Below are 55260 nucleotides of genomic sequence, written 5' to 3' on the forward strand. Positions count from 1 at the left end.
CGGCTGGCGGGCGGCGCCGGGGGCGAGGAGGGCGCTGCCCGGGCGCTGCCGGCCGCGGCGCACGCCTCGACGGCCGCCGCGCTCGCCCCGCCCAGGTGGCGGCCCGGTCCGCTCGCCGCCGATCCGCACTTCCGCGCCGGCGTCCTCCTCCTGCGCATGGGGCTCACGCGCGACGCCGCCGCCGAGCTCACGGCCGTCGATCCCGAGCGCCTCACGGATCCCGACGCGCCGGACGCGGCGCTCATCGTGGCGGATCTCCTCGACCGCGCCGGCGACCACCGCAACGCCCACCAGCTCCTCCGCACCCGGGCGCGCGTCGCGCTCCGCCGGGCGCCCGCCGCCGAGAACCTCCGCGTCTGGCACATCGCCTACCCGCCGGCGTTCCGCGGCGACGTGCAGCGCTGGGCGCCGCCGGCCGGCGTCCCGGTCGATCTCCTCCAGGCGCTCATGCGGGAGGAGAGCGCGCTCGACCCCCACGCCGTCTCCCCGGTGGGCGCGATCGGGCTCACGCAGCTCATGCTCCCCACGGCGCGCGAGGTCGCGCGCCAGCTCAAGATCCGGCGGCCGTCCCGGGCCGACCTCATGAACGGCGCGCTGAACATCCGCATCGGCGCCCGCTACCTCGGCCAGCTGCTGCGCCGCTTCGACGGCCGCGTCGCGCTGGCGGTGGCCGCGTACAACGCGGGCGGCGCCGCGGTGAGCCGCTGGCTGGAGGCGCGCGGGGATCTCGAGCTCGACGAGTTCGTCGAGGAGATCCCGTTCGAGGAGACGCGCGGCTACGTGAAGCGCGTGCTGCGCTCGTACGCGGCCTACCGGCTGCTCTACGGCGGCGGCGGCCCCGCCGGCGGCCTGTTCCGTCTCGCCGGGCGCTGACGGGCACCCGGAGCGCCTTGCCGGACGGGTCCGGCTACGCCGAGCCGGGGCGGCAGCCCCGTCAGGCTGGCGGACAGGCGAGCGCCGGCGGACGTGCGGAGGTGGAGGCCGGGCGCTACTTTAAGCAGGATGCTCGACACCGGCGTGCTCGTCCTCAACCGGGTCTATCAGCCGGTCCACGTGACCTCGGTGCGGCGCGCCTTCACGCTCCTCTACCAGGGCGTGGCGAAGGCGATCGACGAGGAGTTCCAGCTCTTCGACTTCCCGAGCTGGAGCGCGCTCGCGGCGGCGCAGCACGACTCCATCGGGACGGTGAGCCGGCGCATCCGCGTGCCGCGGGTGATCGTGCTCCTCGCCTACGACCACCTGCCGAAGACCCGCGTCCGCTTCTCGCGCTTCAACATCTACGCGCGGGACGACAACACGTGCCAGTACTGCGGGCGGCGGTACCGCCGCGCGGAGCTGAACCTCGACCACGTCGTCCCCCGCTCCCGGGGCGGCTCGACGACGTGGGAGAACGTCGTCTGCTCGTGCGTCGCGTGCAACCTGCGCAAGGGCGGCCGCACGCCGGAGGAGGCCCGCATGCGCCTGCTCCACGCACCTACACGGCCGCGCTGGACCCCGGTCTTCCGCTCCGCCGCGCGGCGGGCGCTCTACCGTGAGTGGCGTCCGTTCCTCTCGCTCGCCGACGCAGCCTACTGGAACGCCGAGCTTTTGGAGTAGCGGGGCGCTTCGGCTAGGATGTGCCCGCGATGGGCGACGCCCCGACGCTCAAGCTGGTGAAGACCGTCCCGGAGCCGCGCCGCCACCCAGCGCCGGCCCCCGTTCGCGCGCGCCGTATCATCTCGGTGGGCGGCGGGAAGGGCGGCATCGGCAAGAGCCTCATCTCCGCGAACCTCGGCATCGCGCTCGCGCGGCGCGGCAAGAAGGTCGTGCTCGTGGACGCCGATCTCGGCGGCGCGAACCTGCACACCACGCTCGGCCTCGACGTGCCGAAGCGCACGCTCTCCGACTTCATCGACCGCAAGGTGGAGCGGATCGAGGACGTCATCACGCCGAGCGGCATCGAGAACCTCGGCCTCGTGTCCGGGGCGCTCGACGATCTCGACGTGGCGAACCCGCGCCACGCCCAGAAGATGCGGCTCCTGCGGCACGTGCAGCAGCTCGACGTGGACTACGCGATCCTCGACCTCGGCGCGGGGACGCACACGAACGTGCTCGACTTCTTCCTCGTGTCGGACCACGGCGTGCTGGTGCTCGTCCCCGAGCCTACCGCGGTGGAGAACGCGTACCGCTTCGTGAAGGCGGCGTTCTGGCGGCGGATGCGGACCGTCGCGCAGGTGTTCGGGTACGACGGGCTCCTGCGCTCGGTGATGGGCACGGGCACGTTCAAGAGCCCGGTGGAGCTCGTCGCCACGCTGGCGCAGCGCGATCCCGAGGCGGGGAGGAACCTGGCGCGGCAGCTCGCGGCGTTCCGCCCGCGGCTCGTGGTGAACCAGGCGCGCACCGCGCAGGACGCCGACGTCGGCAAGGCCGTGGTCGCGGCCTGGCGCAAGTACTTCGGGCTCGAGATGGACTACCTCGGGTTCATCCACTACGACGACGAGATGTGGCGCGCCGTCCGCGCGCGCCGGCCGCTCCTCGTCGAGCGGCCGGACGTACCGGCGGCACGGGCGTTCGCGGGGATCGCCGAGGGCCTCATCGCGCTCGACGTGGCGCGCCCCGGGGGCACGAAGTGAAGCCGCTCGCGCAGCAGACGCTCTACGAGATCCTGGAGGTCCCGGCCGACTCCACGCCGGGCGAGATCGAGGCCGCGTACGCCCGCGCGCGCGAGCTGTACGCGCCGGGATCGATCGTCACCTACTCGCTCATGGCGCCCGAGGACGCGGAGCTCCTCTCGGCGCGCCTCGACGAGGCGCGGGCGACGCTCCTCGATCCCGCGGCGCGCGCCCGCTACGACGTCCGCATCGGCGCGCCCACGGACCCGATCCCGAGCCCGTGGCCGCCCGCGATCCCCCCCGTCATCCCCGCGCTCACGCTCGCGCCGGCCGCGCGCGACCGGGATGACGATGAGGACGAGGCCGACGCCGCACCGCCCGCCGCCGTCCCCGCCGAGCCTTCGCGGCCGGCCGCCTGGGCCACCGCGGAGGCGCCGCGTCCGGCGCCCATCCGGCTCGACCGCGAGGTGGCGCCCACGCGCACACCTCCGCCCGTGCGCGCCCCGCTGCCCGCCCTCACGCCCGCTCCCGGCGCGCCGCCTCCGCCCGCGCGCGAGGCCGGGATCCCGGATGCCACCGCCTGGACGGGAGAGGTGCTCCGCCAGATCCGGGAGGCGCGCGGGATCTCCCTCCAGCTCATCTCCGAGCGGACCAAGGTCACGCGGCACCACATCGAGAACATCGAGGCGGACCGCTACTCGCTCTTGCCCGCGGCCGTCTACCTGCGCGGCATCCTGCTCGGCATCGCGCGTGAGCTCAGGCTCGACGGGCAGAAGGTCGCGCGGTCGTACCTGGAGCGGATGGCCGCAGCGGCCGGGACGAGCGGGCCGGCGCCGCGGCGGTAGCGTCCCCGCGCGCGGGTCCGTTCGTTGACCGACACCTGCGCGTCACGTACGATCTGCGCCCATGCCGCTCATCGACTCCGCCGAGGCCGCGATGCGCCTGGCCCGGGCCATCTGCTCGGACGTGTCGCTCTACAACGAGGAGAAGATCGTCCGCGGGATCGAGCAGGATCGCTTCTTCGACGTGCTCGAGGACGAGCTGGAGGAGGGGCGTGAGCTCTACCGCTCCCGCGTCTCGCCCGACCTGTACGCGCGCACGAACTTCTACGACCGCGCGATCGTGGACGTGATCCTGCGCTCGAAGGGCCACGTGAAGTCGCGGATCTGGTAGCCCGGGAGCCCGCGCATCGATCGCCGGATCGTCCTCGTCCCCGCCGAGCTCGCCGGCACGCGCCTCGACGTCGCCCTCGCGCGACTGCTGCCGGAGCTCTCCCGCGCTCGCGTGCAGCGCCTCGTCGAGGACGGCCGCGTCCGGATGGGCGAGCGGGCCGCCAAGGCGGCGGCGCGGCTCCGCGGCGGCGAGACCCTCGAGGTGGAGGTGCCGCCCCCGGAGCCCTCGCACCTCGTCGCCCAGGACCTGCCGCTCGCCGTGCTGTACGAGGACCGGGATCTCCTCGTGATCGACAAGGCCGCCGGCATGGTGGTCCACCCGGCCCGCGGCACGCCGCACTCCACGGTCGTGAACGCGCTGCTGCACCGCCTCGCCCGCGAGCCTCGGCCCGCGGCCGGCGAGGCGGGCTCCGCGAGCGGGCTCGACGAGGCGCGGCTTGGCCTCGTCCACCGGCTCGACAAGGACACCTCGGGCTGCCTCGTCGTCGCGAAGACCGCGGCCGCCCTCGCCGCGCTGCAGGCGCAGTTCAAGGGGAGGACCGTCGAGAAGCGCTACCTCGCGCTGTGCCACGGGGCGCTCGCCCCGGAGGGACGGCTCGACACGCCCTACGGACGGCACCCGCGCGATCGCACCCGCTACACGGGCCGGGGGGCTGGCGCGCGGCGCGCGGTCACCGAGTGGCGCGTCCGCGAGGCGTTCGCGTCGGGCGCGACGCTCGCCGAGGTGACGCTCCACACCGGCCGGACGCATCAGATCCGCGTGCACCTCGCCGAGGCGGGGCACCCGCTGCTCGCGGACGCAGCCTACGGAGGGACGCGGCGCGAGGCGCGGCTCCCGCCGGAGCACCCGGTGCGCCTCGCCGCGGAGGCGATCGGGCGCCAGGCGCTCCACGCCGAGCACCTCGCGTTCGAGCATCCGCGCACCGGGCGGCGCCTCGCGATCGAGGCGCCCCTCCCGCAGGACCTGGCGCGCGCGCTCGCGGTGCTCCGCGCCGCCCCCGCTGCGCCGCCCCGGCGCCGCTGAGTCACGGCCCCGCCGCCGTCGGCGGAGCGCCCGAGGCGACGCGGCACTGCTGGGCGTAGGCGTCGAGCTTCCCAGCGAGCGCACGCCGCGCGAGCGCGGGCGCGCGCTCGGGGAGCGCGTCGATCGCGCGCTGCTGGACCGGCATCGCCGCCGCGCACTGGCCGAGGTCGGAGAGCACGGCCGCGTAGCCGGCCAGGATCGGCGGGCTCCAGGGGGCGAGCTGGACGGCGCGCCGCGCCACCGGGAGCGCCTCGCCGGACCGCCCCTGCGCGAGCAGCTCGGCGGCGAGGTTGTGCAGCGCCGCCGCGTTCGCGGGGGCGAGCTCGGAGGCGCGCCGGAAGGCGTCCTCCCGCTCGGCGGCGGCCGCTGGACCGGCGAGCGAGATGGCGAGGAAGGTCCAGGCGCGCGGATCGAGCGGGTGCGCCTCCACCGCCGACCGTGCGAGCCGGACCGGGTCCTCGCGCCAGAGCGCCGCGCGGTACTGGAGCGCGATGGGGTGAGCGGGGTCCTCGGTGAGCGTCTCCTCGACCTCGGCGCGCAGGGCGTCCAGCCGCTTCGCGGGACCGTGCTGCCACAGCGCGAGGCGGATCGCGTGCACCTCCGGTGAGGGGATGCGCTGCTCGAAGTAGCCGATCGCGACGGGCACGGCGAGCTCGCGGGTCTGCGCCTCGAGGCGCCCCCGCGCGTGCGCGGCGAGCGCCGCGTCGAGCGCCTCGAGCCCGCCGGGCCGCGCCGGATCGTGCTCGGGGAACGCCGCGCGCCAGGCCGCGTCGGGGGGCTCGCCCGCGGCGAGCCGCCGCTGGAGCTCGGTGAACGCGTCGGGCCGGGCGGAGGCGAGGTAGTGGACGAGGAGCCAGCTCGCCGCGTACCAGTCGAGCACGTCCCGCTCGCCCGCGGTCCCATCCCAGGCGAGGAGCGACCGCGCCGGCACCGGAGCGCGCCTCGCCCGCGCCAGCCGCGCCGCGGGAGGAGCGCCGAGCTCCAGCACGCCGCCGGGGACGTCCACGCCGAGCGACTCCATCGAGACCGCGATGCCCTCGGCGAACCAGCGCGGCTGACGCAGGAACGCGCCCGAGAGGAAGTGGTGCGCGATCTCGTGCGCGAGGAGGGCGCGCTGGTCGGGGCGGAGCTCGCCGGAGAGCACGATCCGCGGCGGCCCGCCCTCGCTGCGCAGGTAGTAGCCCTCGGCGCCGTCCGGCGCGAAGGCGGCGTACTCGGCCGCGTTCCGGAACGCGATGACCTCCACGCGTCCCGGCGCGGGCCGTGCCACGGGGAGCGCCGCGGCGACCGCCGCGCGCATCCGCTCGAACCGCTCGACGAGGAGTGCCGCCCGACCGGCGTCGAGATCGGTGCGCAGGACGAAGTGGTCGCTCGCGAGCTCGCGCCACTCGGCGCCGCCGCGATCGGGGCAGCGGAACGGTCGAGCTCCGCCCATGCACGCGCCGAGGAGCGAGCCGAGGACGACGAGCGCGCCGAGGCGCAGCACGGACGGATCGTAACGCCGTGCCGGGGGGCCGCCGCAAGGAGGGGCGGGCGGGCGCCATCCGCCTCGAAGGAGCCGAGCCCCGGGCGAGCCCTCCGGGCCTCAGCCCGGCACGCGCGCGCCGGGGGGCAATTCGGGCGGGGGATCCGCGGGCTCGAGCGGCTCGGGCGCGCGCCGCATGCCCTGCCCGCGCGGCGCGTCCCAGCCGCGGAACTGCACCTCCAGCCGCAGCATCAAGGCGTACTCCCGCTCGCGGCCCCGCTCGGGTGTCCACGGCCAGGACACCTCGGGCTCGACCTCGAAGAACAGCCAGCGGCGGTAGACGTCGGTGCGGAAGCGGGTGCTCGCGCTGTAGCGGTCCACGCTCGGACGACCTCGGGTCGTCCCCTCCATCCCCACGCCGATCGACATGGCGACGGTGGGCGAGAAGGCTCGCAGCGCGGCGAGCCCGCTCGACCACTCCACGCCGCGGCTGCGCTGGGTGAGCCGCCCGGAGCCCGAGAGCCGCAGCAGCGCGTAGCGCCGGATGCCGCGCTCCAGTGCCGCGTCGAGCGAGGTCCCGAGGTGCGTGTCGGTCCGCCAGAAGCCGCTCGTCGCGACGCGCGTCAGGAACAGCGGACCCACGGGGATGGCCCAGCGGAGCCGCGCGCGGACGAACCCGCCCGGCGGCAGCTGGAGCAGGAACCCGGCGCCGAGGTCGCCGTGCGCGAGGAGCCCCTCCCAGACCCGCACCCGCAGCTCCGCGCCTCCCGTCCCGACCGCGTCGGTGGGCTCCTCGCCCTCGGAGGGGAGGAGCGCGGAGATGGCGTCGCGCGTCTGCCCCTCGACGACGAAGCGAAGCCGGTCGAGCACGCGGTTCATGCCCGGCAGGCGCAGATCGGCCCGCAGCCCCACCGTGTAGCTCGGCGGATGGCCCCGCCGGAGCTTGAGCTCGTTGCGCCAGCGAACGAACGACAGCGATCGCTCGGCCTCGAGCTCGGTCTCGTCCGAGAAGAAGCGGTCGAAGACGATGACGGGCGCGAGCATGCGCTCCGCGATGAAGGCATGGCTCGCGTCGAGCCAGTTGTCCCCGCCGGCGGGCCGCTCGCCAGGGGCGCCGGGTCCCTCGTCGGGCTGCGGGGGAGGCGCCCCCGGAGCCTCGGGAGCCTCCTTCGGCGGCAGCCTCGGCATGAACCAGGCGTTCGGGGCCGCGGGCTCGACCTGCGGGAGCGGAGACTCGAGCGCGGCGGGCGGCGGTACGGCGGGCACGAGCGGCGCCGCCCGAGCGGGCTGCTGCCGTCCCGGGCGGGCGCTCGCCCCGACGGGCGCGAGCGCGAGCGACGCAAGGGCGAGGAGGGGGCGCAGGCGGCGCAGCACGGTCGCCTGCACGTTAACCCGCGCGGGCGCCGTCGGACAGTGGAACACCCGCGCGTCACCCGCTGCCGGCCCCGCGCCGTGCGCCGCCGGCAGCAGGGACCGACCGTCCTACAGGAACAGGCGCGCGTACACCGAGACGAAGCGCTCGTCGCCGCGGCTGCGGTTCTCGGTGAGGACGTCGCGGGCGCGAGGGAACCGATCGAGCGGGAGGTACCCGGACGCGGTCGCGTTGTCCTCGCCGACGAGGTTCGAGAACATCACGTCGGCTCCGACGGTGATGTTGTGCACCGGGGTGAGCTCGACCCCGGCGTTCACCGGCCCCGCGACCTTCCGGTCGAAGCTGGACTGCTCGTTCAGCGGGTAGTCCAGGCCGATGTTCCCGAAGGCCGCGAGCCCCGGGAAGAGCTGGAGCTGGAGCCCGAGCGCGCCAGCGATGGCGTCCTTGAACGCCACGTCGCTGCGCTTGTTGAGGAACGACGTCCAGTCGGCGGCCGCGAGCAGCGCGAGGTTCGGGCCGAGGGTGGTCTTGTACTGGAGCCCCACCGCGCCCGTCCAGACGACGTCGCTGAACTCGAACGCCTGCACGCGGGCCTCGACCGCGGCCTGGTTGGAGGCGCCCGCCCGCAGCAGCCCGAGCCGGATGCGGCCTCCGACGTCGTCGTAGACCTTCCGGCAGTCGTTGCCGCTCTCGCCGAAGCACAGGCCGGTGGAGTGGAAGACGCCGACCTGGAGATCATCGGTCACGCCGAAGTCGAGGCTGGCGGGGATGCTCCAGTCCGGAACCCTGCCGTCGTTCGTGTTCGAGATCTCGATGCGGACCGGGACGCCGAGCTCGATGAGCCCGCGGGAGAGGGTGAGCGGCTGACGCACGAGCTCCTGCGTCGGATAGGAGTCCTTCGCGTACCGGGTGCCCGCTCCCTCGTCGAGCTGCGCGCGCGCGGGCGAGGCGGCGGCGAGCAGTACGACGACCCAGGCGACGACGAGGCGGAGAATCGCGTTCGGCTTCACGGCGTGCTCCCTTCTCCAAGGGTGACTGTCGACGGCCGTTCTATGAGGCGGCGGCGGCCGCGCTCGCAACGCCATCGAGTCGCACCCCGGCGGGCCCCGTCGAGCTGCCGTCACGGATCGTGACGCCCCGGCGGAGCCGATCGGAGCGAGCCCCCGCGCGGCTGCGCCTCGAGTCGGCGCATGACGCCCCGGGCTCGCAGAGAGCTCGCGTCGAGCTCGAAGCCCGCCTCTCGGAGCGCACGCTCCGTCTCCCGGTTCGGATGGCAGCCGCCCGTGATCACCGTCCACGCGGGCTGCACGCGATCCTGGATCGCGCCGATGAGGTGACCGCCGCGGACGTGCTCGATGGCGCGCAGCGTCCCTCCCGGCGCGAGCACGCGGCGCGCCTCGCCGAGCGCCAGGGGGACGTCGCGGACGCTGCACAGCACGAGGCCGGAGAGCACGGTGTCGAACGCGCCGTCGCGGAACGGCAGCGCCTCGGCGCGGGCGAGCACGAGCGGCACGTGCGGCGCTCTGCTGCGGGCCCGGGCGAGGTTCGCGCGGTGGGGATCGACCGCGACGGCGGCGCCGCGAGGCAGGAGGGGCAGGTTCCGGCCAGTGCCGGTGCCGAGATCGAGCGTCCGGCCGCGGGCGCCGCCGGCGAGCCACTCACGCCACCGGCCGAGCCGGCCGCGCTCGAGGAGGGCGAGGCCGAGATCGTACAGCCAGGGGATCTGCTCGAGGCCTCGCATCACGGCTCCTTCCCGCCGCGCGGCGGCGTCAGTCGAGGTAGCCCTGCGCCTGGAGCCGGAAGAGCTGGGCATAGCGGCCGCCGCGCGCCACGAGCTCACGGTGCGTGCCGAGCTCCTCGAGCCGTCCGCCGTGGAGCACGGCGATCCGGTCCGCGATGCGGACCGTGGAGAACCGGTGCGAGATGACGATGGCGGTCCGGTCCGCCGAGAGCTCCTTGAAGCGCTGGAACAGCTCGTGCTCGGCCTCGGCGTCGATGGCGGCGGTCGGCTCGTCGAGCACGAGGACCTCGGCGTCCTCGCGCATGAAGGCGCGCGCCACCGCGAGCTTCTGCCACTGGCCGGAGGAGATCTCGTGGCCGGACTCGAACCAGCCGCCGAGGACGGTGTCGTAGCCGTCCGGCAGCGCCTCCACCAGCGCGGCGGCGCCGCCCCGCCGGGCCGCCTCGGAGACCCGGGCGCGGTCCCCGACGAAGGCGGGGTTGCCGAGGCCGATGTTCTCCGCGGCGGTGAACTGATAGCGCACGAAGTCCTGGAACACGGCGCCGATCCGCTGGCGCAGATCGGCGGGGTCCATGTCGCGCAGGTCCACCCCGCCGTAGCGGATCTCGCCCTCGGTCGGATCGTAGAGCCGGAGGAGCAGCTTCACGAGCGTGCTCTTGCCCGCTCCGTTCTCGCCCACGAGCCCGAGCTTCTCGCCCGGCGCGAGCGTGAGGGAGAGATCGCGGAGCGCCCACCCCGTCTTCCCCGGATAGCGGAACGAGACGCCGCGGAGCTCGATCTCGGCCGGACGCCCGCGGGGCGGGCTGCGGGGCGGGCGGGTGCGCGGCTCCTCGCCGCCGGTGGGGATGTCGAGGTAGCCGAACAGGTTCGACATGAAGAGGGCGTCCTCGTACATGCCGCCCACGCCGGAGAGGACCGCCTGCACGGCCCCCTGGCCCTGCCGGAACACCGCGATGTAGAGCGTGAGGTCGCCGAGGGAGATGTCGCCGCGCGCCGCGCGCCCGGCCATGAGGGCGTACATCGCGTAGAACGCGAGGAGCGAGAGGAGGCCGAAGACCATCCCCGCGCGGAGCCGGCGGATCGCCAGCAGGCGGTCCTCGTCGAAGAACTTCCGGAACAGCGCGCGGTAGCGGCCCAGCACGAGCGGCCCGAGGCCGTAGAGCTTCACCTCCTTCACGTGGCTGTCGCGGGTGAGGATCCACTCCAGGTAGTTGAGCCGGCGGCCCTCCGGCGCGCGCCAGGTCCAGAGCCGGAAGGACTCCCCCGAGAGGCGCGCCTCCGCCAGGAAGGCCGGCACCGAGGCGGCGACGATGACGAGGACGCTCGCGGGGGAGAGGCGCAGGAGGAGGCCGGAGAGCGCGACGAGGGTGACCGTGTTCTGCCCGATCGCGAACGCCTGCATCACGAGCGAGAGGGGCCGGGAGGAGGCCTCGCGCCGGGCGTTCTGCATCCGGTCGTAGACGTCGGCGTCCTCGAAGTGCCTGAGCTCGAGCTCGAGCGCCTTCTCGAGGATCCGCTCGTTGATCCGGTTGCCGAGCGCGCCGCGCAGGAGCTCGCGCCGAAGGGCGAGGAGGCGGCCGGCCGCCATTTGCACCGACATGAGCCCGAGCTCGAGGGCGACGAGCCACAGCACCCGCTCCCGGTCCTGCGCGAGGCCGCCGCGGGCGGCGGCGACGACGCCGTCGACGATGAGCTTCCCGATCCAGGCGATGCCCGCGGGCAAGAGCGCCAGCACCACGGTGAGCGCGGCCACGAGCAGCGCGCCGCGGCGGTCGGCCTCCCACACGAGCCGCATCGTCCCAGGCACCTGCCGGAACACGACGCGCATTCCCTGCAGCCGCTCGCGGAGCGCCTCGCCGGCGCCGCGCGGAGGCTGCGGGGGCAGGGGGTGGGAACGGGCGGCGGGCACGGCGCCCGCTATAACGCACGCGGCGCTCCAGATCGATGTCACACGCGCTCGATTTCTCGGGCGCGCTGTCGTAGATCAGCGGGCGATGAACATCCCGGAACATCGGAGCGACGCGACGACGGCGATGGCGCCTGCGGATTGGTCCATCGACCGCGCGATGCAGTACTACAACGTGGGCGGGTGGGGCGCCGGGTTCTTCTCCGTGAACGAGAAGGGCCACGTGGTCGTCCACCCCATGGGCCAGCCGGGCCCGGTCATCGACCTCATGGACGTGGTCGAGGACATCCGCGAGCGGAAGATCGGCTTCCCGTGCGTGGTCCGCTTCCAGGACGTGCTCCGCGCGCGCGTGAAGCAGATCAACGAGGCGTTCGCGAAGGCGACGGCCGAGATGGGGTACGGCGGCCGCTACTTCGGCGTCTACCCGATCAAGGTGAACCAGATGCGCGAGGTGGTCGAGGAGATCCTCGACGCCGGCGCCCCGTACAACTACGGCCTCGAGGCGGGCTCGAAGGGCGAGCTGCTCGTGGTGCTCGGGATGAACACCAACCCCGAGGCGCTCACCATCTGCAACGGGTACAAGGACGAGCAGTTCCTCCGGCTGGCGCTGCTCGGCCGCAAGCTCGGCCGGAAGGTCATCGTCGTCATCGAGAAGCTCTCCGAGCTGCCCCAGCTCCTCAAGCTCGGGGAGGAGATGGGCGTCGAGCCGATGATCGGGCTCCGCTCGAAGCTCACCACCCGCGGCACCGGGAAGTGGGAGGGCTCGTCCGGCGACTTCGCCAAGTTCGGCCTCACCGTGCCCGAGCTCATCCACGCGGTGCGGATCCTCAAGGAGGCGGGGAAGGAGCACTGCGCGAAGCTGCTCCACTTCCACGTCGGCTCGCAGCTCACCGAGATCCGGGTGGTGAAGGACGCGGTGAACGAGGGCGCCCGCGTCTACGCCAAGCTGCGGAAGATGGGGCTGCCCATCGAGTACTTCGACGTGGGCGGCGGGATGGGCGTGGACTACGTCGGCGTCCAGACCAACGGCAACGCGCAGCCCGGCACCATCGCCTCGACGGTCAACTACACGCTCGACGAGTACGTCGGCGACGTCGTCTACAACGTCCAGCGCGTCTGCGTGAACGAGGGCGTCCCCGAGCCGCACCTCGTGACGGAGTCCGGGCGCGCCATCACCGCGCACCACTCCTGCATCATCATGAACGTGTTCGGCCACATCGAGATCGGGTCGGCGGAGGAGATCGCCGCCGCCTCGGCGCCGAGGCCGGACGAGCCGAAGCTCGTGCGGGAGATGCGCGAGATCGTCTCCTCGATGACGCCGCGGAACCGCGCGGAGGCGTACCACGACGCGGCCGCCAAGAAGGAGGAGGCGCTCCAGATGTTCAAGCTCGGCATCCTCGGCCTCGAGGAGCGAGCGGTCGTGGAGAGCCTCTTCTGGAAGCTCGTGCGCGGGATCGCCGACCTGAACCGCGGCAAGAAGCGGCTCCCGCGCGAGACGCGCGACCTCGCCGACAAGATCGCCGACCAGTACATGGCGAACTTCTCGCTCTTCCAGAGCGCGCCGGATCACTGGGCGTTCGACCAGCTCTTCCCGATCGTGCCCCTGCACCGGATGGGCGAGGTGCCGACGAAGGACTGCACCATCGTCGACATCACCTGCGACTCCGACGGCAAGATCGACCGCTTCATCGAGAACGACGGCGTGGACGAGACGCTCTCGCTCCACGCGCTCAGGCCGGGCGATCCCTACTACCTCGGCATGTTCATGACCGGCGCCTACCAGGACATCATGGGCGACATGCACAACCTGTTCGGCCGGGTGAACGAGATCCACGTCTTCGTGGACGACGAGGATCCGGAGGACTTCTACATCGAGGAGGTCATCCCGGGAGACACCATCGAGAAGGTGCTCTCGCGCCTCCAGTACGAGCCCGCCGAGCTCTCGCGGCGCGTGAAGGGCGCGCTCGATGGCAAGGTGAAGGAGGGCGCGATCCGTCCGAAGGAGGGCGTGTCGCTCGCCGACTTCTACGAGGCGGTGATGAAGGGGTACACCTACCTCGGCGTCTGATCCCGCCCCCCGCGCCCCGCGGCGGGCGGTTGCGGAGCGCCGGCGGCCGCCGTTATCGAAGGGGAGTGGCCGAGCGTCCTCGCAAGCCCGGAGAGACCTTCGAGTCCTACGCCGAGCGGCTCATCCGCGAGGCCCAGGAGGAGGGCGCCTTCGAGCGGCTCTCCGGTGCGGGCAAGCCCCTGCCGCTCAGCGGCGGCGCGCTCCCGGAGGCGTGGTGGATCAAGGAGAAGCTCCGGCGCGAGAAGCTGTCGAGCCTCCCGGACTCGATCGCCATCCGCCACGAGGCGGAGGCGGTGCTCGCCGCCGTCGCGCGCGATCGCGACGAGCACCTCGCCCGCGAGCGGCTCGAGGCGCTGAACGCCAAGATCCGCCGCCTCAACGCGACCTTCGTCGGCTGGCCGCCGACCACGCTCGCGCCGCTCGACGTCGAGGAGGTGCTGCGGCGCTGGCGCGAGGGGCGGCTCGCCCCGTACGGCACCGCAGCGCCGTGACCACCGGTGTGGTCTTCCCCCACTGGGCCGCGCTCGAGGCGAGGGCCGGGGCCATGGTTCCGGCACCACTCACCCGAGGCGGCGCCCGCGCCGCCCTCCGCCGAGGAGCCGCGCATGTCCGGGGTCTACAAGAAGATCGAGATCGTCGGCACGTCCCCCACGAGCTTCGCGGAGGCGACGCGCGCGGCGATCGAGGAGGCCTCGAAGTCCATCCGGCACATGGCATGGTTCGAGGTCGTCGAGGAGCGCGGCGCCATCAAGGACGGCAAGGTCTCGGAGTTCCAGGTCACGCTGCGGGTCGGGTTCAAGCTGGAGTAGCGGCGGGCGGCAGGCCGTCCCGCCCGCGCTCATCGCTCGCCGAGCCCTGCGCCCGGGATCGCGGGTACGACTCGCGTCGCCGAGAACACGAGCGCCACGCCGACGAACCTGCCGGCCGTGACGTCGCCGGCCTGCGCCGCCGTCGCGCGGTCGTAGTGGAGCACCGACACGGCGAGCCCGACGCGGCGCATCCCGCCGGGCAGCGGCCCGTAGTGGAGCTGCCCCGTGGCGCCCCACAGCTCCGGCTGCGCGAGGGCCGGACGGAGACTCCAGCTGCACTGCGGGGCCACGTCGAGCTCCAGGCCGTAGACGAGCGGCACCCCGGCGATGAGCGCGACCCGCGCCCGCGTGGTGGGCTCGAGCTCCGGCCGTCCCGTGAGCTCGGCGATGCCCGTCGCGGCGAGCGACAGGTCGAGGTGCCGCGTTCGGACGGCCTGGGCCTTGACGCCGAGCTGCGCCGACAGCACCGACAGGCGCCCGTCGACCTCGAGGCGGGGCGCGATCCCGCGCGCCGCCCAGAGCTCGACGGGCACGACCGGCACCAGGGGCAGGACCACGCCGCCCGTGGGGTGCTCCTGCGGGACCTTGCGCTCGTGCCCGTAGCCCGAGAACCCGATCGCAGCGCCCAGGTCCCACTCGCCGGCGTCGAGCGTCCGGGCGCGCCCGAGCTCCATCTCCGCGGTGCAGCCGGAGAGGGCGACGGCGGCGGCGACGAGGGCGGCGGCGCGCGGGCAGGGCAGCAGGACGTTCACCTCGGGGCGATACGGCCGCGCCATTCTCCACGAGTGGAGGGCGAACGTCACGTCCCGGGTGATGGGGACCGGACGCCCATCTCGGCGTCCAGCCGGCGCGGCTCACTGCGCGTTCCGTTCACCCTCGGGCTCGGCGGACGGGGCGTCGGCGCTACGGGCCGCGGGCTTCTCGACCTCTGTCGGCGCGGGCTTCTCGACGTCGGTCGGCGCGGTCGCTCCCTTGTCGAGGATCTCGATGCGGTAGCCCTCCGTCTGTCCCTTCGACTCGTCGAGCGCCGCGCGCACGCGCTGCCCTTCCTTCAGGTCCTCGAACGTCGCCTTGAAGTCGTCCACCTTGATCTCGGCCTCCGGTGCGACGAGGACCTCGCGACGCTTGTCGCCCACCCGCAACGTGACGGTCCCGTCGTCGCGGCCCACCTCCTCGACCCGGCCCTCCACGGTGCGGCCGGCGTTCCCACTGCTCGCCCGCGTGCCCTGGGCGGTCCGGCAGCCTGCGGCGGCGAGGGCGAGCCCCAGGGCGATCGAGAGGTGCGTGCGCATGGCGGGTCCTTTCGAGGAAAGTGTGGTCCTCGTCCGCCGGGGATGGGAGCGCGCGGGCCCGCCGCGCGTCGCTTTCGCCTCGCACCGAGGGAGCGTCGGCTCCGCGAGCGGCTGGGCGTCCGCCCGCTCGCAGCGCGCGGCCGTCAGTCCTTCTGGCGCTTGAAGTAGAAGTGCGCGGTGCTGCCGTGGGCGAGCACTGCGACGAGCTCCCACCCGTTCGCGCCGAGCGCGTTCAGCTCGGCCTCGTCGAGCGTCGCCTCCTCGGCGAGGTCGCGTACCACGTGCTTGTAGTCCCACTTCGGCTCGACGTAGACGACGGGGGGCGCGACGTGTGCGCCGGGCGGTCGCGGGGGGTCTCGAGGAGAGGAGGGGGCCATCGCGTCACTCCGGCGGCAAAGGCCCGCGGATCCTCGTTGCAGGCCGAGAAGTCCTTACTCTTTCATCATTTTGCGCCCAGCGGCGCGTAGGGGCCCAAGAGGACGGGAGGCCAGCCTGCGCGCTCTCAGGACCGTTTCGCGGCGGGGGCAGGGTATCGCGCGTGCGGCGCCCGCGAGGTGCGAGGCGCCTACACTCGCGGGCGCAGGTGGGCGGGTGTCCTTCCACGGGGCCGAAGGATTGCTCCCCTGGCGTCCCTGACCGTCGGAGAATGCGCACCCGAAGTCATTGAACCGCAGGTGTATTGCGGGAGGGGCGCGACACATGTCGAGACGGACGGGTGTCGTGACGGCGCTGGTCATCCTGGCGTTGCTCGCGGCGGCATGCAGCGGCGGCGGCGGCGGCGGCGCGGGGCCCGGCGGAGGCGTGACCGTCACCCTCGACACAGACCACTTCACGATGCGGGGTGACGAGGGCACGTCGCTCTCGGCCACCGTGACCGCGAGCGTCTCCGGGCAGACGAGCGCCAGCATCCGCGTGAGCGCCGTGGACCAGGGCGAGGCGATCGCCGGCGCGCAGGTCGAGGTGATGGAGACGCAGGCGCGTCTCTGGATCTCCTCGAAGTCCTCCCTCGCGCCCGGGACCTACGCGGGCACGCTGGCGGTGAACGTTTGCTACGACGCAGGGTGCAGCTCTCCGGTGCGGGGGTCGCCGTTCCGGCTGCAGTACACGGTCGAGGTCCTGCCCATCCTGAAGGTCGCGCCCGACCAGGTGGCGCTGTCGGCGGTGAGCGGCTCGCCCGCCAGCGCCCCGGTCGCGGTGCAGCTGCCGTACGGTGCGACCAGCTTCCGCGTGTCGGGCCTTCCTTCCTGGCTGCGCGTCGCGGACGAGACCGCGTCGGGCTTCACGCTCGTCGCCGCCAGCGTTCCGGCGGGCGCCTACGACGCCTATCTCTACGTCGCGGCCGGTGGCTCGCAGCGCACGCTCCGGGTGACCTACTCGGTCACGGAGGCGCCCGGAGGAAGACACGACCTGTCCCTGGACACGAGCTCGCTGGCGCTCACCACGACGGAGGGCGCCGACGCGTCCGCGCACGTGGGCGTCACGCCCCCGAGCTGGAACCCGCCGCTGACGACGAGCGTGAGCTACGGCTCCGGCGCGAGCGGATGGCTCGGCGTGACCCCCACGGACGGGGGCCTCGACCTCCGCGCCGACGCCGGCGCCCTGTCCCAGGGGAGCTACACGGCCTGGCTTTACGTCAGGGGCGACGGCTTCACCACCGGCCGGTCGGTCACCGTGACGCTCACCGTCGGACCGGGCCTGCTGAAGCCGCAGGATCAGGCGCTGACCCTCACAGCGACCTCGGTCCCCGCGGACCTGCTGGGCAGCGTGCCCGTGACGATGGCCGGCGGCCCCGCTCGCGCCTGGACCGCCGCGACCGACGCCGCCTGGCTCACGCTCGATGCCGGCACCGGCTGGACGGGGACGCCGCTCGGCTTCCGCGTCACGCCCGAGGCACTGCAGTCCGTCGAGAACGGCAGCACGCAGGTGGCGACGGTCCGCGTGGCCGCCGATCCCCCGAGCATCACCCCCGTCCAGTTCAAGGTCACCCTCAGCAAGCGGCTCCCGGAGGTGCGCTCGCTCGGGCCCGGGGTCATCCTCGCCGGCCGGGCGCATCGCGTCCTCGCGCGCGGCGTGGGGTTCGACGGGCTCGCCGACGTCGCGGCGGGGATCACGGTGGAGGGACTCACCGGCGTGGGCGTCACGCGCGTCAGCGACACCGAGGTGGCGCTCGACGTGCCCGCCGCGCCGGCCGGCGAATACGCGATCAGCGCGTCGAACGCCCTCGGATCGCCCACGGCGGCGGCGGCGCTGCACGTCGTCGATGCGCCCACGCTGGCCTACGCGCGGGTGCAGACCTCGGGCCGCAAGCGTCAGCTCATCTACGATCCGCGGCATCAGGCGCTGTGGGCCTCGATGCCGGGCGTGGCGGTGCGCGTCGGTTACGCGGGGGGCGCGTGGACGGCGGCGAGTCAGGCGATCGCCGACCTGCGCGACCTGGCGCTCACTCCCGATGCTGGCGCGGTGATCGCCGTCTCCTGGTCGGGCAAGCTCCGCTTGCTCGATCCGGTCACGCTGACGGAGCAGGCGACCTACGACCGCGGCGGCGCGCTCGGTCCGGCCTCCCTGCGCCCGGACGGCGTCGCGGTGACGAACGACGGCCGCGTCTGGCTGCCGTTCGGTGACACGGGCATCGACGACCTCGGGTTCTTCGACCTGGCGCGCCGGACGTTCTCGAACACGGGCCTGAATTTCTACGAAGGGCCATGGCTCGCGGTGAGCGGCAACGGCGAGCGCCTCATGGTCGACGGTCGAACCGGCCGCATGCACCTCGACGGCGCCGACGGCACGCTGAAGGACGGCGGCTTCTACTTCGAGGGAAACTTCGGCATCGACGAGGTAGGCAGCCGATTCGTGACCGTCAGCTACAGCGAGGCCGCGCTCTGGGACGCCTCCTTCGCCTTCGTGGGGCGACTCTGGCTGCCGGATTCCTACACGAAGTACACGGGAGGCACGACCATCGCCGCCACCGTGTCGCCGGACGGAAGCCGCGCGTACGTGCTGAGCTACAGCATCGGGAGCCTCGACCTGCCGAGGGTCTGGGTGTTCGACTCGACCGCGGCCGTGAGCGGCGACCCGCCGCTGCTGGGGTACTTCCAGCTCCCCGAGTACCCGACGGTGCGGAGCGGCTTCACCATTCAGAGCCGCGAGGCCGTGATGGCGATGACCCCGGACGCGACCACGCTCTTCATCGCGGGTGACGACGCGGTCATGGTCGTCCCGGTGCCGTCGACGCTGACCGCTCCGTGACGGGCGCGTCCGCGCCGCCGGGGGCTCATTTGTGACGCCGCGCGCTGCGGCCGCGCAGGCCGAAACCGTGGGGCGTCCCGCGGCGGGGCACTAGGGTCCAAGGATGAGCGCTCGAACAGAAGCGGGCTCGCCGCGGACCGATCCGGCCGTCCCTGGCCGGATCGGCCCGGACGACCCGCGCTACGCCGACCTGGCCCACCGCGGATTCAACAGGCGCTTCCGCGGGAAACCCGACTACGTGCGGCTGGTCGGCTCGACCGAGCAGGTGGTCCAGGCGGTTCAGGAGGCGGTGCGGGAGGACCTGCGGGTGGCGGTCCGCAGCGGAGGCCACTGCCTGGAGGGGCTCGTCGCCGATCCGGCCGTGCGGGTGCTCATCGACACCTCCCTCATGACCGGCGTCGCCTACGACCCGGAGATGTCCGCCTTCGTGGTGGAGGCGGGGACCACGCTGGGCGAGCTGTACCGGAAGCTGTTCCTCGGCTGGGGAGTGACCGTCCCCGCCGGCGAGAGCCCGGACATCGGCGTGGGCGGGCACGTGCTGGGAGGCGCCTTCGGCTTCCTGTGCAGGGAGCATGGGCTCGCGGCGGACCACCTGTACGCTGTCGAGGTCGTGACGGTGGACGAGGCCGGTACCGCCCGCAGCGTGGTGGCGACGCGGGAACCCTCCGATCCCAACCGCGAGCTCTGGTGGGCGCACACCGGCGGCGGGGGCGGCAACTTCGGCATCGTCACGCGCTACTGGTTCAGGTCGCCGGGCGCTCGCGGGACCGACCCTGCCTCGCTGTTGCCGCCTGCGCCGGCGTCGATCCGGACGTTCCGGGTGGGGTGGAGCTGGGACGAGCTCGACGAGCGGGCGTTCGCGAGGCTCCTGCGCAATCACGGGGAGTGGTGCGAGCGCAACGCGGGCGCGGACGCTCCCGGCGCCAAGCTGTTCAGCATCCTCTTCCTCAACCGTCGCCAGACCGGCAAGGTCGAGCTGCGCGGGCTCTCCACCGCCGGTCCCGACGCCGAACGGCTCTGTCACGAGCACCTCGATGCCCTGAACCAGGGAGTGGGCGCGGCCTGCACCCGCCAGCTCGAGACGAGCACCTGGCTGCGCTTCGCCCTGAACCCTTTCCCCGAGCTGTTCCGCGCGCCGGGCGCCGAGAACGCCAGCTTCAAGATGAAGGACGCCTTCCTGCGCAGGCGCTTCACGGATCGGCAGATCGAGGTCGCCCACCACTTCCTCACCCGGACCGACGTGGACGTGCCCGGCGGCATGCTCGGCCTCGCGACCTACGGCGGGAAGGTCAACACCGTGGCGCCCGACGCGACCGCCTCGGCGCAGCGCGACTCGATCCTCACCACCTCCTGCAACGCGGGCTGGATGGATCCGAGCGAGGCGGAGCGCAACCTGGGCTGGGTTCGCGCGCTCTACCGGGAGCTCTTCGCCGACACCGGCGGCGTGCCCGCGCCCGGCGAGGCGAGCGACGGCGCGTTCATCAACCATCCGGACGCGGACCTCGCCGATCCGCGGTGGAACACCTCCGGCGTCCCGTGGCACACGCTCTACTACAAGGACAACTACCCGCGGCTGCAGCGCGTCAAGGCGCGCTGGGATCCTCGCGACGTGTTCCGGCACGCGCTGTCGGTCCGGCTGCCGTGATGCGTCACGCCTGCTTCGCGGACTCGGCCACCGCCCCGAGCAGCGTGGCGACGGGCACGTCGTCGCCGACGCTCCGTCCAACGTGCGCCAGGACGATCCGCCCCGTCCGATCGAGCACGAAGTCGGCGGGCATCTGGGTCTCACGACCCTCGAACCGGCGGTGGCGCTTTCCGGCTCGCGTGGCCCGAACCAGCGCGAGCATGGAACGCGGGTGGAGGTACCCGCTCAGGCTCGCGCCCACGCCGAACGCGTCGTAAAGGACGGCGCCGGGGTCGGCCACGGCCAGGAACCCCGGCCGCCATTCGGCCATGGCAGCCTGGAGCCGCGCCGGCGCGGATTGAAACACCATCCAGACCGCACATGAGAGCGCCTGGAATTCAGGCATTGCCGCCGCGATGCGGCCGACGTGGAGCTGACACACCGGGCAGCCCGCATGACGCGTGAACGACACCACGACAGGGCCACGGGGCACCTGGCACTGCAGCCTCGACCCGTCCAGCGCCTCCAGCACCACCGCCGGCGCACGGTCTCCGACGCGAAGCTTCACGGCCGGACCCTCCGAATGGGAGACGACACTACGAGAAAAGTAGCAGGTCCGCATCGAGAGGGCGGGCCACTCGCTCACGGAGGCGCGCCGGCACGGCCTGATCGTCTTGCGCTGCGCGGGCTCGGCTCAGGAGGGATGCGGCAAGTGATCTGACGCGCGTGGCGTCACCCCCGGACGACTGCGCGCCTTCGCCGCGGTCGTACCCGGAGGACCATCGGGGGAGGCGAAGAAACGTGTCGGACTCCGGGTGAACGCAGTACGGTTGCCGACGCCATGGAATCCACGAGAGCGGAGCCCGCACGACCAGGAGGCCTCGGTCCGAGCGTGGCCGTGCCCCCGCACCTACCGCTGGTGCTGTTCGTCATCTTTGCGCTCGAGTGCTTCATCGTGCTTCACACGATCGCGCCGGTGACCGCGCCGTGGGCAACGCTCGTCCTCGGGGGATTGGCGACCAGCGCGATCGCCGTCCTCAACCCGCTCGCGGTGAAGACTCCGAAGCCGTGGGTACTCGCATGGTCCGTGGCCGAGGTGGCCGGCGTGGTGTTCGGTGAGGCGATCGCTTACTTCATGGCCGTTCCGTGGGAGCTGAGCTGGATCTGCTTCACGCGAAGCCAGCACCACGTCGAAGCCACGATGGTCCTGCGTCTCGTCGCCATCGGGCTCGCGACGGCCGCGTGGCGCATGACCCGACGCTCCGAGGGCGCATGGCCGAGCACGGCGTCACGCGGGCGGGCTCCGTACGCAGGTGGCCTGGCGCTGGGTCTCATGGCCGCGCTCCTGGTCGCGATCGTACCCGCCGTCTTCCCGGTCATCACGGGGCATCGTCCATCGCTCGAGGTCGAGGCCGAATCGCGGGCGGCAGCGCAGCTCGGACCGGATTACGCGGGCTACCGTTATCTCGTGCGCCGCCTCGACCAGGTCTTCCGCCGGAACGTGAGCGTCACCATCGAGGCGTCGGTGATCGCGTACGACGCCGAGCTCGGCGACCTGCACGACGTGACGGTGACCTGGAAGGAGCCCTGGGACTGAGCTCGCTCCCCGGAGCGCTCAGAACGACTCAAGGCGTTCCCCGCCACCGTTCTTCGCGAACGTCTCGGCGTGCCGCTCCTCCGCGCCCGTCGCGACGGCGCTCCATGGGCCGACGGTTCCCTGACCGCGACTGCTCGCGGTACCATGGCGGACGACCTCATGAGCGAGCTCTCCTCCACCATCGTCGGCACGGCGCCGGCCGTGGACGTCGGCACCACGCTCGGCAGCTACGAGCTCGTGGCCGTGCTGGGCAGGGGAGCCATGGGGTGCGTCTACCGCGCGCGCCACATCCGGCTCGGGCGGGAAGTCGCCATCAAGGTCCTGAACCCGGAGTACGTGGCGCGGCCCGATGTCGTCGAGCGCTTCTTCCGCGAGGCGCGGGTCGTGAACGACATCGACCACGAGCACATCGTCGAGGTCACCGACTTCGTCGAGGCGCCCGGGCTCGCGTACCTCGTGATGGAGCTGCTCGAAGGCACGAGCCTGCGCGAGCTGATGGCCCAGCGCGGCCGGAAGTACCCGCCGCTGAGTCGGATTCTCCGGATCGTGACGCAGGTGTGCGAGGCGCTCGAGGCTGCGCACGAGAAGGGGGTCGTCCACCGCGATCTCAAGCCGGACAACATCTTCGTCGTGGAGAGGGACGGCGCCGACTTCGTGAAGGTGCTCGACTTCGGGGTCGCGAAGCTGCGCGATCCCGTCGACAACGCCGCCACCTCGGCCGGGATGGTCCTGGGGACGCCGCACTACATGGCGCCGGAGCAGGCGCTGGGGAGGGACGTCGATCGACGCGCCGACATCTGGGCAGCGGGCGTCGTCCTGTACGAGCTGCTCTCGGGCAGCGTGCCGTTCACCGCACCGAGCTTCGTCGAGCTTGCGATCTTCATCCGTGAGCAGCCCCAGAAGGCGCTGCCGCGGCGGACGCCGCGCGGCGAACGCATCCCGGCCTGGCTCGGGGCGGTCCTCACGAAGACCCTCGAGAAGCGCCCGGATGATCGCTTCGAGTCGATGTCGGCCCTCGCCAGGGCGCTGCACGCGCCGCGCCGTCGCCGCTCGATCGTACGCCCGCGCCGCCTCCTCGCTGCGGTCGCCTCGGCGGCCGTCGTGGCGACCGGCGCTGTCGTCGCCCTGCGGTTCGGCGTCCCGCGGAACCTCGGCGCAGCGCTCGAGCCCGGCCGAAGGCTGGTGCGGGAGCTCGCGTCGGCGGCTCCAGCGGTCCCGTCGCCGTCGTCCGACGCGACCGGGACCCCGATCTCGCCCGCGATCCCGAGCCCGACCGCGAGTCCGAGCGGGACGTCATCCGCGACCTCGACCTCGTCCGCGCCGGCGGCATCGCCGCGTCCGGGGACGTCGGCCTCGGCCGCGCCGACGACATCGCAGCGTCCGGCGCCGTCGACCTCGGTCGCGCCGGCGGCATCGCCGCGTCCGACGACCTCGCGGGCGACGCCTCCCTCGCGTCCGGCGACGTCGACCCCGGCCGCGCCGGCGACATCGCAGCGTCCGGCGACGACCTCGCGGGCGACGTCTCCCTCGCGCACGACGTCCGCTTCCGGACCGCAGCAGCGGGGATCCGTCGAGCTTCTCATTCGCTCGTCACCGCCCGGCGCGTCCGTCGTCCGGCTCGACACAGGGCAACGCCTGGGGAAGACACCGCTTCGAGTGAACGTCGCCCGCAAGGCGGCGGAGGTCTGGCTGCGGTTGACCCTCGACGGCTACAAGCAGGTGAAGTTCGCCGTCGATCTCCGCAGGGACAACACGGCCAACGTCGCGCTCCACGGCGTGGCGAAGAAGCCGAAGGTGGCGCGGCGTCGTCGCTGACGGCTGCGTTTCCTGCAGCGATCCGAGTGGAGCTGCCCGAGGACGAGCCGGGCTGCGCCTCGCCGTGAGCGCGCGTGCGGTGCGGGCTCGCCCGATGAGCGCGTGCGCCGAAAACGAATCGAGAAAACGGCAGAGCAGGGGAATCGAACCCCCCAACAGCGCCTCTCAGCACCATCCACCGGTTTTGAAGACCGGGCCCGGCACCAGCCTAGGACGCTCTGCCGCGCAAGGGTTTATGCGCAGCGCCCGGCACCGTCAAGCGGCGGCACCGCGGCGAAGCGCGCGGGCGCCGCGGAGCATGAGGCCTCTGTCCCGCGAGCGGGCCTACTTCGACGCCTTCGACACACGCGACGGGCGGTCGCCGGCGAGGGGCGCGCCGTGCTCGTCGCCCCAGGGCGACAGGCGGGTCGCGGCGGTGCGCTCGTGCGGCATGGCGGCGCGCGGCGAGCGGAAGTACTGCATCGGCGAGTAGAAGACCAGGTTCGACGCGCGGCTCGTGTAGATGCAGGCGTAGTTCTCGATCTGCTCGGCGAAGCGCGAGTTCTCGTGGCCCTCCTTGAAGGTGAGCCCCCAGTACGGGTTGAAGCCCTCCTCGACCGCGCGCTCCAGCTCGCGCACGCGATCGTCCGCGTCCCGGCGCGCGCGGCGGAGCACCTCGAGCTCGGCCTTGTCGCGCCGCCGCGTCGCCTCGAGCCGCTCGCGCTCCGCAGGATCGCCCACGCGATCGAGGCGCCGGTCGAGCGCGTTCAGGGCCGAGCGGTGCACCGCGACCTCGTCCTCGATGCGGACGCGCAGGGCCTCGAGCCGCGCCATCTCGGCGAGCGCGTCCTGGTTCTTCTCGAGCCAGGCGAGCTCGGCCTCGAGCTCCTCGACGACCATGCAGGTGCGCCAGAGGGAGCTCTTCTTCGAGCGCAGGATGTCGCCGTAGATGTGGTCGCCGACGTAGAGGATCCGGTCCCCGCCGATGCCGATGAGCCGCTCCAGCGTGGGGAGATCGCCCCCCTCGTACCAGCGACCGCGCTCGATGGAGGTTGCCTCGCCGGCGCGCGCGCCGTCCGGCGCGAGCGCGTACAGCGGCCGGCGCTCGGAGAAGAAGGCGGGCTTCGCCGCGCCGGTCACCACCGCGTCGAAGTAGTTCCGCCAGCTCGGGTACTCGGGGAGGACGTCGTCGAGGACGTAGGACATCACGGCGTCGGTGTAGTCCCAGAGCGAGTTCGTGAGGAGGAAGAGCTTCTTCCCGCCGGAGCGGAGCTTGTGGAGCGCGGGGCCGAGCTCGGCGTCCTTCACGAGGTAGCGCGGGAGGTCCTTCTTCACCTCCGCCTTGAGCGTGCCGTCGCGGTGCACCGTGTCGATGGACTCGCGGATGTCCTGCCAGAGCTTCTCGTAGTCGATCGTCTGCCCCTCGCCCTCGAGGTGCTCGATGATCCCGGCGAACAGGCTCGCCTCGGGCAGCGCGAAGAGCGTGTCGATCCAGGCGAAGCGCGGGGAGGAGAGGTGGACCTTCTCGTCGCGGTAGAGGCGGCGGAGCTCCTCGTGCGGCAGGGGGCGGCGCCCGTGGTAGCAGCGGCCCACGTGGTTGTGCCGGTCCATCTTGAAGATGTTGCCGTGCAGCTTGTCCATCACGAGCCCGCGGATGACGAAGGCGGGGTCGTACTGGAGGACGCCGAGCTGCTGCGGGTAGCCGCGCGCGGAGATCATGCGCGCGAGCGTCATCCCGAACGCGAGCTCCTCGAGCCGCTGCAGGTGGTACATCGCGAGCGTGTAGTCCATGTCGAAGCCGACGGCCTCGATCTTGTCCATCCGGAGGTTCCGGTTGACGAAGACCTGGCGTGCGCGCGGCACCTCGCGGTGACCGACGTGCGGCGTGGTGAGCAGCGACAGGAGCTCGGGCGCCTCGTACGCGCGCCCTGCGGTCGGTGTGGCGGGCGCGGCGTGCCCGACGGCGCCGGCCGGGACGCCCCCTCTGGCGGTTGGCATGTCGGAGGCCGTGATAACCCGCCCGGCGCACCGGCTCAACGATCGTGCGGGCGGATGCTCGCGGCGCCGAGGCGGCGGGCGGCAGGCCCGCCGGGAAAGTTGACCGGGGTGGCGTGCGTGGCACGCTCGCGCGCACCGTGCCGAGGCGCCTCACCCTCACCGAGCTCGCCGCCCGCATCGAGCAGCTCGAGGATCGCATCGCCCGGCTCGAGGCCGGACGCGCTCCCCCGGGCGATGGGCGCGCCGCGCGCGTGAAGCGCACCCGCGAGGTGAAGCGCTGCCCGGGCTGCGGCCTCCCGCTGCGGCGGCGCGCCGGGCGCTGCGCGAGCTGCGGGCGGCCGCTCGACTCGCTCTAGCCGCTCGAGGCTACTCGTCCGCGACCATCCGTGACGCCGGAACGCCGAGCGCCCGCGCGATGGCGACCACGGTGGTGTAGGGCGGGTTGCGGCCGCCGCGCTCGATGAGGCTCACGTACGCGACCGACAGGTCGAGCGCCTCGGCGAGCGCCTCCTGCGTGAGGCCGCGGCTGCGGCGCTCCTCTCGTACGCGCTCTCCGAGCCGCCGCAGCTCTTCGCGGCGGGGGTCACGCTGTGGCTTGTTCTTGCTGGCCATGCTCCGCGCGCTCTCCTGGGTGGAGGGAATACTAACGACTCGGCCTAGCGAAAAGGACCGACTCCTTTAGGGCGAGATGGCCCTCGCGATCCACGGACCATGCGTCCAGCCTCCACACGAGGGGGGTGCGGCGCCTTCCCGGCGGGGGCTCCACTCACAGCAACATCCGAGAATCGCCCCGCTTCCCCGGCCGCGCGCATGGACGCTGAGTCGCCCCGCGGCTATGTTCGCGCGCGCACATGGCGACCCCTCCCGCGCACACGGGCGTCCTCGACCTCGATCAGGTGAGGGCGCACACGCTCCCGAACGGCCTCCGCGTCCGGCTCCTGCAGGACCGGAGCGCGCCGACGCTCAGCTATTACACGTTCTTCCAGGTCGGCTCGCGCAACGAGCGGCTCGGCACGACCGGCATCAGCCACCTCTTCGAGCACATGATGTTCAACGGGGCGGCCAAGTACGGGCCGAAGGAGTTCGACCGCGTCCTCGAGTCGCGCGGCGGTCACTCGAACGCCTACACCTCGAACGACGTCACCGCGTACTACGAGGACTTCGCGCCCGACGCGCTCGAGACCGTCATCGACCTCGAGGCGGACCGGATGCGCTCGCTCCGGCTCACGACCGACTCGCTGGAGCAGGAGCGCGAGGTCGTGAAGGAGGAGCGCCGGCTGCGCACGGAGAACTCGATCTTCGGGCTCATGGAGGAGCAGCTCGAGTCGCTCGTCTTCCTCGCGCACCCGTACCGCTGGCCGGTGATCGGCTGGATGGACGACATCGAGCGGATCACCCGCGACGACTGCGAGGCGTTCTTCCGGACCTACTACGCCCCGAACAACGCGGCGGTGTACGTCGTCGGCGACATGGACCCCGACGCGACGCTCGCGCTGCTCGAGCGCCACTACGCGGACATCCCCGCCGGCCCGCGGCCCGCCCCGGTCCCGCAGGGCGAGCCGCCCCAGCGCGGCGAGCGCCGAGCCGTCGTGCGCTATCCGGCGCAGGCGCCCGCGCTCCTCGCCGGCTGGCGCGGGCCCGCGGCCCGCAGCCCGGACTCGGCCGCGCTCGACGTCCTGCAGGTGTGCCTCGCCGTGGGCGAGTCCTCGCGGCTCCGCCGCCGCCTCGTGCAGGACGAGGAGGTCGCGGTGTCGGTGTCGATCGGCTGGGGCTGGCGCATCGACCCGGGGGTGTTCCTCGCCTTCGCGGAGCTCACGCCCAAGGTGAAGAGCGCCCGGGCGGAGGCGATGCTCTGGGAGGAGCTCGATCGCGCCGCGTCGAAGGGGGTCTCGAGCGCGGAGGTGCGCCGGGCGCAGGCGCTGCTCCGCAGCTCGGTCCTTCACGAGCTCGCGACGCACCACGGGGTCGCGCACGCGCTCGGGCAGGCCGAGGCGCTCCTCGGCGACTGGCGCGAGGCGGGACGCGCGCTCGAGCACTACGCGGCGGTCGGCCCGCGCGACGTCAAGCGGGTGGCCGCCGAGTACCTGGATCCCTCCCGGCGGAGCGTCGTCGCGCTCGATCCCGAGGTGCAGCGGTGAGCGCCCCCATCGCCCTGCCGCCCATCCACCGCGAGACCCTGCCGAGCGGGCTCTCCGTCGTCGTCGCCCAGCGGCCGGGGGTGCCCCTCGCGGCGGTGCGGCTCGTGCTCCGCGGCGGCTCGTCGCTCGACCCCGCGCGTCGCAGCGGCCTCGCCCACCTCGTCGCCCTGGCCGCTCGGCGCGGGACGCGGCGCCGCACCGGTCCCGAGATCGACCTCGCCGTCGAGTCGCTCGGCGCGGAGCTCGGCGCGGGCGTGGACGAGGACGCGACCTACTTCGGCCTCTCGGCGCCGGTCGAGGAGCTCCCGCGCTGCATGGACATCCTCGCCGACGTGGCGACCCACCCCGTGTTCCCGCCTGCCGAGGTGAAGCGGCTGAAGCGGCGCGAGGTCGCGGCGCTCGCCCATGACCTCGACGAGCCGTCGGTGGTCGCCGATCGCGCGATGCTCTCCGCCGCCTTCGGCGATCACCCCTACGGCCACTCGCCCGAGGGGCGCGTCCGCGATCTCACCCAGGCCACCCGGGCCGACGTGGCTGGCTTCCACGCGCGCCACTACAGGCCCTCCGAGGCGATCCTCGTGGTCGTCGGCAAGGTTGAGCTCGCGGAGGTGCTCGCGCTCGTGCGGCGGCGCTTCGGCGCCTGGCGCGGGCCCGAGGGCGCGGAGCCGCCGGTGCGCGCGCCGGCGCCGCCGGAGACGCGGGTGCTGGTGGTGGACAAGCCGGACGTCACGCAGTCGCAGGTGCGCATCGCCTCCGCGGGGTTCCCGCGCAAGAGCCCGGACTACGTCCCCGGGATCGTGGCGAGCGCCCTGCTCGGCGGGGGCTTCACCTCGCGTCTCATGGAGGCGATCCGCGTGAACCGCGGCCTCTCCTACGGGGTGCGCAGCCGGTTCGCGACGAGCGCGTCGGGCGGAGTCTTCTTCATCTCCACCTTCACGAAGGTCGAGACCACCGGCGAGATCGTGCAGGTGGCGCTCGACGAGACGGCGCGCTTCAGCGAGGAGGGGCCGGCGGCCGAGGAGCTGGAGCGCACGAAGAGCTACCTCTGCGGCCTCTTTCCGCTCTCCCTCGAGACGCACGACCAGCTCGCGGAGAAGCTCGCGGATCTCGCGCTCTTCGATCTCCCGGACGACGACATCCGGCTGTTCCGGGATCGCGTCCGCGCGATCGGGGCGGACGAGTGCCGCCTCGCGGCCCGCCGCTACTTCCCGCTCGAGCGGCGGGTGGTGGTGGCCGTCGGCCCGGCGAAGGCGATCGCCCCGGCGCTGGAGCGGTTCGGGCCGGTGTCGGTCGTCCCCGCGAGGAAGATGGTGTGAGCGGTGAAGGAGGAGGGATCCGCGTCCTCCACTCGGACGCGGCGCTGCTCGCGGTGGACAAGCCGGCCGGGCGCATCGTCATCCCCGGCCGCGGCGGCGACGAGCGCAGCCTGCGCGAGGAGCTGGAGGCCGAGCACGGGAGGCTCTGGGTCGTGCACCGGCTCGATCGCGGCACGACCGGCGTGCTCGTCTTCCCGCGCACCGCCGAGGCGCACCGCGCCCTGAACCTCGCGTTCGACCGGGGCGAGCCGCGCAAGCGCTACGTCGCGCTCGTGCGCGGTACGCCGCCCGAGGAGGCGCGCCTCGACGCGGCCATCGCGCCGGCGCGCCGGGGACGGATGCGCCCCGCCCGGCCGGGCGACGCCCGCGGCAAGGCCGCGCTGACGGTGGTCCGGCTGCTCGAGGCCTTCCCGCCGAGGCCCTGGGCGGGCGGCGCGCTCGCGCTCGCGGAGGCGCTGCCGGAGACCGGGCGCACGCACCAGATCCGGGTTCACCTCATGCACGCCGGCTTCCCGCTCGCGGTGGACCCGGACTACGGCGACGAGGGCCCGCTCCTCGGGCCGGACGCGCGGCTGCTCCTCGCGCGGACCCCGCTCCACGCGGCGCGGCTCGAGCTCCGCCACCCCGCGACCGGCGCCCCGCTCGTGCTCGAGGCGCCGCTGCCCGACGACATGGCCGGGGCGATCGCGGCGCTGCGGGCGGGGTGAGGCCGCGGGCTATGCCCGCCCGTGGACGAGCAGCTTCACGTCCGAGCGGAACGTGACCTCGATCTTGCCGGCGTCGCGGATGGCCGAGACGAAGCCGCGGCCGAACGTGGGGTGGTCCACCACGTCGTTCACGAGGTAGGTGCGCTTCGGCGAGTAGGGCTGCGCGGTGGAGAGGTCCTTGCCGGCGAGGAGGTCCTCGAAGGCGACGACCGCCGCCTTCTCTCGCGCCGGGCGCTCCGCCCGCGCGCCCGCGGGGCGAGGGGCCGGGCGGCCGGGGGGATCGCGGTAGCGGTGCACGCCGTGGCAGGTGTTGCACTCGACCTTCACCGGCCTGCCCGACACCACCGCGTGCACGGTGTGCGCGAGCATGAGCTGGCACTTCGTGCAGAACGCATCGACCTCGCCGCCGACCTTGACCATGGGGCGCGCGAGTATAGCGATGGGCCGCCGGCCCGCAACCCGCCTCCGGGAAAGCGGCGCAGCGCTCGCCGCCATGCGATAGTGCGCGCCGATGGAACGCCTGAAGGCCGCCCTCGAGGACTTCGGCCGGATGCTCCTCTTCGCGGTCGAGATGGTCGCGTGGATCTTCCGGCCGCCGTTCCGGCCCGAGCTCGTGCTCGCCCAGATGGCGTTCATCGGGGTGGGCTCCGCCTTCATCGTCGGCGTCACCGGCACCTTCTCCGGGATGGTGTTCGCGCTGCAGATGAACTTCGCGATGAAGCAGTTCGCCGCCGAGGGCTACGTCGGGGGCTCGGTCGCCTTCTCCCTCGCCCGCGAGCTCTCGCCCGTGTTCACCGCGCTCATGGTCACCGGCCGCGCGGGCAGCGCCATCGCGACCGAGCTCGGCACCATGCGCGTCACCGAGCAGCTCGACGCCATGGAGTCGATGGCGGTGAACCCGATCCAGTACCTGGTCGTGCCGCGGGTGATCGCGTCCCTGCTCATGTTCCCGGTGCTCACCATGCTCTTCAACGCGCTCGGCTACGCCGGCGGGTTCGTGATGGGCGTGTACGTCGCGCGGATCCCCATCGGTCCGTACCTCGCCCACACCCAGGAGTTCATGAACGTGAGCGACATCCTCCACGGCCTGCTCAAGGCGGTGGTGTTCGGGCTCATCGTCTCGGTCATCACCACCTGGCGCGGCTACGCCGCGACCGGCGGCGCGAAGGGAGTGGGGGAGGGGACGACCCGCGGCGTCGTCGCGAGCTCCATCTTCATCCTGCTCGCCGACTACGCGATCACCTTCGTCTCGGTGGGGACCTGAGCCGTGATCGAGGTCCGCGATCTCTGGAAGTCGTTCGGCGACAACCACGTCCTGAAGGGGATCACGCTCACCATCCCCGAGGGGCAGACGTACGTGGTCCTCGGCGGCTCCGGGTCCGGCAAGACCGTGCTCATGAAACACGTCATCGGGCTGCTCAAGCCCGACCGCGGCTCGGTGCACGTCGGCGGGCGCGAGATCTCCGCCCTCCACGGGAAGGCGCTCACCGAGGCGCGCCAGCTCTTCGGGATGGTGTTCCAGGGCGCCGCGCTCTTCGACTCGATGACGGTGTACGAGAACGTGGCCTTCCCGCTCACGGAGAAGCGGCGCGGGGAGCGGGTCCACCCGGACGAGGTGCGCCGACGGGTGATCGAGAAGCTGCGCGTCGTCGATCTCGGCGAGGAGGTCCTCCCGCGCTGGCCGTCCGAGCTGTCCGGCGGCATGCGCAAGCGCGTGGCGCTCGCGCGCGCGCTCGTCTCCGACCCGCAGGTGGTGCTCTACGACGAGCCGACCACCGGCCTCGACCCCATCACCACCGACTACGTGGACGGCATGATCCTCAACGCGAAGCGGGCGCTCGGGATCACGAGCATGGTCATCTCCCATGACATCGCGAGCGCCTTCAAGGTGGCCGACCGCCTCGCGGTGCTCTACGATGGGCATCTCGCCGCCGAGGGGACCCCCGCAGAGGTGCGGGAGAGTAAGGACCCATACGTGCAGCGGTTCCTCTCGATGTGGTTCGAGAAGCAGGCCTCCGAGGACCGATCCGCTTGAAGCCGGGAGTCAACAGGGCGCTCGCCGTGGGCATCCTCGCCGCCGTCACCGGCGTCGCGTTCCTCGTCGCGCTCACCTTCTTCCGCAAGGGCGGCTTCTCCGACCGTGACAGCTACGTCGTGTACGCGTACTTCCGCGACGCGACCGGCCTCACCTGGAAGAGCCGCGTGCAGATCGCCGGCATCCAGATCGGCGAGGTGGACGGGATCCGGCTGGAGGGCGCCCGCGCGCGCCTCGAGATCCGGGTCAAGAACGACATCGAGCTGCACGCCGACGCGTGCCTCACGAAGACCTACCCCTCGGCCCTGCTCCCCGACGCCATCCTCGAGGCGACGCCGGGCACCGAGGCGACGCCGCTCCTCCGGGACCTCCCCGAGGAGAAGCGCGAGATCGCGTGCGCGCGGGCGGCGGCCACGACCCAGGAGCTCATGGACGCCATGGCGAAGATCGCCATCGACGTCCAGGCCATCACCGGCGACCTCGCGAAGACGGTCAACGGCAACCAGGGGAGCCTGCGCGAGATCATCGAGAACCTCGCCCGCATCACCCGCGAGGTGGACCAGGTCGTCGCCGAGAACGGTCAGACGCTCGCGCAGATCCTCCAGAACACGCGCGACTTCACGGGCGACATCTCCGAGATCGCCGGCCGCGACAAGGACCGGATCCACAACATCGCGCGCAACGTCGAGGATCTCACCGCGCGCCTCAACACGGTCCTCGCGAGCGTCCAGGACATCATCGACCCGCAGGGCGCCGGCCGCGGCGTGCCGGGAGCCCGGGGTGAGCCGGGCGCGCCGGGCACGCCGGGCACGCCGGGGGTCGCTGGAGCGCCGGGGGCGGCGGGCGCTCCGGGCGCTCCGGGCGGGACGCTGCTCACCCCCGAGCAGCGCGCGGTCGCGCAGGCGGAGATCGGCGGCGTGCGCCAGGCCGTGGACCGCCTGAACGGGAGCCTCGGCAAGCTCGACTCGATGCTCGACAAGGTCAACGAGGGGAAGAGCCCGGCGGGCAAGCTCCTCGTGGACGAGCGCCTGGGCCGCAAGATGGGCGAAGCGGTCGAGGGGGTCAGCGACTACGTCGACCGGCTCGTGAAGCTGCAGGTGCAGCTCCAGCTCCGCTCGGAGTGGCTGCTCAACCAGACCGTCTCCGAGGGGCGCCCGGGCTCCAAGATCTACTTCGGCGCGCGGCTCATGCCGCGGCCCGACAAGTACTACCTCATCGAGCTGGTCTCCGACCCACGCGGCGTGAACACCGTGACGACCGAGACGATCACCACCCGGCCGCCGGGCTCGAACGTCGAGAGCACGACGCTCGTCACGCGCACGCTGAACGAGGAGAAGCTCTCGGTGTCGCTGGAGCTCGCGAAGCGCTACGGGCCCGTCACCTTCCGCGCCGGCATCATCGAGGGCTCCGGCGGCGTCGGCTCGGACCTGCACCTCCTCCAGGACGCGCTGCAGCTGTCGGTGAACATGTACCAGTTCTCCCGACCCGGCCGCTCCGTGTACCCGCGCGCCAAGATCTGGGCGAACTACCACTTCTTCCAGCACTTCTACGTCACGAGCGGCGTCGACGACTTCCTGAACCAGTGGGAGACCGGCAAGTACCCCGGCGGCCGGAGCTTCAACGTCGGCACCGACGTCTTCTTCGGCGGCGGGCTCTACTTCACGGACGACGACATCAAGACGCTCCTCGGCGCCGGGCTCGGCAGCGCGGCGAGCGCGGCGCCCTAAACGACCGCCGCGAGCGGCTTCGCCGCTTCCGCGGCGTCGCCCCGGCGGGCTCGCGTCGCTCGCCTGTTCGCGAATCATGGCGGCCGTTTAGGCGCCGCTTCCCCTCAGCGGCCCGGCACCTGGCGCTCGAGCCACGCCTCGCCGCCGCGGCCGTCGCGCAGGACGACCCACATCGTGAACGGCCCCGCGGGCGCCTCGAACTCCACCGCGTCGCCCGTGGCGTTCCCCACCCCCGTGAACTCCGGGAACCGGCCCGCGGTCACGTACCACTGCCAGTCGAGCGACTCGAAGAACCCCATGCGCGTCCCGTCGGGCGCGCACTGATAGTAAGGCGGGTCCGCCGCGCCCGGGTCCGCCCGGGCGCAGAGCACGCCCCGCCCCTCCGGGAAGGACGCGGCGCAGAGGCCGTCCCCCCCGCACGCCGCCCCGCCGCACGCGGAGGCGTCCTGGCACGGCACCAGGACCGGCACGCCCTCGCCGCACGGCACGTCCTCGGTCGGTACCCGGCGGACCGTCAGCGGCACCGGGTTCGAGTTCGTGACGTAGGCGCCGGCGAGGTCGGTCCCCGCGATCTCGCTCCCGGGCGTGAGCCGGACGCGCTTCACCGCCACCTCGCGCTCCGCGCCCGCGTCCGCGACGACCAGCACCGGGAGCTCGAGGTAGAGCCGGCAGGCGAGCGCGGGCTCCGCCTCGGCGCGCGCGATGAGCCGGTCGAACGCGCCGGCGACCTCCGGCACCTGCACCTCGATCGCGCTGCCCTCGCCGAGCGCGATCACTCCCGGCGCGGCGAGGAGCCGATCCACGTCGCGCAGCGCCTCCGGGTCGAGGCAGGGCGGGAGCGCCTCCGTGCCGTCGGGGATGCAGGTCGCCCAGCGGATGCGCAGCGGCGCGCGGCCGAGCGGGTTCGCGACGAGCGCGGTGAGCCGCACGGTGTCGCCCAGCCGGGCGTCGGCCGCGAGGCTCCCCGCCACCTGCGAGCGGACCGCGAGGATGCGCAGGTCGGCGACGAGGTACTGCGGCGGGAAGCCGGTGTTGCAGGCGGAGAGGGCGAGCGCGGCGGCCGCGGCGAGCCTTGAGAAGGGCATCGGGGTCACCATTCGGCGCGCAGCCCGAGGGCAGGCAGGACGGGGACGGAGGGGATCGCCACCGTCTCCGAGCAGTCGTAGCTCGGGAAGCGGAACTCGGCGTTCTCGCGGTTCGTGACGTTCTGCACGTCGACGTACACGGACATCATCCAGGAGCGGAACACGAAGCGCTTGTCGAGTCGAGCGTCCGCCTGGAAGAACCCCGGCAGGCGTCGGGAGTACCGGCTCGGGCCGGGGATGCACTGGTAGCGCCCCGAGTCGGCGTCGTACACGCTGCCCTCGAACGGCGTGTAGGGATTGCCGCTCACGCCGCGCACGCGCGTGCCGAGGATCCAGTCGCCGCGCAGCCGGTAGGAGAGCACGAGCGCGAGGATGTGGCGCTGGTCGAGCGGGAAGGGGTGCCACTCCGGGTACGACGGCATGGTCGGGTCGTCGCGGCGATCCGAGCGCGACCACGTGTACGAGAGCCAGCCGAACAGGCCCCGCGCGAGCTCGCGGCGGAGCAGCACCTCGATCCCGAGCGCCCGGCCTCGGCCGCCGTTCGAGAGCTGCTCGAGGTTGCCGGCGGCGTCGGTGGCCCGCGTAGGCACGACGAGATCCCGGAGCCGCTTGTAGAAGCCGGTGAGCTCGAGGCGCGCCGACCACGGCAGCGCCTGGCGGGCGCCCAGCGAGAGGTGGAGCCCGTGCTGCGCGCCGAGGTTCGGGTTGCCGAAGGTCTCGGTCAGATCCTGCACCTGGGGCGCGGAGCCGAACAGCCCGGCCGCCGCGGTGAGCGTCGTGCCCTCGCGGAGGTCGTAGAACGCCGAGAGGCGCGGATCGAGCCACGTCTTGCGCCCGCGCAGCCGCGAGTCGCCGTCGAGCCGCACCCCCGCGACGAGCCGCAGCCGCGCCGTGGCGCGGAGGTCCGCCTCGACGTAGCCGGCCGGCGCGAGCCAGGAGCCGCGCGTGCTCTCGCCGACGGTCGCCTCGGGCCGCTCCTGGCCCTGCTGGTCGATCGAGCCGGGGGCGTTCATGGGCGGCGCGTAGATGGAGTAGTCGAACGACCGGAGGATGGCGTCGACGCCGGCCTCCAGGGTGAGCCGCTCCGAGACGCGCCAGGTGAGGGCGTCGCGCAGGGTGAGCGAGCGGAGCTCGGAGAGGACGCCGAAGTTCGAGGACTGCAGCACGTCGAAGCTGTCGCGCCCCAGCGCGACGACGAGATCGTTGCGCGCCGGCCCGATCGCCCGCCGCCAGCGCGCGCCGACCCGGTGGAAGACCGTGGAGAGGTAGAAGGTGGGCCGGCCGGACGACTCGCCGCGGTCGACGAACTCGAGCTTGTCGTCCGAGCCGTAGCCGAGGAGCGACAGGGTGCCGCCCAGGAGCGGGTGCGAGTACTTCGCCTGATAGTCCCAGTACCGCGGCGCGACGCGGAGCTCGCTCGCGGTGTCCGGGGCCACGCGCGGCAGGACGACGGCGAGGACGGCGTCCACCCAGCTGCGCCGGACGGCGAGGAACCCGGTCCCGCCCGCGACCGGCCCCTCGAGCTCCACGCGACCGTCGAACACGTCGAGCTGCGCCGAGCCGTGGAAGGCGTCGCGCCCCTCGCGCGTGCGCAGGTCGACGGTGCCGCCCAGCGCGCGGCCGTAGCGCGTCGCGAAGTTGCCGGGGAGGAACTCGAGGGACTCGATCACGTCGGAGGAGACGACCGAGGTGATGCCGCCGAAGTGGAAGAGCAGGGGGACCGGGATGCCGTCGAGGTAGACGTTCGTCTCGGTGGGCTCCGAGCCGCGCACCACGAGCAGCCCGATCCCGAACGGGCTGCGCGCCACGCCCGGCAGGTTCTGGAGGACCTTGAGCGTGTCGCCCTGCGTCCCGGCGATGGTCCGGATCTCCTCGACCTCGAGCGTGTGGACGCTCACCTCGCGCCGCGGCCGCTCGCCGCGCACCACCGCCTCGTAGGGATCGTAGCTCCGGCGCGAGAGCCGGTACTCCACCTCCAGGCGCTTCCCGGCCTCGATCGTCTCCGTGACGGTGAAGGTCTCGTGCTCCGGCGAGACGATGCGCACCGGGGCCGGGCCGGGCGCGACGCCGCGCACCGAGAAGCGGCCGTCCGCGTCCGTCTCGGTCGCGACGCCCCCCACGTCGATCGAGGCGCCCGCGACAGGGGTGCGGGTCCCGCGCTCGATGACGCGGCCGGCGAGCACCACGGGCGACTCGGCCGGCGGGGGCGGCGTCGCGCGCCGGAGGACGAAGTCGTAGCGGTAGGCGATCTCGACCGGCGCGGGCTTGCCGTCGATCTCGGCGGGCCGGAAGCGGAACTGCTGCACGGCGTGCAGCGCCGCGGGGGCGAAGCCCGGGTGCGGCCCGGGGTCGACCACCACCGCCTGGTGCACCTCGCCGTGCACGTCGATGACGATCGAGAGCTCCACCGAGCCCTCGATCCCGGCGGCCTCGGCGTCGGGCGGGTACTCGGCGGGGACGAACGCGATGAGCTCGGGCGCGCGCGTGAGCACGCCCGCCTCGGGGGCCTCCTCGGGGGCCGGCGCCGTCCGGGCCGCGGACGGGAAGGCCGCGAGGACCGCTCCGAGGAGTAGCGCGTGAATCCTCATCGAGGCGCGTGGATCTTACGGTCTGGCGCCGAGGGGCGCCTATACTTTCCAGGCCCATGCGGAACTGGCTGAAGCTCCTCATCGTCGCGGTCACCGCCGTCGTCGTCACGCAGCTCCTGCTGCGCGGAGCGGGGTCGTCCCGCGGCTCCGGCGAGCTCGCGCCGCCGCTGGTCCTGCCCGACCTGCAGGGGCGTCCGGTCGACGTCGCCGCGCTGCGCGGGAAGGTGGTCGCGGTGAACTTCTGGGCCACCTGGTGCGGACCCTGCCGGGAGGAGATCCCCCAGTTCGCAGAGGTCTGGCGCGCGCACCGCGGCCGCTGCTTCGAGATCCTGGGCGTCGCGGAGGAGTCCGCGCGCGAGGACGTCCTGCGCGCCGCGCCCCAGATCCCGTATCCGATCCTGGTGGACGAGCGCGCCCAGGCGCTCGAGCCGTGGAGCGTGCGGGGCTACCCGCGCACCTACGTCCTCGACGCGGAGGGGAAGGTGCGGCACGTCTTCGAGGGCGGGATGGCGGGCGCCGAGCTCGAGGAGGCGATCCGTCCGCTCCTGCCGGCGAGCTGTCCGGGCTCTTGAGTGCGCTGGCCCGGGCGACCGACGCCGCGAGGGCGGGCGGCCGGGCGGGCACGGATCGAGATGCACGGCGCCCGGCGCTCGCGGTAGATCTCGGGCGTGCCGCGCGCCTGCCCGATCTGTGGAAAGCCCGTCCTACCTCGCACCGAGAACCGCGCGTTCCCGTTCTGCTCGGCCCGCTGCCGGCTGCTGGATCTCGGCAAGTGGCTCGGCGAGGACTACCGCATCCCCGGGCCGCGTCCCGGCGACGGCGTCGAGGCGCCGGAGTCGCCGCAGGAGCCCGAGGGGGACGACGCGTGAAGCCGGTGCTCTACCTCGTCCGCGCCCTGCCGGGCGGGGAGCTCGCGCCGCTGCGCGAGCTCTTCGACATCCGCGGCGGCGCGCCTCGCCCGCCGCCCCGCGAGCGGCTCGTCGAGGAGGCACGCGACGCGGTGGTGCTCGTGCCGACCTACCTCGACCGCGTGGACGCCGCCCTCCTGGACGCGCTCCCGGCGCTCCGGCACGTCGCCTCCTACGGCGTGGGCGTCAACCACCTCGACCTCGAGGCCTGCCGCCGGCGCGGCGTGCTCGTCACGAACACGCCCGGGGTCGTGACCGACGCCACCGCCGACCAGGCCATGGCGCTGCTCCTCGCGGCCGCGCGCCGCGTCGTCGAGGCGGACCGGATCGTCCGGTCCGGCGGCTGGACCGAGGCCGACCCGAGCTGGATGCTCGGGACCGAGGTGACCGGCAAGACGGTCGGCGTCATCGGCTTCGGCCGCATCGGCCAGGCGTTCGCTCGCCGCGCGCGCGGGTTCGAGCTGCGCGTGCTCTACGCGAGCCCCCGCGAGGCCGGCGTCCCGTGGGCGGAGCGCGTCTCGCTCGACCGGCTGCTCGCGGAGAGCGACTTCGTCTCCCTCCACGTGCCGCTCACGCCGGACTCCCGCGAGCTCCTCTCGCGCGAGCGCATCGCGCGCCTCAAGCCCGGCGCCATCGTCGTGAACACCGCGCGTGGCGGCGTGCTCGACGACGCTGCGCTCGCCGAGGCGCTCGCCGCCGGCCGGGTGGGGGCGGCGGGGATCGACGTCTTCCCGGACGAGCCGCGCGTGCCCGAGGCGTACCTGCGCCTGCCGAACGTCGTGCTCACCCCCCACCTCGGCTCCGGAACGCGCGAGACGCGCGCGGCGATGGCACGGCGGGTCCTCGAGGACGTGGCCCGCGTCGCGCGCGGCGATCCGCCGCTGTACCCGGTGCCCTGATGGTCGCGGCCGGGAGGAGCGAGACTTCGGCCCCTGGCCGGGGTGCCGCCCGCGTGGTATCACCGCCCACCCGCGGCGCCGCCGGAGTGACCGGAGGGCAGCACGCGTCGCGCTCGCGGCGCAGCCGCGCCTGGGAGGAGCTCGCGTGAGACGCATCGTGCAGGCGCTCGTGGGGATCGCGATCTCCGGGGCGGCGCTCTGGCTCACGCTGCGCGGCAAGGACGTGGCCGCGATCGCGCAGGAGATCCGCGTCGCGGACTACCGTTACCTCGCGCCGTACGTGCTCATCCTCGTCGGCATCCACCTCGCCCGGACGGTGCGCTGGGGGCTCCTGCTCGAGCCGGTCGCGAAGCTGCCCTTCTCGAAGCTCAACGCCGTGTCGGCGGTCGGGTTCATGGCGCTCGTGGTGCTGCCGTTCCGGCTCGGCGAGTTCGCCCGCCCATACCTCGTCGCCGAGCGCCCGCGCCTCCGCGTCTCGTCCGCGCTCTCCTCGGTCGTGGTCGAGCGCGTGGTGGACGGGGTGTTCACCGGCCTCCTGCTCGTCGTGTCGCTCCTCGCCGTGCCGGACGGCACGCCCGGCGTGCGGCTCCTCAGGACGGCCGGCGTGGTCGTGTCGCTCGCGTTCCTCGCGCTGCTCGCGTTCCTCGTCGGCGCCTACCGGAACCGCGTGCTCGCGGTGCGCTTCTCCGAGGCGCTCCTCCGGCCGTTCTCGCCCCGCCTCGCGGCGCGCGCGTCCGGGATGCTCGACGCGTTCATCCACGGGCTGCGGCTCGTGCCGAGCCGGCGCAAGCTCGCGCTCTTCCTCCTGCTGACCGCCGGCTACTGGGGCCTGAACGCCTGGGGGATGGCGCTCCTCGCCCGCGGGTTCGGGTTCCAGCTCGGCGCCGTCGAGGCCTGCACGATCCTCGGCGTCCTCGTCGTCGGCGTCATGATTCCCGCCGGCCCCGGGATGATCGGCACGTTCCAGGGCGCGATCGTCCTCGGGCTCTCGCTCTTCGCGTCACGCGAGGCGGTGGCCACGCGCGGCGTCGCGTTCGCGAACGTGATCTGGGCGGTGCAGCTCGCGCAGCAGGTCGCGCTCGGGCTCTTCTTCCTCTTCTCGCGCCACATCCAGCTCGGGCGACTCTTCGCCGCGCCGGGCGCGATCGAGACGGGCCTCGAGGCCGAGGAGGCGGAGTACCGCGGCGAGCCCGGAGCGGCCTCGCGGGACTAGGCGATCGCGGCGGCGACCTGCTCGCGCGCGACCTTCACCCGCTCGAGCACCTCGGACAGCTCGCCGAGGAACGACGCGTCCACTGCGGCGTCGATCTCCTCCACGAGCTCGTCGATGAGGGAGGGCGACTCGTCGTCGAAGGGAAAGAGCTCCAGCATCACATCTCCTCCTCGAGCCAGCGGAGCAGGGCTTCCTTGATGCGGTCGGCCGGGCGCCGCGGAGGTCGTGGCGCCTGACGGGGTGGGTTCTCGGGGACCTTGAGCGGAAGCTCGCGCGGGGTGAACTCCTGCGTCCGCGTCGAGATCGAAGCCTGGGACGACTGCACCTTCCCCATCCGAAATCCTCCGATATCGCCCAGCCGTATCCGTGTACCACGGGGAAGGCCGCGAGCAAGAATCCAGGCTCGCAGCCCAGGCGTGGGTCGGACGACGGAGGTGGTTATCACACCCGTCTGACGTTGTCTGTCCGGACCGAGGTCACCGCGCGCGGGCGGCGCCGGCGCCTGCTGCGACCCCCGGCGCGCGCTCACGCGCAGCCTCGCCCGTCGGCTTCCTCGGCGGCGCGCCCTGGATCGCGCGCTTCGCCGTCACCGCCCCTGCCGACCACCGCGTGCCGTTCACCGTGGGTGCGCTGCTCACCCTGCGTGTCGGTCTCGAGCAGCGCGCGAGGTGTTCGACGGTAGGCGCGCTGCTCATTGATATCGCATCCACTTTGAGCAAAGCTGCCGAGCATGACGCGCACTCACCGTCGCGCACGTGCTCTGCTTACCGGCACCGCGCTGGTCACCTCCCTTCTCGCCCCGCGGAACGCAACCGCATGCTCATCGAGCGACCCCGGGTGCTGGGGTCGGCTGGCTCCCGCGGAAGGCGAGACGATCCCGGCGAACGCCCCTGCGCTCACCATGCGTGCCATCGGTGGCGGCGTGACGGTCCACCGCGCCGATGGGTCGCCGGTGCCGGCAGATCACGAGACCTCGCTCGACGGCTACTCCCTGGTGGTGCGACCGCACTCACCGTGGATTGCGGGCGAACGCTACACCGTGCGGCTCAGCTCGATGTGCTCGTCCGGACCGGGGCCGTGCCGGGAGTCCTCGTTCACGGCGACAGCCGCTGCGGCGGTTCCCGAGCGAATCGACGGCTTCTCGCTCGCCAACACCGGACACGGGAACGTGAAGGCAGGGGATCCCGGGCAGTGTGCGCAGGAAATCACGGCCGCGTGGGCCGCGTTTCGACTCGAGCCCGGAACCCTGTCGCCGTGGCTGCGCGTCACCGCCTGGGAGCTGTCGGTGGACGGGATGCGATGGGCAATCGAGGAGGCAGGAGCCGTAGGAGCCGATGGGCTCCTCGAGCCCGGCTCGAGCTACACCCCCGTGGAGCGCCGTCGAATTCTCCTCGTGCATGCGAGCTGCGGCGGGTTGACGAGTGCGGACCGCGGCCTGACGACCGGACGCCATTCCGCCGTGCTCTCCGCGCAGATTGCTGGCGGAGCGAAGATCGTCTCACCCATCGTGGACTTCGAGCTCGCCTGCAACGGGGGCATCGAAGATCCTCCGCCGGTAGTGGGCGCCGCGCGGCCGCTGCTCGATTCAGCGCCGCTGTGCGCAGAAAACGTATCCACCGGTGGAGACACGGGCGGCGCCACGCCCGGCACTGCGACGGATCCCGTCCGCTCCACAAGCGGCTGCTCCAGCGCCGGCGGCACGCCGGCCGTTTGGATGCTGCTCGCACTCGGAGTGATCGCGCTCGGTCGGGGCTCTCGACACGCACCGGCCTTCGTGAAGGCTCGCCGCCCGCCAGTCACGCCGCGGACCGGCGGCGACGATGAGCACGCGTCGAGTGTCGGCGATTCGGGGACTTGCTGAGGACGCGCGTCGACGCTCATTCAAATCGCGGCTGATCGACCGAGCCCGTGGCACGACGCGCAGGCCGCCGGTCCCGGCTTCCACGTTGGGGTCTGTCCCCGACTCACCCCGGGAAAAACAGAGGCCGCCTCGGAAGGCGGCCTTGGAGGAGTGGTGAGGGAGAGAATCGAACTCTCGACCTAGGGATTATGAGACCCTCGCTCTAGCCGACTGAGCTACCTCACCGAGAGGCTTTCGAGAACGCGGGTTTATAGGGCCTCGCGCGCGAGCGGTCAAGCGTGTACGGCGGGCGGGGAGAGGCTGCGGAACGGCGGCGAGGCCGCGCCACCTGTTACCATCCGGGGCATGCGCCCTCTCGCCATCCTGACGCTCCTCGCCGCCAGTGCCTGCGCCGCCCCGAGCTTCGTCGCGAACACCGGGCGCGTCGCGCCGAAGGGCGCGTTCCGCGCCGGCTTCGGCTCGGGCTACCAGGTGAACACCCAGGCCGCCGCGATCGTCCGGGACGGGCGGGACCTCGCCGAGAACCTGCGCTCCAAGGCGACGGCTTGCCCGGACGGCAGCGGCTCGTGCTGGAACGCCGCCGACGTGGAGCCGGTCGTGGACGCCGCGTTCCGGTTCGCGCTCGTGGCCCCGCTCTCGTCGCACACGGAGGTGTCCGCGCGCTACGGCTTCGCGCCCGGCTTCGACGGCGGGATTCACTGGGGCCCGGACTCGAAGGGCCTCGACCTCGGCTGGCAGGCGTTCGGCCCGCGCGACCCTGGGACCGACGGCTGGGCCGGGACGCTGCTCGCCGGCTGGGGAACGCGCGACCTCGGCACCTTCGGCGACGTCATCGAGAACGTCCTGCACGGCGACGCGGGGCTCACGGACTTCCAGCTCGCGTTCGTCGCCGGTCGCCAGTGGCGCGAGATCGCCCACACCTACGTCGGGGCGCGCTACACGCTCACGCGCTGGAAGGTCCAGGTCATCCCCGATCTCCCGATCGTCTACGACGGCGGCGCCGCGCAGGAGCGGCTGCTCGGGACGGACTCGACCGGCTTCGTGCACACGACGGGCGGCGTCTTCGGCGGCGCGCTCGGCTACAAGCACGTCTTCGTCGGCGCAGAGCTGAACCTCCTCTACACGGCGGGGAAGGCCGACGTGTTCTTCAAGGAGCGCGATCTCGGCGCGTTCGGCGTGATGCCGGCGGTCTACATCTACGGTCAGTACTGACGCGCCCCGCCAGCAGCCGGTTGCCTGCTGCGGCTCCCGTCCCCGGGCCTCGGCGGGGCACCGCGCCCCCTCGCGCCGGGCCGCCCCGCCGGATCCCCTGCGTCGCTTCCGGGCAGGGGATAGAAGTCCGGGGCACCGCGCACGGAGGGGACATGGCGAAGGCGGCGAAGGAGCTCGGCCGGAAGGCCGCCACGACCCGGAAGGACACGCCCGCCGCGCCCGAGCGCGCCGAGCACCCCACGTTCGCGCGGGAGGAGCTCCAGCGGATCCTCGCCGAGCGCGAGTCGTGGACGGAGGGCGAGCTCGCCGAGGCCCTCGGGAAGCTCGTCCACCGCAAGGCGCGCTTCGAGACCGACTCGGGGATCCCGATCCCCGACGTGCTCGATCCGGCGAGCGTGCGCGAGACGGACTACCTGCGCGACGTCGGCTACCCGGGCCGCTATCCGTTCACGCGCGGCACGCAGCCGACGATGTACCGCGGGCGGCTCTGGACGATGCGCCAGTTCGCCGGCTTCGGGAGCCCCGAGGACACGAACGGGCGCTTCAAGTACCTGCTCCAGCACGGCGTGACGGGGCTCTCGACCGCCTTCGACATGCCCGCGCTCATGGGCTACGACGCCGACCACCCGATGAGCCGGGGCGAGGTCGGCAAGGAGGGCGTGGCCGTCTCGACGCTGCGCGACCTCGAGCTCCTCTTCGACGGCATCCCGCTCGACGAGGTCACCACCTCGATGACCATCAACGCGACCGCGGTCATCGCGCTCGCGATGTACGTCGCCGTCGCCGAGAAGCAGGGCGTCCCGCGTGCGAAGCTCGGCGGCACGCTCCAGAACGACATGCTGAAGGAGTACATCGCGCAGAAGGAGTGGATGATCCCGCCCGCTCCCGCGGTGAAGGTGAACTGCGACGTCATCGAGTTCTGCGCCAAGGAGATGCCGCGCTGGAACCCGGTGTCGATCTCCGGCTACCACATCCGCGAGGCAGGGGCGACCGCGGTCCAGGAGCTCGCCTTCACGCTCGCGGACGGCATCGAGTACGTGCAGGAGTGCGTCGATCGCGGGCTCGAGGTGGACGCGTTCGCGCCGCGGCTCAGCTTCTTCTGGGACGTGCACAACGACTTCTTCGAGGAGGTCGCGAAGTTCCGGGCCGCGCGCCGGATCTGGGCGCGCACGCTGAAGGAGCGGTTCGGGGCCAGGAAGAAGGAGTCGCTGCTGCTCCGCACCCACGCCCAGACGGCCGGGGTCTCGCTCACCGCGCAGCAGCCCTACAACAACGTCGTCCGCACCGCCCTCCAGGCCTTCGCGGCGGTGCTGGGCGGCACGCAGTCGCTCCACACGAACTCCCTCGACGAGACCTACGCGCTCCCCACCGAGGAGGCGGTCACCATCGCGCTCCGCACGCAGCAGATCATCGCGCACGAGTCGGGCGTGGACCGCGTGGTGGATCCGCTCGCCGGGAGCCACTACGTCGAGTGGCTCACCGACGAGATGGAGCGGCGCGCCCTCGAGCACATCCGGCGCATCGACGAGATGGGCGGGATGCTGCGCGCGGTGGAGGAGGGCTACCCGCAGCGCGAGATCGCCGAGAGCGCCTACCGTTACCAGCGCGACGTCGAGGCGGGCGAGCGGATCGTCGTCGGCGTGAACGCGTTCAGGACCGAGGCGGAGGAGCCGATCCGGATCCTCAAGATCGACGAGACCGTGGCGCGCCGGCAGGTGGAGCGGCTCCGCGAGGTGAGGGCCTCGCGCGACGCGGCCCGGGCCGCCGCCGCGCTCTCCGCCATCGAGCGCGCGGCCAGGGACGGCACGAACGTCGTGCCGTCCGTCATCGACGCGGTGAAGGCCTACGCGACGCTCGGCGAGATCTCGGACGTCTTCCGCGAGGTCCACGGCGTTTACCGGGAGGACGGGCGCTTCTAGCCGCCGGCCGGGCCGGCTGGGTCGCGCCGTCGAGTCGAGCGGTCTTCATCCCGGCGGGTCGCTCGGGTGGCGAAACGCCGCGGAGTTGCGGTACACCAGCGGAGCGCTGGAACTGTCGTCATTTCAACGGAGACGAAGGCATGAGCCCCGCGAAAGAGCGTCCCCTCCGCATCGTCGTCGCGAAGCCCGGCCTGGACGGTCACGACCGCGGCGCCAAGATCATCGCCCGCGCGCTGCGCGACGCCGGCTTCGAGGTCATCTACACCGGCCTGCATCAGACGCCGGAGATGATCGTCGCCGCCGCCATCCAGGAGGACGCGGACGCGATCGGCCTCTCCATCATGTCCGGCGCGCACATGACGCTCTTCCCCGCGGTGGTCGAGCTCCTCGGGGAGAAGGACGCGAAGGACGTCGTGGTCTTCGGAGGCGGGATCATCCCGCAGGACGACGTGCCCAAGCTGAAGGAGAAGGGCGTCGCCGAGGTGTTCCTGCCCGGCTCGCCGACGCAGGGCATCATCGACTGGATCCGGGCGAACATCCGCCCGCGCGTCGCGGCCGCCTAGCGGCGCACGATCCCTGCCTGCGCCGGGCGGACTCGTCGCTTCGCTGCTCGGCGTACCGGAAGCAGTACGCCTGCGCTGCTCCGCTCCTCTTGCGCCCGGCTCGGCGACGGGCTCGTGCGCCTCGCGGCTTTCGGCTAACCGCCCGAGCCGATCATCGGCAGGAGCCCCGCGCCGCCCTTCGGCATCTCGTGGCGCTCGCCCTTCGCAAGGAGCGCCGTCCGCACCGCCCGGGCGATCTCCTCGTCGGAGGCGCCGGAGCGGACGAGCTCGCGCAGGGGCACGCGGTCCCGGCCGCCCAGGCAGGCGCGCAGGGAGCCGTCCGCGCCGACCCGCACGCGGTTGCAGCCGTCGCAGAAGTTCTCGGTCATGGCGCCGATGAAGCCCACGAGGCCGTGCACCGGCGCGCCGCCGACGTCCGAGGTGCCGCGCATGTGGTAGGCGGGCCCCCAGCCGCGCGTCGCGTCCGGCTCGAGGCGGATGCCCTGCGCCTCGAGGAGGCGCTTCACCTCCGAGGTCGGCACGGGCTTCCCCGGCCCGAACGGCATGAGCTCGATGAAGCGGGCGGTCGCGCCGAAGCGCCAGGCGAAGCGCGCGAGGTTCCCGAGCTCGTCCTCGTTCTCGTCGCGGACCACGACCACGTTCAGCTTCACCGAGTCGAACCCGGCGCGGAACGCGGCCTCGATGCCGGAGACGATCCGCTCGAGCGTCGCGGCGCGGCCGGAGATTCGCTGGAGCTTCGCCGGATCGAGCGTGTCGAGCGAGACGTTGAGGCGGGACACGCCCGCGTCGCGCAGCAGGGTCGCGTGCGTCGCGAGGGCGTGGCCGTTGGTCGTGAGGGCGATCTCCTCGATGCCGGGCGTCGCCTTCACGTCGCGCACGATGTCGAGGAGCTCGCGGCGGAGCGTCGGCTCGCCGCCGGTGAGCCGCACGCGCCGGATGCCGAGCTTCGCGAACACCCCGACCACGCGCGCGAGCTCGGGCCGCGAGAGGGGGTCCTCCTGCCGGTCCGGCCCCATCGGCGCGCAGTAGGAGCAGCGGAAGTTGCAGCGGTCGGTGAGGGACAGCCGCAGGTACTGGATCTTGCGCCCCTGTCCGTCGACGAGGGGCCCGCTCACCGGCAACGCGTTGACGGGCTCGGACACGCGCCCCTTATACCCGATAAGCGCGGTCCAGATCATCCGGTGGTGACGGCGGCCAGCGGCGGGGCAGGGCGCAGTTCCGGTGATCCGTGGGAGGGCCCCGCGCGAAGCGCGGGAGGGGCGAAGCCCCTCCGGCGGGGAACGGTCGCGAACCCGCGAAGCGGGCGCGACCGTTCACGGGCCCCGCCGAGCAGGGGTGGGGCCCCGACGACGGCGGCCAGCCGTCGGCGGGGCGGGGGACGCAGTCCCCCGTGAGATCAAATCGGCCTGGCCTGCGTCGTCCGCGCCAGGTCGGCGAGCTCCTCCGGCGACATCGAGAGGAACGCGTCGGCGCAGCGGGGATCGAACTGGGTCCCGGAGCAGCGCGCGATCTCGGCGCGCGCCGCGTCCACCGGGCCGCCCTTGCGGTAGGGCCGGTCGCTCGTCATCGCGTCGAAGCAGTCGGCGATCGCGAAGATGCGCGCGCCGATGGGGATCGCGTCGCCCGCGAGGCCGCGCGGATAGCCGCCGCCGTCGTAGCGCTCCTGGTGGCAGAGCACGATCTGCGCCGGCACGTCGAGGAACTCGACCGACTGCAGGATGTTGAAGCCGATCTGCGGGTGCTTGCGCATCTCTTCCCACTCGGCCGGCGTGAGCTTCGCGGGCTTGAGGAGGATCGCGTCGGGCACGCCGATCTTGCCGATGTCGTGGAGGAGGGCGCCGCGGCCGATGTCGGGCAGCTCCTTCTCGGTGAGGCCGAGCCGCTTCGCCACGGCGAGCGTGTAGCGCACGACGCGCTGGGAGTGGTCGCTCGTCTCGTGCTCGCGCGCGTCGAGCGCGGCGACGAGCGACCAGAGCGTCTGGGAGTAGGTGGCCTGCAGGTCCCCGAGCGTCCGCGACAGCTCCGCGGTCTTCTCGCGCACGCGGTTCTCGAGGCTGCGCCGGTAGCGCTGCCGCGCGAGCTCTAGGCGCCGTCGCCCGAGTGCCCGCTCGATCGCGCGGATGAGGTCCGTGACCTTGGGCGGCTTGAGGAGGTAGTCCGCCGCGCCGTTTCGCAGGCACTCGACCGCGGCCTCGGTGTCGCCGAAGGCGGTCAGCATGATGACGGCGGTGTCCGGGTGGAGCTCGCGGATCCGGTCGAGGAACCAGAAGCCGTCCTTGCCCGGCATCCGGACGTCGCTGATCGCGAGCGAGAACTCGCTCAGCCGGGCCGCGTCCAGGGCGGCCTCCGCCGAGGAGACCGCCGTGACGGCGTAGCCCTCCTCCCCGAGCAGGACCGCGATGACGTCGCGCACCGACGTGTCGTCGTCGACGATGAGGATCCGGGTGGGTTCGCTGGGGGACTCCGCCATTCGAGCGCTTCTTCCTTCGGCGAAGAGGGGGCGCCCAGAAGGGGCGGGTGCCGAAACTATAGCATGCAGGTCGCACCCCCAATGCCCAGCATTCGCCCGGCGGTCGCCCGTTTGAGCGCCGCGTCTTGACCTAGCGCCAGTCCACCGCTACATCCCGCGCGGCAACATGTCCGACACCCCGCGCAGCAGCCTGCCCGTCCTGGGCTCCGCCGGCGAGCCGCCGCAAGACCCGAGATCCATCCTCCAGGCCTTCCGGGAGCAGGGCGTGCCGATGACCGCGCGGAAGCCCGGCTGGCTGCGGGTCAACGTGCCGGGCGGCGAGCGCTACCAGAAGGTGCGCGAGACGGTGAAGGGGCTCGAGCTCCACACCGTCTGCGAGGAGGCGCACTGCCCGAACGTGGCCGAGTGCTGGGGGGGCGGGACCGCCACCGTCATGTTGATGGGCGACGTCTGCACCCGCGGTTGCCGCTTCTGCAACGTGAAGACGGCGGCCCAGCCGCCGCCGCTCGACGCGGACGAGCCGCGCCACCTCGCGGAGGCCATCGCGAAGCTCGGCCTCGACTACATCGTCGTGACGAGCGTCGATCGGGACGACCTGCCCGACGGCGGCGCCGGCCACTTCGCCGACGCGATCCGGCGCCTGAAGGCGATCCCCGGCCTCCTCGTCGAGGTGCTGACGCCGGACTTCCGCGGCGACGCCGCCGCGGTGCGCGCGGTCGGCGAGGCCGCGCCGGACGTGTTCGCGAACAACCTCGAGACGGTCCGCCGGCTCACGCCGGTCGTGCGGGATCTCAAGGCCGGCTACGACCAGACCCTCGGCGTCCTCGCGCAGATGAAGCGCGAGTTCCCGCGGATCGTGACGAAGTCCTCGATCATGGTCGGGCTCGGAGAGACCGAGGACGAGCTCGTCCAGGCGATGAAGGACCTGCGCGCGTCCGGCGTGGAGATCCTCACGCTCGGCCAGTACCTGCGGCCGAGCGCCTGGCACCTGCCCGTCGTCGAGTTCGTGACGCCCGAGAAGTTCGCGGCGTGGCGGGAGGCGGGCCTCGCGCTCGGCTTCCGGTACGTGGCGAGCGGACCGCTCGTACGGTCCAGCTACCGCGCCGCCGAGCTGTTCCTGAGGGGCGAGATCGCCTCGCGAGCCCCTGGTCCCTGACCGGAGCGACTCATGCGCCGAGAGCACGAGGTGGGGGCGGTACCGAGGCGGCAGCGCGGCAACCACCGCGAGTGGGAGCCCGGCCGCTTCGTGAAGGAGTTCCCGCTGTACCGCCTCGTCGCCGAGGACGGCGAGCTCGTCGGTCCGCCCGACGAGGTGACGCTGTCCGACGCCGAGGTGCTGAAGCTCTACGAGCTCATGGTCCTCAACCGGGCGCTCGACGAGCGGATGATCACGCTCCAGCGCCAGGGCCGCATCGGCTTCTACATCGGCTCCATCGGCGAGGAGGCCTCGATCCTCGGCTCCGCCGCGGCGATGGACGAGCAGGACTGGATCTTCCCCTGCTACCGCGAGCACGGCGCCGCGCTCATGCGCGGGATGCCGCTCGTCGCCTTCCTGTGCGAGCTGTTCGGCAACGCCGGCGACGCCCTGAAGGGCCGGCAGATGCCGTGCCACGAGGCCTGGCGGCCCGGCCGCTTCACCTCGATCTCCTCGCCCATCTCCACGCAGATCTCGCACGCCGTCGGCGCCGCCTGGGCGGCGCGCCTCAAGGGCGATCCGATGGTCGCCATCACCTACTTCGGCGAGGGCGGCACGAGCGCCCACGACTTCCACACCGGCCTCAACTTCGCGGCCGTCCGCAAGCTCCCGGTCGTGTTCATCTGCCGCAACAACGGCTGGGCGATCAGCGTGCCGCGCGAGCGGCAGACCGGCTCGGAGACGATCGCGCAGAAGGCCATCGCCTACGGCATGCGCGGCGAGCGGGTCGACGGGAACGATCTCCTGGCGGTGCACGCGGCGACGCGGCGCGCCCGCGCGCGCGCGGCGGCGGGGGAGGGGCCCACGCTCATCGAGTGCGTCACCTACCGCGTCGAGGGCCACTCCACCTCCGACGATCCGCGCGCCTACCGCCCGGCGGAGCTGGTCGAGCCGTGGAAGCGGAAGGATCCGCTCCTGCGCATGCGCCGCTTCCTCGCGCGGCGCGGGGCGCTCGACGACGCGGGGGACGAGCGGATCCGCGCCGGCGTGCGCGAGGAGCTGCAGCGGGTCCTCAAGGAGGCGGAGGCGTTCGCGCCGAAGCCGCCGCTCGAGTCCCTGTTCGAGGACGTGTACGCGGAGCCGACCCCGCTCCTCCGCGAGCAGCTCGCCGAGCTCGAGGCCGCGGTCGCCGCCGATCCGCGCGTCGCGAACCCCCGCCACTCCGACGCCTGAACGCCCGGGAGGTCCGCATGCCGACGATGAACATCATCCAGGCGGTGAACGACGCCCTGCGCCTCGAGATGCGTCGCGACCCCGACGTCGTGGTGATGGGCGAGGACGTCGGGAAGTTCGGCGGCGTGTTCCGCGCCACGCAGGGGCTGTACGACGAGTTCGGCGCCGATCGCGTGATGGACACGCCGCTCGCGGAGGGCGGCATCATCGGGACCGCGCTCGGCATGGCGCTCTACGGCCTGCGGCCCGTCCCGGAGATCCAGTTCGCGGACTTCATCTTCCCCGCGTTCGACCAGATCGTGAACGAGGTGGCGAAGTACCGGTACCGCTCCGCGGGTCAGTACTCCTGCCCCATGGTGATCCGCACGCCCTACGGCGGCGGCATCAAGGGCGGCCACTACCACTCGCAGTCGCCGGAGACGCACTTCGTCCACACCGCCGGGCTCAAGGTGGTCGTGCCCTCGAACCCGTACGACGCGAAGGGCATGCTCATCAGCGCCATCCGCGATCCGGACCCGGTGCTGTTCTTCGAGCCGAAGCGCGTGTACCGCGCCGCGAAGGGCGAGGTGCCCGAGGGCGAGTACCAGGTCCCCATCGGCAAGGCGAAGGTGACGCGCGAGGGCTCGGCGCTGACGCTCGTGGCTTGGGGCTCGATGTGGCACGAGGTCGAGCAGGCCGCGCGCGAGGCGGAGGCGGAGGGCATCGACTGCGAGGTCATCGACCTGCGCTCGCTGCAGCCGCTCGACACCGACACGCTCGTCCAGTCGGTGAAGAAGACCGGCCGCGCCATCGTGGTGCACGAGGCGCCGCGCACCTGCGGCTTCGGCGCGGAGCTCGCCGCGATCCTGCAGGAGAAGTGCTTCCTCCACCTCGAGGCGCCCATCACGCGCGTGACCGGGTTCGACACGCCGTTCCCGTACACGCTCGAGAACGAGTACCTGCCGCGCGCGCCGCGCGTGCTGAAGGCGATCCGCGAGGTCGTGTCGTACTAGGGCTGCCCCCGGGCAAGCGAGGCCGAACCCATGGCGTACAAGCTCGAGCTCCCCGACATCGGCGAGGGCGTCGTCGAAGCCGAGGTGCAGCAGTGGTTCGTGAAGCCCGGCGACGTCGTCGCCGAGGATCAGCCGCTCGTCGAGGTGATGACCGACAAGGCGACGGTGGTCATCCCCTCGCCGAAGCGCGGGCGGGTCGTGAGGCTGTTCTGGAAGGTGGGCGACGTCGCGAAGGTGCACTCGCCGCTCGTGGAGCTGGAGCTCGAGGGGGCGTCGGCGCCGCCGCCGTCGGCGCCGAGCACGGCCCAGGCGAAGGCCGGCACGGAGGCGCCCGCGGCCCGGGCCGCGACGCAGGCCGTTCCGCTCGCCGCCGCGCCGGGGGCGGCTCCGGCCCTGTCCCAGCGCCCCGCGGGCCAGAAGGCGCTGGCGACGCCGGCGGCGCGGGCGCTCGCGCGCGCGCTCGAGATCGACATCAACGCGGTGGCCGGCTCCGGGCCGGGCGGGCGCGTCACGAAGGAGGACCTCGCCGAGTTCCGGAACGCCACGAACGGGCATGGCCGCCCGGAGCGCGGGACCGCGCCCTCGGCCGAGGTCATGCCCGCGCGGCCGGCGGCGCCCATCCCGCTGCGCCCCGAGGGCGGCGGCGCCGAGGAGCGCGTGCCGCTCCGCGGGGTCCGCAAGCGGATCGCCGAGAACATGGCCCGCTCCAAGCGGACCGCCGCGCACTTCACCTTCGTCGAGCAGTGCGACGTGACGGAGCTCGCGCGGGTGAAGGACCGGATCGCCGCCGCCGCGAAGGAGGAGGGCGTCAAGGTGACGTTCCTCCCGTTCATCGTGAAGGCGGTCGTCGCCGCGCTGAGGAAGTTCCCGAAGCTCAACGCCACGATGGACGACGAGCGCGGCGAGCTCGTGCTGCACCGCCGCCACGACATCGGCATCGCCTCCGCGACGGACGCGGGGCTCGTCGTGCCGGTGGTGCGCGGCGCGGACCGGCGCTCGCTCGTCGAGCTCGCGCGGGAGATCGAGCGGCTCGCGCAGGACGCGAAGGCCGGGCGGGCGCGGCCGGAGGACATGGGCCGCTCGACCTTCACCATCACGAGCCTCGGCGCGCTGGGCGGGATGTTCGCGACGCCGGTCCTCAACTACCCGGAGGTGGGCATCCTCGGCGTGCACCGCATCCGACCCACCCCCGTGGTGCGGGACGGGCAGGTCGTGGTCCGGGACGTGATGCACGTGTCCATCACGAGCGACCACCGCGTCATCGACGGCCACGAGGCGGCGGCCTTCTGCTACGAGATCATCCGGACGCTCGAGGATCCGAACCTGCTCTTCATGCACATGGCGTAGGCCCGCGCTGATCGACACCCACTGTCACCTCGACAAGCTCGAGTTCGCGCCCGATCGCGACCGGGTCCTCGGGCGCGCCCGGGCGGCGGGCGTCTCGGAGGTCGTCGTCCCGGCGATCGGGCCCGACGGCTGGGCGGGCCTCGCCGGCTGGGCGCGCGCCACCCCGGGCGTGCACTTCGGGCTCGGCCTCCACCCGCAGCTCCTCCCCGAGCTCGACCCGCGGGACGACGCGCGGCACCTGGCGGCGCTCGAGGCCGCGCTCGCCGAGGGCGGCGCGGTGGCGGTGGGGGAGTGCGGCCTCGACGGGCCGAGCGTCGCCGCCGGCGCCCCGCTCGAGCGACAGGTGCGGGTGCTCCGCGCGCACCTCGCCCTCGCCCGGCGGCACCGGCTCCCGGTCGTGCTCCACTGCCTGAAGCTCCACGAGCCGCTCATCGCGCTCCTCGAGGAGGCGCCGCTCCCCGCAGGCGGCGTGCTCCACAGCTTCTCGGGCAGCGCCGACCAGGTGAAGGGCTACCTGCGCTTCGGCCTCCACTTCTCGTTCGCCGGCCCGGTGACCTACGAGCGCGCGCGGCGCCCCATCGCCGCCGTCCAGGCGGTCCCGCCGGACCGGCTGCTTCTCGAGACCGACGCGCCGGACCAGACGCCGCGCCCGCACCGGGGCCGGAACGAGCCCGCGTTCCTCCCCGAGATCGCCTCGGCCGTGGCGCGCGCCACCGGGCGCTCGGTCGAGGAGGTGGACGCGCTCACCACCGCGAACGCGCGGGCGCTCTTCCGGCTCGGGCCCCAGGGGCGGTAGAAGAGCGCGCGCATGGACACGCGTCGGCATCTTGCCGGGGGGGCGCAGACGGCGCGCCCCGCCGATCCCCCGGTCGCTCCGGCTCCCGCCTCGCCGCGCCACGACCGCACCGCGCGCCTCCTCGGCGCGGACGCCATGGAGCGGCTCGCCCAGGCGCACGTGGTCGTGCTCGGCATTGGCGGGGTGGGGAGCTTCGCGGCGGAGGCGCTCGTGCGCGCCGGGGTCGGGCGGGTCACGCTCGTGGACGGCGAGCGCGTGGACGAGACGAACGCGAACCGCCAGCTCCACGCGCTCGAGGGCGCGTTCGGCGCGCTGAAGGTCGAGGAGATGGCGGCCCGCCTCGCGCGGGTGAGCCCGGCCGTGCGGGTGGACGCGATCGCCGAGTTCTACTCGGAGGCGAGCGCGGAGCGCATCGTCCCGGCGGGCGTGTCGTTCGTCGTGGACGCGATGGACACCGTGGTCGCGAAGCTCCACGTCATCCAGCGCTGCCTCGCGCTCGGCGTCCCCATCGTCACCTCCCTCGGCGCCGCGCGGCGGCTCGATCCCACCGCCATCCAGGTGACCGACCTCTGCGAGTCGCACACCGATCAGCTCGGCAAGGACGTCCGCAAGTACCTGCGCCGGCGGCACGGGATCTCCGCGGCCGAGCCCACCGGCGTCCTCGCCGTCTGGTCGATCGAGACGCCGCGCGAGACGCTCGCGCTCCCGGGCGACGACGGCGGTGTCCCCGGCGCGCGCCCGCGCGGGTCGGAGGAGCGCCGCCGCGGCCCGAAGGTGTACGGCAGCGCGGCGTTCGTCACCGGCGCGTTCGGCCTCGCCGCCGCGGCCGCCGTCGTGCAGCGGCTCTCCGGCGTCGCGCCCGAGACGCACCGGATCCTCTCGGAGAAGGAGGAGGCGCGGCGGCGCAAGCGGCAGCGCGCCCGCTGAGCGGGCAGGCCATCCCTCTCGGGGGAGCCGCTTTCGTGTTGACCGTCGGCGTCCCGCCGATAGAGTCCCCGCGCGCGCGAGGTCGCGCGGTTACATCTTCACCCAAGGACTCCACCCAGGAGATCGCTCCATGGCCACCAAGACCTTCGACGCCGTCGTGATCGGCGCCGGCGTGGGCGGATACCCCGCCGCCATCCGGCTCGCGCAGCTCGGGAAGAAGGTGGCGCTCGTCGAGAAGGAGACGCTCGGCGGCGTGTGCCTGAACTGGGGCTGCATCCCGTCGAAGGCGCTCATCGCCGCGGCGAACCTCGTGGACGAGATCAAGCACGCGGCCGAGCGCGGCATCGTGGCCGGCGAGCCGAAGGTGGACGTCGCGAAGCTGCGCGAGTTCAAGAACGGCGTGGTCAAGAAGCTCACGAGCGGCGTCGGCCTGCTCGAGAAGGGCAACGGCGTCGAGGTGGTGAAGGGGACGGCGACCTTCGTCTCGCCC

At 73.0% G+C, this 55260-nt stretch carries 54 protein-coding genes and 2 tRNA genes (1 of these 56 only partly in view); 35 read left to right on the top strand and 21 right to left on the bottom strand.

The window, feature by feature from the left end:
* The 6 genes from MNZ29_RS09370 to MNZ29_RS09395 all read left to right on the top strand — a co-directional run.
* Positions 1-873 (top strand): lytic transglycosylase domain-containing protein (locus MNZ29_RS09370; protein WP_242354990.1); only part of this gene is annotated, 873 nt, incomplete at its 5' end.
* Between the two features lie 129 nt (positions 874-1002).
* Positions 1003-1596 carry an HNH endonuclease gene (locus tag MNZ29_RS09375; protein WP_242338209.1) on the top strand — a complete coding sequence of 198 codons (594 nt, stop codon included), beginning with the start codon at positions 1003-1005 and terminating at the stop codon, positions 1594-1596.
* 29 nt (positions 1597-1625) lie between these two features.
* On the top strand, positions 1626-2612 hold the full coding sequence (locus tag MNZ29_RS09380) for a P-loop NTPase (RefSeq protein ID WP_242338207.1): 987 nt from the start codon (positions 1626-1628) through the stop codon (positions 2610-2612).
* Positions 2609-3436 carry a helix-turn-helix domain-containing protein gene (locus MNZ29_RS09385; RefSeq protein WP_242338205.1) on the top strand — a complete coding sequence of 276 codons (828 nt, stop codon included), beginning with the start codon at positions 2609-2611 and terminating at the stop codon, positions 3434-3436. Before MNZ29_RS09380 ends, MNZ29_RS09385 begins: the two co-directional genes overlap by 4 nt.
* A gap of 61 nt (positions 3437-3497) precedes the next feature.
* Positions 3498-3764: a hypothetical protein gene (locus MNZ29_RS09390; protein WP_242338203.1), complete on the top strand. Its 267-nt coding sequence runs from the start codon at positions 3498-3500 to the stop codon at positions 3762-3764.
* A gap of 27 nt (positions 3765-3791) precedes the next feature.
* A complete protein-coding gene (locus tag MNZ29_RS09395; protein ID WP_308197055.1) occupies positions 3792-4787 on the top strand; it encodes an RluA family pseudouridine synthase in 996 nt (331 codons plus the stop codon).
* A gap of 1 nt (position 4788) precedes the next feature.
* On the opposite strand, the gene MNZ29_RS09400 is transcribed toward MNZ29_RS09395, so the two are convergent.
* The 5 genes from MNZ29_RS09400 to MNZ29_RS09420 form a co-directional block, all read right to left on the bottom strand.
* Positions 4789-6273 (bottom strand): hypothetical protein, encoded by a 1485-nt coding sequence (locus tag MNZ29_RS09400; protein WP_242354992.1) that lies wholly within the window; start codon positions 6271-6273, stop codon positions 4789-4791.
* A 99-nt stretch (positions 6274-6372) separates the two neighbouring features.
* Positions 6373-7638, bottom strand: coding sequence for a hypothetical protein (locus MNZ29_RS09405; RefSeq protein WP_242338199.1), 1266 nt, complete (start codon positions 7636-7638; stop codon positions 6373-6375).
* A gap of 96 nt (positions 7639-7734) precedes the next feature.
* Positions 7735-8634: a hypothetical protein gene (locus MNZ29_RS09410; RefSeq protein ID WP_242354994.1), complete on the bottom strand. Its 900-nt coding sequence runs from the start codon at positions 8632-8634 to the stop codon at positions 7735-7737.
* Positions 8635-8744: 110 nt separating this feature from the next.
* Positions 8745-9365 carry a class I SAM-dependent methyltransferase gene (locus MNZ29_RS09415; protein WP_242354995.1) on the bottom strand — a complete coding sequence of 207 codons (621 nt, stop codon included), beginning with the start codon at positions 9363-9365 and terminating at the stop codon, positions 8745-8747.
* 28 nt (positions 9366-9393) lie between these two features.
* A complete protein-coding gene (locus tag MNZ29_RS09420; RefSeq protein ID WP_242355025.1) occupies positions 9394-11193 on the bottom strand; it encodes an ABC transporter ATP-binding protein in 1800 nt (599 codons plus the stop codon).
* Between the two features lie 166 nt (positions 11194-11359).
* On the opposite strand from MNZ29_RS09420, the gene speA reads away from it, so the two are divergent.
* The 3 genes from speA (at position 11360) to MNZ29_RS09435 (ending at position 14148) form a co-directional block, all read left to right on the top strand.
* Positions 11360-13339 carry a biosynthetic arginine decarboxylase gene (gene speA, locus MNZ29_RS09425; protein WP_242338193.1) on the top strand — a complete coding sequence of 660 codons (1980 nt, stop codon included), beginning with the start codon at positions 11360-11362 and terminating at the stop codon, positions 13337-13339.
* A gap of 65 nt (positions 13340-13404) precedes the next feature.
* A complete protein-coding gene (locus MNZ29_RS09430; protein WP_242338191.1) occupies positions 13405-13830 on the top strand; it encodes a DUF1992 domain-containing protein in 426 nt (141 codons plus the stop codon).
* 114 nt (positions 13831-13944) lie between these two features.
* A complete protein-coding gene (locus MNZ29_RS09435; protein ID WP_242338189.1) occupies positions 13945-14148 on the top strand; it encodes a dodecin in 204 nt (67 codons plus the stop codon).
* 29 nt (positions 14149-14177) lie between these two features.
* On the opposite strand, the gene MNZ29_RS09440 is transcribed toward MNZ29_RS09435, so the two are convergent.
* From MNZ29_RS09440 to MNZ29_RS09450, 3 genes are all read right to left on the bottom strand, one after another.
* Complete coding sequence (locus MNZ29_RS09440) at positions 14178-14951, bottom strand: hypothetical protein (protein WP_242354997.1); 774 nt, start codon at positions 14949-14951, stop codon at positions 14178-14180.
* A gap of 51 nt (positions 14952-15002) precedes the next feature.
* Entirely contained in the window at positions 15003-15440 is a 438-nt protein-coding gene (locus MNZ29_RS09445; RefSeq protein WP_242354999.1) for a hypothetical protein, read from the bottom strand.
* 143 nt (positions 15441-15583) lie between these two features.
* Positions 15584-15817 carry a hypothetical protein gene (locus tag MNZ29_RS09450; RefSeq protein WP_242338183.1) on the bottom strand — a complete coding sequence of 78 codons (234 nt, stop codon included), beginning with the start codon at positions 15815-15817 and terminating at the stop codon, positions 15584-15586.
* A 322-nt stretch (positions 15818-16139) separates the two neighbouring features.
* Here MNZ29_RS09450 and MNZ29_RS09455 point away from each other — a divergent pair, with 322 nt between their 5' ends.
* The gene (locus tag MNZ29_RS09455; protein WP_242355002.1) at positions 16140-18686 is read left to right on the top strand and encodes a hypothetical protein; all 2547 of its coding nucleotides are present in this window, start codon (positions 16140-16142) and stop codon (positions 18684-18686) included.
* 103 nt (positions 18687-18789) lie between these two features.
* Positions 18790-20331: an FAD-binding oxidoreductase gene (locus tag MNZ29_RS09460; protein WP_242355004.1), complete on the top strand. Its 1542-nt coding sequence runs from the start codon at positions 18790-18792 to the stop codon at positions 20329-20331.
* A 4-nt stretch (positions 20332-20335) separates the two neighbouring features.
* Here MNZ29_RS09460 and MNZ29_RS09465 read toward each other — a convergent pair whose 3' ends face one another.
* Positions 20336-20878, bottom strand: coding sequence for a peroxiredoxin-like family protein (locus tag MNZ29_RS09465; protein ID WP_242338176.1), 543 nt, complete (start codon positions 20876-20878; stop codon positions 20336-20338).
* Positions 20879-21229: 351 nt separating this feature from the next.
* On the opposite strand from MNZ29_RS09465, the gene MNZ29_RS09470 reads away from it, so the two are divergent.
* Positions 21230-21907 carry a hypothetical protein gene (locus MNZ29_RS09470; protein WP_242338175.1) on the top strand — a complete coding sequence of 226 codons (678 nt, stop codon included), beginning with the start codon at positions 21230-21232 and terminating at the stop codon, positions 21905-21907.
* Positions 21908-22051: 144 nt separating this feature from the next.
* A complete protein-coding gene (locus MNZ29_RS09475) occupies positions 22052-23722 on the top strand; it encodes a serine/threonine-protein kinase (protein WP_242355006.1) in 1671 nt (556 codons plus the stop codon).
* A gap of 127 nt (positions 23723-23849) precedes the next feature.
* Here the strand turns inward: MNZ29_RS09475 and MNZ29_RS09480 are convergent.
* Both MNZ29_RS09480 and MNZ29_RS09485 read right to left on the bottom strand, forming a co-directional pair.
* A tRNA-Sec gene (locus MNZ29_RS09480) sits at positions 23850-23945 on the bottom strand.
* A gap of 101 nt (positions 23946-24046) precedes the next feature.
* Complete coding sequence (locus MNZ29_RS09485; RefSeq protein WP_242338171.1) at positions 24047-25699, bottom strand: HAD-IG family 5'-nucleotidase; 1653 nt, start codon at positions 25697-25699, stop codon at positions 24047-24049.
* A 113-nt stretch (positions 25700-25812) separates the two neighbouring features.
* On the opposite strand from MNZ29_RS09485, the gene MNZ29_RS09490 reads away from it, so the two are divergent.
* Entirely contained in the window at positions 25813-26055 is a 243-nt protein-coding gene (locus MNZ29_RS09490) for a hypothetical protein (RefSeq protein WP_242338169.1), read from the top strand.
* 10 nt (positions 26056-26065) lie between these two features.
* On the opposite strand, the gene MNZ29_RS09495 is transcribed toward MNZ29_RS09490, so the two are convergent.
* Positions 26066-26311 carry a helix-turn-helix domain-containing protein gene (locus tag MNZ29_RS09495; RefSeq protein WP_242338167.1) on the bottom strand — a complete coding sequence of 82 codons (246 nt, stop codon included), beginning with the start codon at positions 26309-26311 and terminating at the stop codon, positions 26066-26068.
* A 239-nt stretch (positions 26312-26550) separates the two neighbouring features.
* Here MNZ29_RS09495 and MNZ29_RS09500 point away from each other — a divergent pair, with 239 nt between their 5' ends.
* From MNZ29_RS09500 to MNZ29_RS09510, 3 genes are read left to right on the top strand one after another with little or no spacing between them, the layout of a single operon-like run.
* Positions 26551-27837: a pitrilysin family protein gene (locus tag MNZ29_RS09500; RefSeq protein ID WP_242338165.1), complete on the top strand. Its 1287-nt coding sequence runs from the start codon at positions 26551-26553 to the stop codon at positions 27835-27837.
* Positions 27834-29153: a pitrilysin family protein gene (locus MNZ29_RS09505; RefSeq protein WP_242338163.1), complete on the top strand. Its 1320-nt coding sequence runs from the start codon at positions 27834-27836 to the stop codon at positions 29151-29153. The genes MNZ29_RS09500 and MNZ29_RS09505 overlap by 4 nt, the downstream gene beginning before the upstream one ends.
* Positions 29150-29860 (top strand): RluA family pseudouridine synthase, encoded by a 711-nt coding sequence (locus MNZ29_RS09510; protein WP_242338160.1) that lies wholly within the window; start codon positions 29150-29152, stop codon positions 29858-29860. Before MNZ29_RS09505 ends, MNZ29_RS09510 begins: the two co-directional genes overlap by 4 nt.
* A gap of 9 nt (positions 29861-29869) precedes the next feature.
* Here the strand turns inward: MNZ29_RS09510 and MNZ29_RS09515 are convergent, their stop codons facing one another.
* Complete coding sequence (locus tag MNZ29_RS09515; protein ID WP_242338158.1) at positions 29870-30280, bottom strand: hypothetical protein; 411 nt, start codon at positions 30278-30280, stop codon at positions 29870-29872.
* 91 nt (positions 30281-30371) lie between these two features.
* Between MNZ29_RS09515 and MNZ29_RS09520 the strand changes: the two genes are divergently transcribed.
* From MNZ29_RS09520 to MNZ29_RS24415, 3 genes are read left to right on the top strand one after another with little or no spacing between them, the layout of a single operon-like run.
* Complete coding sequence (locus tag MNZ29_RS09520) at positions 30372-31124, top strand: ABC transporter permease (protein ID WP_242338156.1); 753 nt, start codon at positions 30372-30374, stop codon at positions 31122-31124.
* 3 nt (positions 31125-31127) lie between these two features.
* On the top strand, positions 31128-31895 hold the full coding sequence (locus tag MNZ29_RS09525) for an ABC transporter ATP-binding protein (protein ID WP_242338154.1): 768 nt from the start codon (positions 31128-31130) through the stop codon (positions 31893-31895).
* Positions 31892-33622, top strand: a complete 1731-nt coding sequence (locus tag MNZ29_RS24415) for an MlaD family protein (RefSeq protein ID WP_277956983.1) — start codon at positions 31892-31894, stop codon at positions 33620-33622. Before MNZ29_RS09525 ends, MNZ29_RS24415 begins: the two co-directional genes overlap by 4 nt.
* A 104-nt stretch (positions 33623-33726) precedes the next feature.
* Here the strand turns inward: MNZ29_RS24415 and MNZ29_RS09535 are convergent, their stop codons facing one another.
* Both MNZ29_RS09535 and MNZ29_RS09540 read right to left on the bottom strand, forming a co-directional pair.
* Positions 33727-34707: a hypothetical protein gene (locus MNZ29_RS09535; RefSeq protein ID WP_242338153.1), complete on the bottom strand. Its 981-nt coding sequence runs from the start codon at positions 34705-34707 to the stop codon at positions 33727-33729.
* Positions 34708-34712: 5 nt separating this feature from the next.
* The gene (locus MNZ29_RS09540) at positions 34713-37295 is read right to left on the bottom strand and encodes a TonB-dependent receptor domain-containing protein (protein WP_242338150.1); all 2583 of its coding nucleotides are present in this window, start codon (positions 37293-37295) and stop codon (positions 34713-34715) included.
* A 56-nt stretch (positions 37296-37351) separates the two neighbouring features.
* Here MNZ29_RS09540 and MNZ29_RS09545 point away from each other — a divergent pair, with 56 nt between their 5' ends.
* The 4 genes from MNZ29_RS09545 to MNZ29_RS09560 all read left to right on the top strand — a co-directional run bounded on the left by MNZ29_RS09545 (position 37352) and on the right by MNZ29_RS09560 (position 40315).
* On the top strand, positions 37352-37867 hold the full coding sequence (locus tag MNZ29_RS09545) for a TlpA disulfide reductase family protein (RefSeq protein ID WP_242338148.1): 516 nt from the start codon (positions 37352-37354) through the stop codon (positions 37865-37867).
* Positions 37868-37963: 96 nt separating this feature from the next.
* Positions 37964-38164 carry a DNA gyrase inhibitor YacG gene (locus MNZ29_RS09550; RefSeq protein WP_374109403.1) on the top strand — a complete coding sequence of 67 codons (201 nt, stop codon included), beginning with the start codon at positions 37964-37966 and terminating at the stop codon, positions 38162-38164.
* On the top strand, positions 38161-39102 hold the full coding sequence (locus MNZ29_RS09555; protein ID WP_242338146.1) for a D-glycerate dehydrogenase: 942 nt from the start codon (positions 38161-38163) through the stop codon (positions 39100-39102). Before MNZ29_RS09550 ends, MNZ29_RS09555 begins: the two co-directional genes overlap by 4 nt.
* Positions 39103-39247: 145 nt before the next feature.
* Positions 39248-40315, top strand: a complete 1068-nt coding sequence (locus MNZ29_RS09560) for a lysylphosphatidylglycerol synthase transmembrane domain-containing protein (RefSeq protein ID WP_242338145.1) — start codon at positions 39248-39250, stop codon at positions 40313-40315.
* Here the strand turns inward: MNZ29_RS09560 and MNZ29_RS09565 are convergent.
* The 3 genes from MNZ29_RS09565 to MNZ29_RS09575 form a co-directional block, all read right to left on the bottom strand.
* Complete coding sequence (locus MNZ29_RS09565) at positions 40312-40473, bottom strand: hypothetical protein (RefSeq protein WP_242338143.1); 162 nt, start codon at positions 40471-40473, stop codon at positions 40312-40314. The two genes, MNZ29_RS09560 and MNZ29_RS09565, sit on opposite strands and share 4 nt — an antisense overlap.
* Positions 40473-40649 (bottom strand): hypothetical protein, encoded by a 177-nt coding sequence (locus MNZ29_RS09570; RefSeq protein WP_242355008.1) that lies wholly within the window; start codon positions 40647-40649, stop codon positions 40473-40475. The genes MNZ29_RS09565 and MNZ29_RS09570 overlap by 1 nt, the downstream gene beginning before the upstream one ends.
* A 191-nt stretch (positions 40650-40840) precedes the next feature.
* Positions 40841-41056 carry a hypothetical protein gene (locus tag MNZ29_RS09575; RefSeq protein WP_242338139.1) on the bottom strand — a complete coding sequence of 72 codons (216 nt, stop codon included), beginning with the start codon at positions 41054-41056 and terminating at the stop codon, positions 40841-40843.
* 160 nt (positions 41057-41216) lie between these two features.
* On the opposite strand from MNZ29_RS09575, the gene MNZ29_RS09580 reads away from it, so the two are divergent.
* Positions 41217-42176: a hypothetical protein gene (locus MNZ29_RS09580; RefSeq protein WP_242338137.1), complete on the top strand. Its 960-nt coding sequence runs from the start codon at positions 41217-41219 to the stop codon at positions 42174-42176.
* Between the two features lie 151 nt (positions 42177-42327).
* Here MNZ29_RS09580 and MNZ29_RS09585 read toward each other — a convergent pair.
* Positions 42328-42401, bottom strand: a tRNA-Met gene (locus MNZ29_RS09585).
* Between the two features lie 120 nt (positions 42402-42521).
* Between MNZ29_RS09585 and MNZ29_RS09590 the strand changes: the two genes are divergently transcribed.
* From MNZ29_RS09590 to MNZ29_RS09600, 3 genes are all read left to right on the top strand, one after another.
* A complete protein-coding gene (locus MNZ29_RS09590) occupies positions 42522-43388 on the top strand; it encodes a hypothetical protein (RefSeq protein ID WP_242338135.1) in 867 nt (288 codons plus the stop codon).
* A gap of 152 nt (positions 43389-43540) precedes the next feature.
* Positions 43541-45307, top strand: a complete 1767-nt coding sequence (locus tag MNZ29_RS09595; RefSeq protein WP_242355010.1) for a methylmalonyl-CoA mutase — start codon at positions 43541-43543, stop codon at positions 45305-45307.
* A gap of 140 nt (positions 45308-45447) precedes the next feature.
* Positions 45448-45870, top strand: a complete 423-nt coding sequence (locus tag MNZ29_RS09600) for a cobalamin B12-binding domain-containing protein (protein ID WP_242338131.1) — start codon at positions 45448-45450, stop codon at positions 45868-45870.
* A 134-nt stretch (positions 45871-46004) separates the two neighbouring features.
* Here MNZ29_RS09600 and moaA read toward each other — a convergent pair whose 3' ends face one another.
* Both moaA and MNZ29_RS09610 read right to left on the bottom strand, forming a co-directional pair.
* Positions 46005-47048 (bottom strand): GTP 3',8-cyclase MoaA, encoded by a 1044-nt coding sequence (gene moaA, locus MNZ29_RS09605; RefSeq protein WP_255821247.1) that lies wholly within the window; start codon positions 47046-47048, stop codon positions 46005-46007.
* A gap of 218 nt (positions 47049-47266) precedes the next feature.
* Positions 47267-48340, bottom strand: coding sequence for an HD domain-containing phosphohydrolase (locus tag MNZ29_RS09610; RefSeq protein ID WP_242341469.1), 1074 nt, complete (start codon positions 48338-48340; stop codon positions 47267-47269).
* Between the two features lie 271 nt (positions 48341-48611).
* Between MNZ29_RS09610 and lipA the strand changes: the two genes are divergently transcribed.
* The 7 genes from lipA to lpdA form a co-directional block, all read left to right on the top strand.
* Positions 48612-49496, top strand: coding sequence for a lipoyl synthase (lipA, locus tag MNZ29_RS09615; protein ID WP_242355026.1), 885 nt, complete (start codon positions 48612-48614; stop codon positions 49494-49496).
* A 12-nt stretch (positions 49497-49508) separates the two neighbouring features.
* Positions 49509-50708 carry a thiamine pyrophosphate-dependent dehydrogenase E1 component subunit alpha gene (locus tag MNZ29_RS09620; protein ID WP_242355012.1) on the top strand — a complete coding sequence of 400 codons (1200 nt, stop codon included), beginning with the start codon at positions 49509-49511 and terminating at the stop codon, positions 50706-50708.
* Positions 50709-50725: 17 nt separating this feature from the next.
* On the top strand, positions 50726-51700 hold the full coding sequence (locus MNZ29_RS09625; RefSeq protein ID WP_242341467.1) for an alpha-ketoacid dehydrogenase subunit beta: 975 nt from the start codon (positions 50726-50728) through the stop codon (positions 51698-51700).
* Between the two features lie 30 nt (positions 51701-51730).
* Positions 51731-53047 (top strand): dihydrolipoamide acetyltransferase family protein, encoded by a 1317-nt coding sequence (locus tag MNZ29_RS09630; RefSeq protein ID WP_242355014.1) that lies wholly within the window; start codon positions 51731-51733, stop codon positions 53045-53047.
* Positions 53048-53054: 7 nt separating this feature from the next.
* Entirely contained in the window at positions 53055-53843 is a 789-nt protein-coding gene (locus MNZ29_RS09635; protein ID WP_242341191.1) for a TatD family hydrolase, read from the top strand.
* 12 nt (positions 53844-53855) lie between these two features.
* Positions 53856-54770 carry a ThiF family adenylyltransferase gene (locus MNZ29_RS09640; protein WP_242355016.1) on the top strand — a complete coding sequence of 305 codons (915 nt, stop codon included), beginning with the start codon at positions 53856-53858 and terminating at the stop codon, positions 54768-54770.
* Positions 54771-54900: 130 nt separating this feature from the next.
* Positions 54901-55260: the 5' portion of a dihydrolipoyl dehydrogenase gene (gene lpdA / locus MNZ29_RS09645; protein WP_242341186.1), read on the top strand. Its footprint extends 1086 nt past the window's final position; only the first 360 of its 1446 coding nucleotides appear in the window; the start codon lies at positions 54901-54903; its stop codon lies off the right edge, out of view.

The sequence above is a fragment of the Anaeromyxobacter sp. SG64 genome, assembly GCF_022690745.1.
Taxonomy (GTDB): domain Bacteria; phylum Myxococcota; class Myxococcia; order Myxococcales; family Anaeromyxobacteraceae; genus Anaeromyxobacter; species Anaeromyxobacter soli.

What these genes read in the sequence shown, in the direction of transcription:
- MNZ29_RS09375 (WP_242338209.1), top strand. Translation starts at nt 1,003, where the DNA reads ATGCTCGACACCGGCGTGCTCGTCCTCAACCGGGTCTATCAGCCGGTC.
- MNZ29_RS09380 (WP_242338207.1), top strand. Translation starts at nt 1,626, where the DNA reads ATGGGCGACGCCCCGACGCTCAAGCTGGTGAAGACCGTCCCGGAGCCG.
- MNZ29_RS09390 (WP_242338203.1), top strand. Translation starts at nt 3,498, where the DNA reads ATGCCGCTCATCGACTCCGCCGAGGCCGCGATGCGCCTGGCCCGGGCC.
- MNZ29_RS09415 (WP_242354995.1), bottom strand. Translation starts at nt 9,365, where the DNA reads ATGCGAGGCCTCGAGCAGATCCCCTGGCTGTACGATCTCGGCCTCGCC.
- MNZ29_RS09420 (WP_242355025.1), bottom strand. Translation starts at nt 11,193, where the DNA reads ATGCGCGTCGTGTTCCGGCAGGTGCCTGGGACGATGCGGCTCGTGTGG.
- speA (WP_242338193.1), top strand. Translation starts at nt 11,360, where the DNA reads ATGAACATCCCGGAACATCGGAGCGACGCGACGACGGCGATGGCGCCT.
- MNZ29_RS09435 (WP_242338189.1), top strand. Translation starts at nt 13,945, where the DNA reads ATGTCCGGGGTCTACAAGAAGATCGAGATCGTCGGCACGTCCCCCACG.
- MNZ29_RS09445 (WP_242354999.1), bottom strand. Translation starts at nt 15,440, where the DNA reads ATGCGCACGCACCTCTCGATCGCCCTGGGGCTCGCCCTCGCCGCCGCA.
- MNZ29_RS09450 (WP_242338183.1), bottom strand. Translation starts at nt 15,817, where the DNA reads ATGGCCCCCTCCTCTCCTCGAGACCCCCCGCGACCGCCCGGCGCACAC.
- MNZ29_RS09455 (WP_242355002.1), top strand. Translation starts at nt 16,140, where the DNA reads ATGTCGAGACGGACGGGTGTCGTGACGGCGCTGGTCATCCTGGCGTTG.
- MNZ29_RS09460 (WP_242355004.1), top strand. Translation starts at nt 18,790, where the DNA reads ATGAGCGCTCGAACAGAAGCGGGCTCGCCGCGGACCGATCCGGCCGTC.
- MNZ29_RS09475 (WP_242355006.1), top strand. Translation starts at nt 22,052, where the DNA reads ATGGCGGACGACCTCATGAGCGAGCTCTCCTCCACCATCGTCGGCACG.
- MNZ29_RS09485 (WP_242338171.1), bottom strand. Translation starts at nt 25,699, where the DNA reads ATGCCAACCGCCAGAGGGGGCGTCCCGGCCGGCGCCGTCGGGCACGCC.
- MNZ29_RS09495 (WP_242338167.1), bottom strand. Translation starts at nt 26,311, where the DNA reads ATGGCCAGCAAGAACAAGCCACAGCGTGACCCCCGCCGCGAAGAGCTG.
- MNZ29_RS09500 (WP_242338165.1), top strand. Translation starts at nt 26,551, where the DNA reads ATGGCGACCCCTCCCGCGCACACGGGCGTCCTCGACCTCGATCAGGTG.
- MNZ29_RS09515 (WP_242338158.1), bottom strand. Translation starts at nt 30,280, where the DNA reads ATGGTCAAGGTCGGCGGCGAGGTCGATGCGTTCTGCACGAAGTGCCAG.
- MNZ29_RS09520 (WP_242338156.1), top strand. Translation starts at nt 30,372, where the DNA reads ATGGAACGCCTGAAGGCCGCCCTCGAGGACTTCGGCCGGATGCTCCTC.
- MNZ29_RS09535 (WP_242338153.1), bottom strand. Translation starts at nt 34,707, where the DNA reads ATGCCCTTCTCAAGGCTCGCCGCGGCCGCCGCGCTCGCCCTCTCCGCC.
- MNZ29_RS09540 (WP_242338150.1), bottom strand. Translation starts at nt 37,295, where the DNA reads ATGAGGATTCACGCGCTACTCCTCGGAGCGGTCCTCGCGGCCTTCCCG.
- MNZ29_RS09545 (WP_242338148.1), top strand. Translation starts at nt 37,352, where the DNA reads ATGCGGAACTGGCTGAAGCTCCTCATCGTCGCGGTCACCGCCGTCGTC.
- MNZ29_RS09565 (WP_242338143.1), bottom strand. Translation starts at nt 40,473, where the DNA reads ATGCTGGAGCTCTTTCCCTTCGACGACGAGTCGCCCTCCCTCATCGAC.
- MNZ29_RS09570 (WP_242355008.1), bottom strand. Translation starts at nt 40,649, where the DNA reads ATGGGGAAGGTGCAGTCGTCCCAGGCTTCGATCTCGACGCGGACGCAG.
- MNZ29_RS09580 (WP_242338137.1), top strand. Translation starts at nt 41,217, where the DNA reads ATGCGTGCCATCGGTGGCGGCGTGACGGTCCACCGCGCCGATGGGTCG.
- MNZ29_RS09590 (WP_242338135.1), top strand. Translation starts at nt 42,522, where the DNA reads ATGCGCCCTCTCGCCATCCTGACGCTCCTCGCCGCCAGTGCCTGCGCC.
- MNZ29_RS09595 (WP_242355010.1), top strand. Translation starts at nt 43,541, where the DNA reads ATGGCGAAGGCGGCGAAGGAGCTCGGCCGGAAGGCCGCCACGACCCGG.
- MNZ29_RS09600 (WP_242338131.1), top strand. Translation starts at nt 45,448, where the DNA reads ATGAGCCCCGCGAAAGAGCGTCCCCTCCGCATCGTCGTCGCGAAGCCC.
- moaA (WP_255821247.1), bottom strand. Translation starts at nt 47,048, where the DNA reads ATGATCTGGACCGCGCTTATCGGGTATAAGGGGCGCGTGTCCGAGCCC.
- MNZ29_RS09610 (WP_242341469.1), bottom strand. Translation starts at nt 48,340, where the DNA reads ATGGCGGAGTCCCCCAGCGAACCCACCCGGATCCTCATCGTCGACGAC.
- lipA (WP_242355026.1), top strand. Translation starts at nt 48,612, where the DNA reads ATGACCGCGCGGAAGCCCGGCTGGCTGCGGGTCAACGTGCCGGGCGGC.
- MNZ29_RS09620 (WP_242355012.1), top strand. Translation starts at nt 49,509, where the DNA reads ATGCGCCGAGAGCACGAGGTGGGGGCGGTACCGAGGCGGCAGCGCGGC.
- MNZ29_RS09625 (WP_242341467.1), top strand. Translation starts at nt 50,726, where the DNA reads ATGCCGACGATGAACATCATCCAGGCGGTGAACGACGCCCTGCGCCTC.
- MNZ29_RS09630 (WP_242355014.1), top strand. Translation starts at nt 51,731, where the DNA reads ATGGCGTACAAGCTCGAGCTCCCCGACATCGGCGAGGGCGTCGTCGAA.
- MNZ29_RS09640 (WP_242355016.1), top strand. Translation starts at nt 53,856, where the DNA reads ATGGACACGCGTCGGCATCTTGCCGGGGGGGCGCAGACGGCGCGCCCC.